This is a genomic window from Rhodococcus sp. Eu-32, from assembly GCF_003336925.1.
Lineage (GTDB): Bacteria > Actinomycetota > Actinomycetes > Mycobacteriales > Mycobacteriaceae > Rhodococcoides > Rhodococcoides kyotonensis_B.
The window spans coordinates 115,344-168,408 of the sequence record NZ_QGNK01000014.1 but is presented as its reverse complement, the minus strand read 5'-3'; the positions used below and the strand labels follow the sequence as shown (position 1 = coordinate 168,408).

The following is a 53,065-nucleotide window of genomic DNA, read 5'->3' as shown; positions in this document are numbered from 1 at the left end:
CACCCCGGCCGGCGAACGGCATGAATGAACCATCCACCCCGTCTACCCGCTGCCACGGACCATCCATGCCCTCACCGGCCGCGGCGGCGGCAGGGCGTCCGCATGAATGAACCATCCACCCCGTCTAGCCGCTGCCACGGACCATCGATACGCGACTTCGGCTGCGCTGCAGAGCAATCGACGAGCAAACCCCGCTACGCACCTCCTCCGAGCGCCTTTTTGGCAACAACCTCGTCGACCGTGTTCCTATATCTCTGGTCATTCGACCGTCAGGTCTCGTAGCGACTACGGGAGCGATCGTGTTCACCTCTACGCGCGCAAGATCTGCTGTGCCAACGGCTTCAAGTTGCTTGCTGCGGGTTTGCCGCGTCGGTTTCAAGTCGGCCCGGTCGTCGTACACACGTCAATCGACTACATTCGGCAACACTGAAGGCCGCCGGTTCCGAGAGAGCGAACTTTCAGCATCCGGCATCGGCATGAATGAACCATTCAACCTGTCCAGAGGCTCCTGCGGGCCATCGATGCCGAAATCCGCTGACTTTCGACGCCGAAAAAGCTCCATAACGTCGAACCATCACGTCACGAAGCCTCGTGATCCAAACGTGATCTGTGCCATCTCGTCGAGGTGAATCCGCACTGATTTTAGGCGACAGACGACCGTCTTCGGACCCTGTGTCTCCGGTGCGGGTGGTCTGTCCTTGAGTACCTGAGGGCCGTGCGACCGGGGCTGTGTGCGCACATCGCGACACCAGCAGTGTGGCGCAATCCCGGTGCGGCACAACAGAATCGTGACCTGCTTACGGGTTCGGGTTCTCCGTCCTGATCAACTCGGTCCTGCGAGGCGTCCTTGTTCCGGCAGGCGGCGTTGCGGCGTCGGGGAACTGGTCTCGGTCGTGACTTACACCCATGTTGTTTTCTTTAAGTCAACGTGGGGCTGATCACTATTGCTTGAAACATGTCGAGATCCGCCGTTACCTGGATGTGACCTTTTTGCGACGCGTTGGTGACCACCGCGGGTTTTACCCGACAGCACCCGCATCTCAGTCACGTACGGGCCGAAGACCTCGGCCGAAGTTTTGGAGCAGGACCTTGCACGTTTCCACATATGCACGTCGAGTCGGTTTCGCCGCCACGACGACCACCGCACTCACCTCTACATATGCACAACGAATTCGTTCGGCCGCAGCAGCGACCGGTGCGCTCGCGTCGTCGCACGTACGTCGAATCGGTATTGCCGCTGCGACGACGACGGTTCTCGCCACGAGCGTCGTCGGCGTCGCGCAAGCCGGCGACACTACCGCGGTCCCCAGAGTCACGACGTCGGCGATCACAGAAGAGGTTGCAAAGGGCTTTCCGGTGGGGACGGTGCGGCTCGACGAGCCTCAGACATCGAATTCCGACGAGCCAGCACAGCAACCACAGGGAGCCGATCAGTCGCAAGCAGCGGACGTCGATGCCCAGGCCGTAGCCGCCGACGGCAGCACCGCCCAGATTCAGGCCGCAGTCGTGCCGGAGGTGGCGGTCGTCCCGCCGCCGCCCCCGACGTTCATCACCGCGGCGCAGCTCGATGCGATCGCCCCACAGGCTCCGGCGGACAAGTTGGCCACCTATGTCGCCCCGCTCAATGCGGCAATGGTCAACGGCGGAATCGACAACCCCATTCGTAAAGCTGCGTTCGTCGCTCAATTGCTCGTCGAGTCCGACGGGTTCCGCACGTTCGAGGAGTATGCGTCGGGTCGCGCCTACGAAGGACGTTCCGACCTCGGCAACACCCAGCCTGGTGACGGAGAGCGCTACAAAGGCCGCGGCGCCATCCAGGTGACCGGCCGACACAACTACGAACTGATGAGCCAAGCGACCGGCGTCGACTTCGTTGCGAACCCCGACCTTGCGGCAGCGCCGGAGTACGCCTTCACCACCGCGGTCTGGTACTGGTCTTCGCGCAACCTCAACAATGCAGCCGACATCTCGGGGATCGTGCGGGTGTCCGAGCTCGTCAACGGCGGACACAACGGACTTCCGGAGCGCCTTGCTGCATTCGGCCGTGGTCTGGACGCATTCACGCGGTTGTGACGTCGGGCTGCGGAGACGCGTGAGTTCGCGGTCAGGACGTCGGACAGGCCAGAACGGTCTCCGCCGAACGGCCGCGGAGGGTGACGCTGTCGCCGAACTTCCACCGCGCGGCCTCGGAGGTTGATGCGTGGTCGACGGTGTTCTTCGAGGCGAGGATCGCGCCGGGGGAGTTCTTGGCGAGTTCGGAAAGCCGTGCGGCCTCGTTGACCGGATCACCGATGACCGTGTATTCGAACCGAGATTTCGCGCCGACGTTGCCGGCCACTGCGCGACCCGACGCGACACCGACGGCCGCGCTGCACTCCGGGACCTCGTCGAGCAACCGAGTGCTGATCGTGCGGGCTGCTGCCAATGCGGATCCGCAGTGGTCCTCGAGGTCGCCGGGTGCACCGAAGATGGCCAGGGCGGCGTCGCCTTCGAACTTGTTGATGAAGCCGCCGTGCTCGTCGACCACGTCGACGACGACGTCGAAGAACCTGTTCAGCAGTTCGACGACCTCGGTCGGTGGACGTGATGCCGCGAGTTCCGTCGACCCCACGAGGTCGATGAAGAACACCGCTATCTCGCGTTCCTCGCCGCCCAGCTCGGGATTCTTGGTCAGTGCGGCCTCGGCGACTTCTTGGCCGACGTGGCGTCCGAACAGGTCGCGAATCTTCTCGCGGTCCCGGACTCCTTCGGCCATGCGATTGAAGCCACTCTGCAGTTCACCGAGCTCCGTGCCGTCGTACACGGCGAGTTGGACGTCGAGGTTGCCCCGTTCGACCTCGGCCATGCCGGATCGCACGTTGTTGATGGGTGCCGTCGTCGCGAAACCGCCCAGCAGGGTCAACAGGAGCCCGAAGACCAACGTGATACCGCCGAGCGACAGGATCGCGATTGCCAACTGTGTTCCGTCGGACGCGTACGGGCGGATGAAGCTGAAGATCGCGATGATCATGAGCCCGGAGACAGGTACTCCGGTTCCGAGAATCCACGACAGGATCGATCGCCCCATCACCCCGGCGATGCGGATGCGTCGGGGATCGCCGGCTTCCAGGGCACGCGCAGCTGCCGGCCGAAGAGCGAATTCGCTGAGCAGATAGCTGAAGGCACAAACGACGGTTCCGCCTGCGCCGATCGTGAACGCCACTTTGGGGATGGACTGCGGGTCGATTATGCCGTCGATGGTGGTGATGAGGGCAAGACCGCACGTCCACAGGACGATCTGCATCTTGGTCAGCTGCCATGGCATGGACAGGGTCGTGACCTGCTCCTGCCGCGTGGGTGTGCGGTCCTCGATAGCCCATCGAAGTGCGCGCAATGCGCGCGTCGTGCCCCACAGAACCCCGACGGCGAACGCGCACGCGACATAGACGGGGATGACGATGAAGTTGACCCACCAATAGCGGTCCAGCCGAAGCACATCCGGCCCGGGAACGACGACGGACACGAGCACTCCGACGATCAGAGCACCGATGAGGTTCGCGGCGAGCAGAAATATCGTCAGCAGTATCTGAACGCGCACGCGTCGACGACGCGGGGACTCGGATGTGTCGCCGAGAAGGCGTGATCCTAGAGGCGCTACGGATCGACTCAGTTGCGGCATGGTTGTCACAGACTACTGGTCGGTCTGGCTTAGGGTGGGCGAGTGCGTCTCGTAATTGCTCGTTGCCAAGTGGACTATGTCGGCCGTCTGACCGCTCATCTTCCGTCGGCCCGCCGGTTGCTCCTCGTCAAGTCCGACGGGTCGGTCAGCGTTCACGCCGACGACCGCGCATACAAGCCGTTGAACTGGATGAGCCCGCCGTGCTGGTTGACCGAGACGACCGACGACGGCACCGTCAACTGGGTCGTGACGAACAAGGCGGGCGAAGAACTCCGCATCACGATCGACGACGTCGAACTGGACTCGAGCCACGAGCTCGGCGTCGACCCAGGCCTGGTGAAGGACGGCGTGGAAGCGCACCTTCAGGAATTGTTGGCCGAACATGTCGAGACGCTCGGGGAGGGGTACACCCTCGTCCGTCGTGAATACATGACGGCGATCGGCCCCGTAGATCTGTTGTGCCGCAACGCAGACGGTGGCACGGTGGCGGTGGAGATCAAGCGTCGCGGGGAGATCGACGGCGTCGAGCAGCTGACGCGCTACTTGGAACTGCTCAATCGAGATCCGGTTCTGGCGCCGGTCAGCGGTGTGTTCGCGGCCCAGGTCATCAAGCCACAGGCGAAGACGCTCGCTACCGATCGAGGCATCCGATGCCTCACGTTGGACTACGAAGCCCTGCGCGGAACCGACAGCACCGAGTTCCGTCTGTTCTGATCTTCTCTCCTACACTCGACTACGTGCCCCGACGCAATCACGACCGTAAATCGAGCCGGAAGAACTCCGGTTCGCGTGATTCGCGACCCGATTCGCTGATGGGCGGCGCCCGCGTCGAGAGCGGGCCTGCAGGCTGGTCCGACGAAGAGTTCACGACCAGGACCGTGCCGGGCAATCGCGCGACGAAGACCTATCGCTGCCCGGGCTGTGATCACGAGGTCCGTCCCGGCGTCTCCCACATAGTCGCGTGGCCGACCGCGGATCTGGGTGGACCGGAGAACCGTCGGCATTGGCATACGGGTTGCTGGTCAGGTCGAGCGACCCGCGGACTGACGCGGCGCTGGTCGTAGACCAGCGCCGAGCCACACCCTACGACGACGCGTCGGCCTTCTCCTTGTCGAGCACGACGGTGTCGTCGGTCGACGAGTCGTCCTTGCTCGGTGCGCCGTTCGACTCGGGTGCATCGAGCAATTCGCTTTCGCGGTTGACCGAGGCAAGCATCGCGGGCACGGAGTCGAGCTGACCACGAATTCCCAAGAGCTGCGCGAGGACACGACTACGCAGCACGCGTAGTTCCTCGGCCAGCTCCTTCGAGTGGGCGATTCGACGTTCGGACTGCTCGGTCGCGGCCTGCAGGCGTCGGGCCGCTTCGGTCGTCGCCTCTTCGATGCGGTGAGCCGCGTCGGCCTTGCTCGACGACTCCAGGTCCTCGAGTGCGGCGAGGATCTTGGTGCGACGCTCGGCCATCGTGATCTCGAAGTCTTCCTGGACCTTCGACCGCTTGGCCTCGGATTCGGCCGCCAACTTGTCCCGCTCGGCCTGCGCTGCCTCGACGATGCGTGCTGCCTCGGTGCGGGCCTGTGCCATCGTCTGCTCGTGCTCGGTCTCGAGTGCGGAGCGACGATCTTCGAGCTCGACGACGAGAGCCTCGTGACGGCCGCGCAGTCGCGCGCTCTCCTGCTCGGCGACCGACACCATTTCCTCGGCCTCGGCGTGAGCCTTCGCTCGGACCTCGGATGCCTCGTCGGAAGCCAGGCGCAGCATGCGAGAGATGCGGTCGCTCATGCCCTCCGCGGTGGTCGGCGGAACCGACAAGCGGTCGATGTCCTTACGGAGCTCGTCGATTTCGTCCCGCGCGTCGTCGAGTTGCTTTGCCAGATCGCGAGCCTGGGCTGCGGCGGCGTCACGATCGGCGGTGGTCAGCCGAAGCTCGGCGTCGAACCGCTCGAAATAGTTCGTGACCTCGTCACGGTCGAATCCTTTTCGGACTACGGAAAAGGGAAGTTGCACCCCGGTGCGCTCTTGCTCGTTGGCCATGGCGGTCAATTTACCGGTGCGTAGGTAGGAGAGCCATATGACAAGTCAGTGAATCGAGTTCGCTGCCGGCTCCACGAGTTCGACGAGCACACCACCTGCGTCTTTCGGGTGGATGAAGTTGATACGCGAGTCGGCAGTGCCGCGTCGGGGAGCGTCGTACAGCAGTCGGACGCCGCGGCCGCGAAGTTCGGACGAGATCTCGTCGATGTCGGTGACCCGGTAGGCGAGCTGCTGCAGACCGGGTCCGTTGCGGTCGATGAACTTCGCGATCGTCGACGACTCGTTCAGAGGTGCCAGCAACTGAAGGGCAGCGGCGTCGGACGACGCGCCGGGCAGCGACAGCATCGCCTCGCGAACACCTTGTTCCTCGTTGACTTCCTCGTGCGTCGACACCATTCCCAGGTGCTCGGTGTACCAGGCGATTGCGGCGTCGAGGTCCGGCACCGCGATGCCGACGTGATCGATGGCAGTGACGAGGTCGGACCGCAGGGAAGGTCCGGCAGGAGCAGGCGTGGTGGAGGTCATACGACGACGTTAGCGTCAGCTGCATCTCGTCGCGCAGCGGCCCTGGCAGTGAGACCAGAGCCACTACGCCGCGTCGTAGATCTCGGGCACAATAGTCGCCATGCTGAACTTCTTCGACCTGAGCACGACGGCCAAGCGTTTTCGATTCGTCGCGGTTCTCGAGGCCTTCACCTGGCTGGGACTGCTGATCGGAATGGCGTTCAAGTACATCCCCGCCGACGGCAACGAGATCGGCGTGAAGATCTTCGGACCGATCCACGGTGCGGTTTTCGTGATCTATGTTCTCATCGCGATCGTCACCGCCGTCAAGCTGAAGTGGAACGTCGTGACGACGCTGCTCGCGCTGGTTGCGAGCATCCCGCCCTTCGGGACCGTCGTCTTCGAAGTGTGGGCCGCACGGACGGGCCGCCTGGCCGAATCGATCACGTCGCAGCCCGCGATCTCGAAGGGTGCGGGAGTCGTATAGCCGACCTCGCCGGTAGTGACCGAACCGGGTTAGTGACAAACTGTAGGACGTGACTCGACCCGGTTCCCGCTCGTCAGCCCGTCCGCCTGCAGCCGTACCGGCCTCCATCGCCGGCGCCGTCGATCTCTCGGGACTGAAGGATCGTCCCGCACCGCCGCCCGCGGCCGACAACACCGATGGTGGGAGCGGACTGGCTCCCATCGTCGACGTGACCGCCGCGACGTTCGAGGCAGAAGTTCTGCAACGTTCCATGCAGGTTCCGGTCGTCGTCGACCTGGGTTCTTCTCGCTCACCGCAGTCGGTGGCGCTGACGCGTCAGCTCGGGCAATTGGCCGTCGAAGCGAACGGCACGTGGGTGCATGCCCGCGTCGACGTCGACAGCACCCCACAGGTCGCGCAGGCGTTCGGCGTCCAGGCCATCCCGACGGTCGTCGCCGTGGCAGGTGGGCAGCCGCTCGCCGACTTCCAGGGTTCACAGCCGGAGGAACAACTGCGCCGGTGGCTCGACGCGATTCTGCAGGCCACGGAAGGCAAGCTCAGCGGACCTCCCGGAGCGACGTCCGAGGAGGACGAACCCGAGCCCGAGGATCCCCGCTTCGTCGCAGCCGAGGAAGCGCTCGACGAGGGTGATTTCGACAAGGCGATCGCCGCGTATCAGGCGATCGTCGATGCCGAGCCGTCGAATACCGACGCGAAAGCTGCACTGCGTCAGGTGAAATTTCTGGCTCGGGTGCAGAACCTCGACGCCGATGCGGTCACCAAGGCCGACGCCGACCCGTCGGACGTGGCTGCGCAGATCGAGGCCGCGGACGTCGAGCTGTCCGAGCAGAACGCCGAGGCGGCGTTCGACCGGTTGATCGCCGGCATCAAGCGGACCGCAGGCGACGATCGCACGCAGTTGCGGACACGCCTGCTGGAGCTGTTCGAACTGTTCGATTCCGGTGATGCCGTCGTGGTCTCGGCGCGTCGTAAGTTGGCCGCCGCGCTGTACTGACGCTCAGCGGTAGCGGACGTTGCACGCCTCGCGTCCGCCGAGGACTCCCGAGCGAAACGCGTCGACTCGGGAGAAGCCGCTCGGCAGCGTGACTCCGTCGATGTCACTGGCGGTCAGGCCGTCGCTCAGCAGGCCCGACACTGCCTCGTCGAGGTCGCCCGGGGAAAGCCACACTTCGAGATCCGTCGCCGCGTCGATGTTCTCGGCGCTGAGACCCGCGGTGATGACGCCGGACAAGCACGCGGAACGCAGTGCCGTCTGCGGGTTGTCCAGAGGTTGTCCGGCCTCTTTCTGCACCGCGAGGGTGTAGCGCGATGCGAAGAGTACGTACGCGCTGTAGTCGCCCGACACGTTGAGTGGAATGACGTCGCCCCGCCGCGGCCGCTCGGCGGTACCGACTTCGGCCAGCGCATCGACGTCGACGCCGATCATGTTGGTCGACGCGCAGTACGACACCGGCTCGGTCGTCGTGCCCTCCGGACAGCCGGTGTCGGTGCCGTCGTAGTCGACCGTCGGTGGGTTCTGCAACGCGAGCAGCTTCTCGAACGACCGCACGAACGCTTGCAGCGTCTCGGTCGTGACCGGCAGTTCGCCGTCGTCGTCGGTGTTGCTAAGCTTCTGCGGCAGGTCGGCTCGCCGCGCGTCGATCTCGGCCTCGTCGATCGCGGTGCACGCCGCGGCACCGTCGGTGAATCCGATCTGAACCGCGGTCACACGCTCGAATGCCGATCCGTGCACGGAATCCGGATCGTTGGGGTCGACGTCGCGCACGGCCACTGTCGCTGCGAGGACTCCGTTCAGGCCGTCGGACGTATTGATCGTGAAGTGCGGAGCTTCGTTCTCGGCGACGTGCCGGATGAACGCGCCGGCGAAACAGTCAGCTTGCTGCTCGGCGACGATGGTCGGAGTGTCGTCCCCGACGAGAGCCGACTGGTACTGAATGGCGTGGCCGTACTCGTGCGCGATGACCATGACGACCGACATCGGGCCGAACGCGTCGATCAACGCAGGAAGCAGGATAGTGCGATCCCACCCGATGGTGCGGTCGCGTGAGCAATACGCCGCATTGGGCACACCGCCGGTTCGCGTTCCACAGAACCGAAGGCCGCTGCCCTCGTCCTCACTCGCGTCCCACGAAATCAGCTGGGACACCGGAGTGAACTTCTGGCCCTGGAACAACTCGGGATAGGTGTCGGTCCAGTAGCGCTGGATGTCGTCGATGGCGTTGGTGGCGATGAGATCGGAGTCGGTGCCCTCCGAGCCTCGGACCTCGAGCGTCGAGTCGGGTACGCCGGGACGCGGACCGCTGGGGCCGTCGGTGACCGGCAGACCGGCGACGGTGAACGGGTTCTCGTAGATGGAGACCGCTCGGCCGTCGACGGATTGGCTGCACCCGGTGACGAGTGCAAGAGCTACGAGGGCGGTCGCCCACAGTGTGTGTCGGGTGCGACCGCCACTCATCTAACGCTCCAGTTTGATCCAGATCGCGCCGTTGGCGGGAAGCGCGACCTGTGCAGACGACGGTCGGCCATGCCACGAGTGCGATGTAGCCGTTACCTCTCCGAGATTGCCCACACCCGAACCGCCGTACGAGGTTGCATCGGTGTTCAAGATCTCGATCCAACGACCGGGCTCGGGTAGACCGACACGATAGTTGTCGTGTGTGACACCCGAGAAGTTGAAGATACACGCGACGACGGAACCATCCGTTCCGTACCTCAGGAAGCTGAGAACGTTGTTCTCCGTGTCGTTGGCATCGATCCACGAGTAGCCGCTCGGCGACGTGTCGAGCGTCCACAGTGACGGATGCTCGCGGTAGACGGCATTGAGGTCACTGACCAACGTCAGCACGCCGCGGTGCAGTGGACCCTCGTCGAGTTGGTGCCAGTCGAGACTGCGCTCCTCCGACCACTCCCTGGTCTGCCCGAACTCCTGGCCCATGAACAACAACTGCTTGCCTGGGTGCGCCCACATGTAGGCGAGCATGCCGCGCATGCCTGCCGCCTTGGCGTGGTCGTCGCCCGGCATACGGGTCCACAACGTGCCTTTGCCGTGGACGACCTCGTCGTGACTGATCGGCAGGACGTAGTTCTCACTCCACGCGTACACCAGCGAGAACGTGATCTCGTGGTGGTGGAAGCTTCGGTGAATCGGATCGCGTCCGAGGAATCCCAGGGTGTCGTGCATCCACCCCATGTTCCATTTCATGTTGAATCCGAGTCCGCCGACGTTGGTCGGACGCGTGACGCCGGGCCACGCCGTCGACTCCTCGGCGACGGTGACGACGCCCTGGAACTTTTTGTGGACCGTCGCGTTCATCTCCTGCAGGAACGACACGGCCTCGAGGTTTTCGCGGCCACCGTAGATGTTGGGAGTCCAGCCGCCTTCCGGGCGTGAGTAGTCCAGGTAGAGCATCGAGGCCACCGCGTCGACGCGCAGACCGTCGATGTGGAACTCGTCGAGCCAGAAGAGCGCGTTGGCGACGAGGAAATTGCGTACCTCCCGGCGGCCGAAGTCGAAAACCAGTGTGCCCCAGTCGAGTTGCTCACCGCGTCGAGGATCGCCGTGTTCGTAGAGCGGCCCGCCGTCGAACCGCGCGAGCGCCCACTCGTCCTTGGGGAAATGCGCGGGCACCCAGTCGACGATGACGCCGATGCCCTTGTCGTGCAGATGGTCGACGAAGTAACGAAAGTCGTCGGGACTGCCGAAGCGCGACGTCGGCGCATAGTACGACGTCACCTGATAACCCCACGACCCACCGAACGGATGCTCGGCAACGGGGAGTAGTTCGACGTGGGTGAAGCCGGTCTCGAGCACGTAGTCGGCCAACTGCTCGGCCATCTCGCGGTAGCCGAGTCCGGCACGCCACGACCCGAGATGCACCTCGTACACCGACATCGGGGCCTGCGTGGGTTCGATTCCGGCGCGGGTGTCCAGCCACTCGTCGTCGGACCATTCGAACGTCGAACTCGTCACGACCGAGGCGGTTGCAGGCGGAATCTCCGTGGCGAATGCCATCGGATCGGCCTTGTCACGGACGACGCCGTCCGAGCCGTGCACGCGGTACTTGTAGATCGTGCCGGGGCCGATGTCGGGAACGAACAGCTCCCACACGCCGGTCGAACCGAGCGCGCGCATCGGGAAGCTCTGTCCGGTCCAGCCGTCGAAGTCACCGATCACGGTGACGCCCGAGGCGGCAGGCGCCCACACCGCGAACGACGTGCCGCTGACGTCGCCGTCGGGCGTCGTGTAGTTCTGCTGGTGCGCGCCGAGGATGTCCCACAGGCGTTCGTGACGGCCTTCGCCGAACAGGTGCAGATCCAGCTCACCCAGGGTGGGGAGGAAGCGGTAGCCGTCCGCCGATTCCGTCACGTGACCGCCAGGCCACGTGACGACGAGCCGATAGTCCATCAAGTTCTCGAACGGCACGAGGACGCTGAAGACTCCGTGGGCGACGTGCGTCAGCGGGTGGTCGACGCCACCGATGCGCGCGACGACGGATTCGGCGTTCGGTTTGAGCGCGCGAATGGCGGTGCCGCCCGGAACCGCGTGCGCACCGAGAATCGAATGCGGATCGTAGTGCCGCCCTTGGGCGATCAGCTCGAGATCGCCTGTGTCGGGAGGTGCGATGTCTGGATTCGTCGGATTGTCGGTCATGTAGGCTCCCCACTCACTTCCGGTTGCCGCGGTATGCCAGCTCGAGTCGCGCCGGGTAGGGGATGGGCGGAAGCGTCAATATGTGCGCCACCGCCTTCCATGGCTCCAACCTGACGAAATTCGTTTGCCCCCAGTTGAACTGCTGGCCGCTGACCTCGTCGGTGACGGTCATCGTGTCGTGCCAGTCGTGTCCGAGCTGCGGCATGTCGAGCCAGATCGTTCCCTCTTCCGGGCCGAACGGATTCAGGTTGACGACGACGAGAACCGAATCGCCCGTGCCCGGATCGAACTTGGAGTAGGCGATGAGGGCGTCGTTGTCGACGGCGTGAAAGTGGATGTTGCGCAACTGTTGTAGCGCTGGATGCGCCCGTCGGATGGCGTTCAGCGAGGTGAGCCACGGCTCGAGCGATTCGCCTCGGGCCAACGCTCCTTCGAAGTCACGCGGACGCAGTTGGTACTTTTCGGAGTCGAGGTACTCCTCGCTGCCGGGGCGCACCGCCTGATGCTCGAACAGTTCGTATCCGGAGTACACACCCCACGTCGGCGACAGTGTCGCAGCGAGTGCGGCCCGCAGGGCGAACATGCCGGGACCGCCGTGCTGCAGACTCTCGTGCAGGATGTCCGGGGTGTTGACGAACAGGTTGGGCCGGGCGTCGTCGGCGCGTCGTGCATGCTCCTGCGCAAACTCGGTCAGTTCCCACTTCGCGGTCCGCCACGTGAAATACGTGTAGGACTGGGTGAATCCGCGCATCGCCAAGCCGTACATACGAGCCGGTCTCGTGAACGCCTCGGCCAGGAAGAGAACGTCGGGATCGCTCTTCTTGACCTCGGCGATCAGCCACTCCCAGAAGTCCGGTGGCTTCGTGTGTGGATTGTCGACTCGAAAGACCTTGACTCCCAACGAGATCCAGTGCCTGACGACGCGAAGAACCTCGTTGTAGATCCCTCGGCGGTCGTTGTCGAAGTTGACGGGGTAGATGTCCTGGTACTTCTTCGGTGGGTTCTCCGCGTAGGCGATGGTGCCGTCGGGCAGAACGGTGAACCACTCGGGATGCTTCGCAGCCCAGGGATGATCGGGAGCCGCCTGCAACGCCAAGTCCAATGCGACCTCGAGATCCAGCGCCCGTGCTGCGTCGACGAACGCGCGGAAGTCGGCTTCGGTACCCAACTCCGGGTGGATGGCGTCGTGCCCACCGTCCTTCGACCCGATGGCCCACGGTGAGCCGACATCCTCCGGGCCCGGGGTCAGAGTGTTGTTCGGACCCTTGCGGTTGACGGTGCCGATCGGGTGGATCGGCGGCAGGTAGACGATGTCGAAGCCCATTCGCGCGATGCGGGGCAACTGCTCGATCGAGGTCGCGAACGTGCCGTGACGCGGACTGCCGTCCTCGTTCCATCCGCCGGTCGAGCGGGGGAAGAACTCGTACCACGAGCCGTTGAGTGCGCGGGCACGATCGACCCAGATGTTGATGGCGTTCGAGCGCGTGATCAGTTCACGAAGGGGATACTCGTGCAGTAATTCGACGACACCGGGCGCGAACGCGGGAGCGACGCGTGCCGGCAACTGACGGTCGGTATCGCGCAACGCCGCGGACACATCCTGCAGCAGGGACCTGTCCCCGCGCGGAACACCTTTCGCGGCACGCTCGAAGATCTGAGCGCCGACCTCGAGATCGTTCGCGAGATCCGCGGCGCTCTGGCCGACGCCCAGTTTCGCTTCCACCGCGTGCCGCCATGTGGCGACGGGATCGCTCCACGCCTCGATGCGACAGATCCAGTAACCGGGTGTCGTGGGTGTGAACACCGCATCGAACGTGTCGGGCTCCCGGCCGGGCGTCATCGTGATGCGCAGGGGAGTGCGTATCCCCGGCCCGCGCACGGCAAGCGTTGCCGCCACCGCGTCGTGGCCTTCTCTCCATACGTCCGCCGACACCGGAAATGCTTCGCCTACCACCGCTTTCGCGGGGTACTTTCCGGTAGTCGTGTCCGGAAGGACATTGTCGATACCGAGTCGACCTGTCACTTCACGCTCCGTTCTTGGCTAGGGGCTGAGCCACACTCGGTGCGGCCGTTCGAGTAACTGTTGGTCGGCGTGTTCCTAGAGACAACCGTAGTGCAGTGACCTCGCCTTCGCTCTCGTCGCACGGACAGGCCGACCGTGCAAAGAGGCGTCGACAAGTCGGTGCACGGTCGCCTCGGGGTGGGTAGGGTTCGACCCGTGAAAGCTTTGCGTCGGTTCACTGTCCGAGCCCACCTGCCCGAGCGCCTGAATGCCCTGGCCGAGTTGTCGACAAACCTTCGCTGGTCATGGCACCCGCCGACGCAGCGGCTGTTCGAGGACATCGACCCGAAGCTGTGGTCCGAGCTGGATCGCGATCCCGTCGGGCTGCTGGGTGCCGTCGGACCGTCGAGGCTGGAGGAACTGGCGTCGGACGCGGAGTTCGTCGAGCGCCTCGGCGCATTGGACGCCGACTTGCGTGACTACCTCTCGCGTCCGCTCTGGTACCAGAAACTGCAGCAGTCCGACGCGTCGATGCCGTCGAGTATCGGCTACTTCTCCATGGAGTTCGGCGTCAGCGAAGTGCTGCCCAATTATTCGGGTGGACTCGGCATCCTTGCGGGTGATCATCTCAAGGCTGCGTCGGATCTCGGCCTTCCGCTCATCGGTGTCGGTCTGCTGTATCGCTCGGGATATTTCCGTCAATCCCTGACGGCGGACGGTTGGCAGGCCGAGCGGTATCCGTCGCTCGATCCGCAGGGGCTGCCCTTGCGGTTGCTGACCGATGCGTCGGATGCGCCGGTTCTGATCCACGTGTCGATGCCGGGTGGACGCGTGCTCCGGGCGCGAGTCTGGATCGCCCAGGTCGGCCGAGTCCCGCTGCTGCTGCTCGACTCCGACATCGCCGACAACGACCCGGAATTGCGAGGAGTGACCGACCGTCTGTACGGCGGCGACCGGGACCATCGCATCAAGCAGGAGATTCTCGCCGGGATCGGCGGCGTGCGCGCCATCCGCGCCTACACGAACGCACACGGGCTGCCCGATCCCGAGGTGTTCCACATGAACGAGGGACACGCAGGCTTCCTCGGTGCCGAACGCATCCGCGAACTCGTCACCGGTGGAGGGCTCGATTTCGACGCGGCGCTGGCGTCGGTGCGGGCAGGGACCGTGTTCACGACGCATACCCCCGTCCCGGCCGGCATCGACCGGTTCCCGGCCGACCTCGTGCGTCACTATTTCGGCAGCGACGACGGCAGCGCGGAGTCGGCGCTGCTGCCCGGGCTGCCGATGGACCGCATTCTCGCGCTGGGCGCCGAGGCGGACCGTTCGGTCTTCAACATGGCGCACATGGGGCTGCGGCTCGGCCAGCGCGCCAACGGTGTGTCGAAGCTGCACGGCATCGTCAGCCGCGAGATGTTCAACGATCTGTGGCGCGGATTCGACGCTGCCGAGGTGCCGATCGGTTCGGTCACCAACGGTGTCCATGCGCCGACGTGGGCCGCGCGGGAATGGCTCGAACTCGCTCAGGAGACGGTCGGGGAGCAAGCCCTGCAGGAGGCACGCGGCTGGGAACAGCTCGAGAACGTGTCGTCGGCAACGCTGTGGAACACGCGGAATGCGTTGCGCGCTCAGCTCGTCGACGAGGTGCGTCGACGCGTCCGCCGTTCGGCGCTCGAACGAGGATCGACCGAGGCCGAAATAGGCTGGACCGCAGGTGTTTTCGATCCCGATGTGTTGACGGTCGGCTTCGCCCGACGGGTGCCGACCTACAAGAGGCTGACGCTCATGCTGCGCGAGCCCGAGCGGCTGCGCCGGTTGCTGCTCGACCCCGACCGCCCGGTTCAGCTCGTCGTGGCGGGCAAGTCGCATCCGGCCGACGACGGCGGCAAGGCCCTCATCCAGCAGATCGTCCGCTTCGCCGACCAGCACGACGTTCGTCATCGCATCGTGTTCCTGCCGGACTACGACATGTCGATGGCCAAGTTCCTGTACTGGGGATGCGACGTCTGGCTCAACAACCCGCTGCGTCCGCTCGAGGCGTGCGGCACGTCGGGGATGAAGTCCGCGCTCAACGGTGGGCTGAATCTGTCCATCCGCGACGGGTGGTGGGACGAGATGTACGACGGTGAGAACGGTTGGGCGATACCGACTGCCGACGGCGTCACCGACGAGAACCGTCGCGACGACCTCGAAGCCGCCGCGCTGTACGAACTGCTCGAGCAGTCGGTGTTGCCGAAGTTCTACGACCGTACCGACGGCATCCCGACGCGGTGGATCGAGATGGTGCGTCACACGCTGGAGCATCTCGGACCGCAGGTATTGGCCTCGCGTATGGTGCGCGACTACACGCTCGGGTACTACGGACCTGCCGCGCGTGCGGCGCGCACCGTCGACGCCGACGGGCACGTGGGTGCGAAAGACGTTGCGGCATACCGTCGTCGCGTGGAAGCGGAATGGGATGCGGTCGACGTCGTTCAGGTGGACAGCGAAGGGCTGCCGGACACGCCGGTGATCGGTGCGAAACTCACTCTGCGAGCGTACGTTCGGCTCGGCGCGCTCGAGCCGTCGGACGTCGTGGTGCAGGCCGCGATCGGCTGCGTCGACGCCGAGGACGAACTCACCGACGTACGGTACGTGGAGATGGTGCACACCGGTACCGATGCGCTCGGCGAGGCCTTCACGGTCGACACCGAGCTGCCACTGAGTGGTGCCGTCGGCTACACCGTCCGGGTTCTGCCGCACCACGAGCTACTGGCGAGCGACTCCGAACTCGGCCTCGTGAATTCGGCTCGGCCCTGACGGGCCGTTCCTGAAGGGTCGTTCCTGCAGGCTCCACTCCCGGCCTCAACGGCTTTCGGCCAGCCGGGTCAGAGCCCTGCGCACCACCTCGGGGTCCGACGTTTCCCAGAACGGTGGTAGCGAGGCCCTGAGGTAACCGCCGTAGCGGGCGGTGACGAGGCGTGAATCGAGCATCGCGACGACGCCCCGGTCGTCGACGCTGCGCAGCAGTCGACCCACACCCTGGGCGAGCAGCAATGCGGCATGATTCGCGGCGACCGCGAGAAAGCCGTTGCCGCCACGGGATTGGACGGCTTGCTGCCGCGCCACGAGCAGAGGGTCGTCGGGCCGCGGGAACGGAATGCGGTCGAGGATGACCAGGCTCAGTGACGGACCGGGCACGTCGACGCCCTGCCACAGCGACAGGGTGCCGAACAGCGACGTGGCTTCGTCGTCCGCGAACTTCTTCACGAGCGCGCCCGTCGAGTCGTCGCCCTGACACAGCACCGGGGTGTCGAGGCGTTCGCGCATCTCCTCGGCTGCTGCTTTCGCCGCGCGCATCGACGAGAACAGCCCGAGCGTGCGGCCACCGGCTGCGGTGACGAGTTGTTCGATCTCGTCGAGGTACTGCGGCGACAGACCGTCACGCCCGGGTGGCGAAAGATGTTGCGCCACATACAGAATCCCGGACTTCGCGTGGTCGAACGGAGAGCCGACGTCGAGTGAGTTCCAATGGATCGACCCCGTGTCCGACGGCGCCTCGGTGCCCGTCGCCGTCGCCGTGTCGCTGCGTCCGGAGTTCTCGGCGGGTAGGCCCCAGTTGACGGCCAGGCCGTCGAAGGAGCCGCCGACGGTGAGCGTCGCCGACGTCAGGACGACGGTGGATTCTGCGAACAGACGGCTGCGCAACAACCCGCCCACCGACAGCGGCGCCATGCGCACGGTCCGTTTGACCGACCCGCGGAAGTCGTCGACCGCGTGCCAGACGACGTCCTTGCGCTTGGCCGGATCCGGCTCGTCGAATGCGGTGAGTATGCGCACGGCGCTGTCGTGCACCTCGTCGACGGCCACCAGCGCCGCGTTGCGAGCCGCGGCTGCCTCGGGATCCATCGTGGCCTGTCCACCGCGGCTCGGGCCGATCGCTGTCCGCACTGCCCACGCCGAGTCGCGAATCGATGCGAGGGCCGCGTCGACGCCCTCCGGCAGCGCCGCCCACCGTCCGGGTGGCATGTCCTCGAGTACGGCAGCCCAGTTCTCGGCGGCCCCCTCGAGCGCGTCGACGATCTCTTCCTCGATCAGCTTGTTGCTGCGGCGGGCCGCGGCGGTGATGGTGGAGGCGGACAGTTCGGACGTGGCGACACCGGTGACACGGTCGACGAGTTCGTGTGCCTCGTCGATGACCACGACGTCGTGCTCGGGGAGTATCTGGATGCCGGTGATGGCGTCGATGGCCAGAAGTGCGTGATTCGTGACGACCACATCGACCTGCGACGCCTCGGCGCGGGCGCGTTCGGCGAAGCAGTCCTCGCCGACCGGGCACCGGGATTTGCCGAGGCATTCGCGTGCGCTGACGCTGACCTGCCGCCACGCTTGGTCGCTGACGCCCGGAGTCAGATCGTCACGGTCCCCGGTGTCGGTGTTCGACGACCACTCGGTCAACCGGACCACTTCACGGCCTAGCCGGGACACGGCGAACGCGTCGAACAGTTCGGCTTCCGGTGCTTCCTCGGATGCGCCGGTGTGAATCTTGTTCATGCACAGATAGTTGTTGCGGCCCTTGAGGATCGCGAACCTCGGCCGGCGTCCGACGGCGTCCTTCAACGCGTCCGCGAGCCGGGGGAGGTCGCGGTCGACGAGCTGGCGCTGCAGCGCGATCGTCGCCGTCGAGACCACGACGGTGCGCCCCGACTCGACCGCGTGTCGAATGCTCGGCACCAGATACGCGAGCGACTTGCCCGTGCCCGTGCCTGCCTGCACCGCGAGATGTTGCCCGGTGTCGATGGAATGCGCGACGGCCGACGCCATCGTCAGCTGGTTGGTCCGCTCCTTGCCTCCCAGCGCGTGCACCGCGGTCTTCAGCAATGCGGGCACGGTGGGGAGTTCGGTCGAAGACGGCACCGGAGCAGCCTACTGCCCCACGAGTGCGGCTGCGCCGCCCGTGCGTGCATAGTTGGACCCTGGCCCAACTATGCACGCACGGGCGCGAAGCGCATCAGACGAACCGCGTCGGCAGCGCCGGTTCTCCCTGCGACAGCTTCAATCCCTCCCACGGCAGGCTGACGAGACGTCCGGCCAGCAGTTCGCGAGACTCCTTCAGGGTGGGCCGGTCCGCGACGAGTTCACCGCCGCGCACCATCGGCACGCTCAGTTCGACGGCCGTCAAATCGGCGTCGACGGTCGGCGCGCTGCCGAGTGGATGCACGATCTCCTCGACGGCCGTGCCCGTGTCGCGGGTCGTGCGCGTGGCGGCCTTTCTACCTCCGCGTGATTCCTTGTGACTGCTGCGCTTGGCGACGGGACGGTCGTCGACCGCGACGAGCTTGTAGACCATGCCCGCGGTGGGTGCGCCAGAACCCGTCACGAGGGAGGTTCCGACGCCGTAGCTGTCGACGGGTTCGGCGCGCAGGGCCGCGATGGCGTACTCGTCGAGGTCGCCGGAGACGACGATCTTCGTACGGGTCGCCCCGAGATCGTCGAGTTGCTGGCGCACCTGACGGGCGAGGACGCCGAGATCACCGGAGTCGATGCGGACGCCGCCGAGTTCGGGTCCTGCGACGGCGATGGCGTTGGCGACGCCCTGCGTGATGTCGTAGGTGTCGACCAACAGCGTCGTGCCGACCCCGAGGGTGCGGACCTGGGCTGCGAACGCGGCCTTCTCGTCGGGTCCGTCGGGACCGGTGTGCAGCAACGTGAACGCGTGCGCCGACGTACCTGCCCCCGGAACGCCGTGTCGGCGAACGGCTTCGAGGTTCGACGTCGCGGAGAAGCCGGCGAGATACGCCGCCCGCGACGACGCGACGGCCGCCTCCTCGTGGGTGCGCCGCGATCCCATCTCGATGAGCGGTCGGTCTCCGGCGGAGGTGACCATGCGCGCGGCCGCGGAGGCGATGGCGCTGTCGTGATTGAGGATCGACAGTGCGAGCGTTTCGAGTACGACGCACTCGGCGAAGGTTCCGCGCACGGACAGCACTGGTGAGCCGGGGAAGTAGAGATCGCCTTCGCGGTAGCCGTCTATGTCGCCGGTGAAGCGGTAGGACGACAGCCAGTCCAGTGTCGTGCGATCGAGGAACGACGACACGGTGTCGAGTTCCTCCTCGCCGAATCGGAAGCGACTCAGCGCACTCAGAAACCGGCCCGTTCCGGCAACGACGCCGTAGCGGCGGCCACCGGGCAGGCGCCTCGCGAAGACTTCGAAGCTGCACGGCGTGTTCGCCGAACCGTCGGCGAGGGCCGCCGACAGCATCGTCAGCTCGTACTGGTCGGTGAACAGCGCGGTACTACGCACCGTGCCCGTATTGTCGGATTCGTCCGTCGAGGGTTGAGACACAGGGACAACAGTACGAGGCGCGGGGGTGAGGGTGTGTACTTCGTGCATCGCGTCGTACGCTGTTCCCATGGCTTCATCGACGGCACGAGTGACCGTGGGCAGGGTGGGCGCATCGCCGACGCTGGCCGCTTCACCCCAGGCGGTACCCGCCGAGACCGAGGCCGTGGCGAGGGACGAGGCGCAGGATGTGCCCTGGGTGACCATCGTCTGGGACGACCCGGTGAACCTGATGCACTACGTCACCTTCATCTTCCAGAAGCTGTTCGGCTACAGCAAAGCCAAGGCCACCGAGCTCATGATGCAGGTGCACTCCGAGGGCAAGGCAGTCGTGTCGAGCGGTGAACGCGACAAGATGGAGAACGACGTGCGCAGGCTCCACGCGGCAGGTCTCTGGGCGACGATGCAGCAGGACAAGTAGCGCGAATCCGAACGCGGATTCCTTCGATGCACCAGAGACGGGGTTCCAACAGCTGTGCGCACGTGGAGTAGGAAGAATTCACTCGGCGGAACTAAGATTCGTTCGGAGATGGATGCGCGCGAGGCAACCGTGCTGCGCTCGCTCGTCGAATCCGTCCTCGGGTTGTTGAGCGAACGTTCCAAGAACGCACCGACCGACGAACTCGCGCAGCTGACCGGTCTGCGCACCGGGCACAGCACGCCGCCCGACGACGCGGCGCTCGCACGTCTGCTGCCCGATTTCCACCGCGGCGACGACGAATCCGCCGACACCGCCGATCTCAACGGTGCGTTGCGTGGCCTGCACGAGCCGGAGATCATCGACGAGAAGCTCGCCGCGGGAGCCGTCATACTCCGCACCCTGCCTGCCGACGGCGGGAAGATCGCGCTGACACCCGAGCAAGCAGACGCGTGGCTGATGGGACTCAACGACGTACGATTGGCCCTCGGAACGACTCTGGGTATCGACGCCGACACCCCGGAAGTTCTCGACGAGGGCGATCCGCGAGCTCCGCACCTCGACGTGTACCACTGGCTGACCTGGATGCAGGATTCTCTGGTGCAGGTCCTCACTCCGTAGGAGCACCTCTTGGGGGCAGGCCCGAAGGATTCACTGACCGACGTCGCCGGCCTGCTCGTCGGGCACCATCACGAGATCGATCCCGACACGCAGCTCGGCTCGGGGGCGGCGACAGGGTGTACCGTCGTGCGCGCGCTGGGAGGCGCGGTGGCCGCGGTCGACGTGCGTGGTGGCGGACCGGGAACTCGTGAAACCGATCTGCTCGATCCGAGTCATTCTGTGCAGCAAGTCAACTCGGTGTTGCTGACCGGCGGCAGTGCGTACGGACTCGCCGCGGCCGACGGTGTCATGCGGTGGCTGGAGGAGCACGGTCACGGCATCGCGATGGGCAGTCCCGACCAAGTCGTGCCCATCGTTCCTGCGGCCGTCGTCTTCGATCTTCCGGTGGGGGACTGGGCCGTTCGACCGACCGCCGAGTTCGGCTATCGGGCCGCCGCGGCTGCCGCCGAGGATTTCGCCACCGGCTCGGTCGGCGCGGGCACCGGCGCACGCGCCGGCGTACTCAAGGGCGGCGTGGGCACGGCGAGCATCGTCGTCGAGGGTGGGCCGGCGGACGGCGTCACCGTCGGTGCGCTGATCGTCACCAATCCGGTTGGCTCGGTGTTCGACCCGCGCACCGGCTTGCCCTGGGGAGTCGGTTCGCAGGGGGCCAAGGCATTCGGCATGCGCAAGCCCGACGTGCACGAGCTGTGGAACGCGAACGCTCTCGCACCGAAGGGAACCGCACTCAACACGACGATCGGCGTCGTTGCGACCGACGTGGATCTGTCGGCGTCGGCGTGCAAACGCGTCGCAGTCGCCGCGCACGACGGGCTCGCCCGTGCGATCAGGCCGGCTCACTCGCCGCTGGACGGTGACACGATCTTCGCGTTGTCGACCGGGACCAGGTCGGTGGTCAGCGAGACGTCGATGCCGACGGCGTTCATGCAGGATCTGCCGGTGCTCGACGCGGTCACGGCGGTTGCCGCCGACGTCGTCGAACGTGCCATCGTGCGTGCGCTGCTCGACGCGACGACGATCGCCGGTATCCCGACGTACCGTCAGATCTTCCCGTCCGCGTTCGAGTCCTGACCGGCATGCGGCTCACGTCGGTAGGCTGAACCGGAGACCTGGTCGACATGGACGAAAGGCCCGTCGTATGACCGCGAACCCGTATCTGCCTGCCCCGACGCCAAAGCGCCCGGTGTGGCAACAGGCCGCGATGGTCGTCGGCGGATTCGTCCTGTTGCTGTGGATCATCGAGCTGATCGATGTCGCGTCGGGAAGTCGTGTCGAGGATGCGGGAATCAACCCTCGCACCGTCGACGGCCTATGGGGCATTCTGTTCGCGCCTGTGCTGCACGACGACTGGACGCATCTGATCGCGAACACCGTGCCCGTTCTCGTCCTCGGGTTTCTGGTGTTGCTCTCCGGAATCGGTCGTGGACTCACGGCCACCGGCATCATCTGGGTTCTCGGAGGCGTCGGAACGTGGCTGACGGCGGGAGCGGGCACCAACCACATCGGTGCGTCGATTCTGATCTTCGGATGGATCACCTATCTGCTGACGCGCGGCATCTTCGCCCGTAACCTCGGTCAACTCGCCATCGGTGTCGTGGTTTTCGTCATCTACGGCGGCGCCCTGTGGGGTGTGTTACCGACCGATGCCTTCGTCTCGTGGCAGGGGCACTTGTTCGGCGCCGTCGGCGGAGTGGTTGCCGCATGGACGTTGTCGGCGGACGCACGTCAGGCACGCAGGCAGAAGTCTCTGTCCTGACTCGTAGCCACGGTGTCGCGGACGGACGTTCGATCGTGGTGGCCGCCCCGGAACGAAGCGTCGAATTCACGCTGTGAAAACTCGCCGATCGTTTCGGCGCCGGGCAAAGTCGTGGCAGCATGACAGACATGCGAATTACCGTCCTGGGATGTTCCGGGAGTGTGTCGGGACCAGACTCTCCGGCGTCGGGCTACCTTCTCGACGAACCGGAAACGTCACCGGTGGTTCTCGACTTCGGCCCCGGCGTTCTCGGCGCATTGCAGCGGTACGCAGATCCCGGCGACGTCAGCGTTTTCCTGTCGCATCTGCATGCAGATCATTGCCTCGACGTTCCTGGTCTTCTCGTGTGGCGTCGATACCATCCGAATCCGCCCGAGGGTCGCGCTGTCGTCTACGGCCCGAAGGACACTGCGTTCCGGCTCGGCGTCGCATCCGCCGAATGCGGCGGACAGATCGACGACATGTCGGACACTCTGGATCTTCGCCGTTGGGCCGACGGGCGCACCATTCAGCACGGCCGACTGACCGTCCACACCCGGCAGGTGTACCACCCGCCGGAGTCCTACGGAATGCGCATCACCACCGGCGAGGGAAAGATTCTTGCCTACACCGGCGACACCGGAATGTGTCAGGCGGTGCGCGACGTCGCCCAGGGCGCGGACGTGCTGCTGTCGGAGGCGTCGTGGACGCATGCCGCAGATCGTCCCGTGGGAGTGCACCTCTCGGGTACCGAGGCAGGCCAGCTCGCGCGTGAGGCAGGAGTCGGTGAGCTCCTGCTGACACACATTCCGCCGTGGACGTCGCGCGAGGACGTCATCGCGGAAGCGAAAGCGGAATTCAGCGGACCGGTGCACGCGGTCTTGCCGGGAGATGTCTTCACGGTCTGATACCGGGATAGGCAGGGAGTGGAGCCTGCGGAATGACCCAGGTTGCGGGAATCGCTAGGGTGGCAAGCGTGTCGAGACGAGAAGACGGAAGAGCGGACGACGAACTCCGCCCCATCAAGATCACCCGCGGTTTCACCAGCAACCCTGCAGGTTCGGTGCTGGTCGAATTCGGCAACACGAGAGTGATGTGCACGGCCAGTGTCGAGGAAGGTGTTCCGCGGTGGCGTAAGGGCTCGGGCCTCGGCTGGCTCACCGCCGAGTACGCGATGCTGCCCGCCGCGACTCACACGCGCAGCGGCCGCGAGTCCGTCAAGGGCAAGGTCGGTGGTCGCACCCAGGAGATCTCGCGGCTGGTGGGACGTTCCCTTCGCGCATGCATCGATCTCGCGGCCATCGGCGAGAACACGATCGCGTTGGACTGCGACGTTCTGCAGGCCGACGGTGGTACCCGCACGGCCGCGATCACCGGCGCGTTCGTCGCTCTGTCCGACGCCGTGACGTACCTGCGTGCTGCGGGCCGTCTCGCGGATCCGCAGCCGATCTCGTGTGCCATCGCCGCGGTGAGCGTCGGTGTCGTCGACGGGCGAGTGCGTCTCGACCTCCCCTACGAGGAGGATTCGCGCGCCGAGGTCGACATGAACGTCGTCGCCACGGACACGGGGACGCTCGTCGAGATCCAGGGCACCGGCGAGGGTGCGACGTTCCCGCGTTCGACGCTGGACAAGCTGCTCGACTCCGCACTCGCGGGCACCGAGAAGCTTTTCGAGGTGCAGAAGGCCGCGCTGGCCGAGCCGTACCCCGGTGTTCTGCCCGAGCCCGTCGCCGAGACGTCGAAGAAGAAATTCGGTGCCTGACGTGAAGCTGCTCGTCGCGAGCCGCAACGCGAAGAAATTACGTGAGTTGCGGCGCGTTCTCGACGCCGAGGGAATCTCCGGCATCGAACTCGTCGGATTGAACGAGGTTCCCGAGTTCCCGGAGGCGCCCGAGACCGGGGCGACATTCGAGGAGAATGCGCTCGCCAAGGCCCGCGACGGTGCTGCGGCGACCGGGATGCCCTGTGTTGCAGACGATTCCGGAATCGAAGTGGATGCGCTGAACGGGATGCCCGGGGTGCTGTCGGCGCGGTGGTCGGGAGCGCACGGCGACGACGACGCCAACACTGCTCTGCTGCTCGCTCAATTGCAGGATGTGCCCGACGAACGCAGGGGTGCGGGGTTCGTGTCCGCGTGTGCCCTGGCGGTTCCCGGGGGTAACGAGAGCGTCGTGCGAGGGGAGTGGCGAGGCGTGATCGCTCGTACTCCGCTGGGGGACAACGGTTTCGGCTACGACCCGGTATTCGTGCCCGAGGGCGACGGCCGATCCGCAGCCGAGCTCGGTCCCGAGGAGAAGGACGCCGCGTCGCACCGCGGTAGGGCGCTCCGATTGCTGGCACCCGCACTGCAGGCGCTGACGAAGTGATGTGCTGTCGCCGACGGTGAATTGCCGTCGGCGACACCAGGTTCAGACGCCGAAGTCGCGCTTGACCTGCTTGGTGCGGATGTGCTCCACGTAGAACGACAGGAACGGAATGGTGCCGGCGAGCAGCGTGCCGATGGTGCGCGGCGCCGCCCACCGAACCTTGATCGCGAGATCGATCGTCAGGATGAGGTAGACGAGGTAGACCCAGCCGTGTACGACGGCGATCCAGCTCGGAACATTCTCGACCTTGAAAATGTACTTCGCGACCATCTCGCCGGTCAGCACGAGCAGCCAGATGCCCGTGACGTAGGCCAGGACCCGGTAACGCAGCAGCGCCGACGCGATCTTCTTGGTCCTGTCGGTGGATGCGGACTTCTCCGGTGCCGTGCTCACGTAGTACTCCTGTCGTGACGTTCGGAGCGATCGAGCTCCGCGAGATAGCTGTTGTACTCGCGCAGTTGGCGAGCTTCGGGGTCGCTCGGGTCGGACTCGACGCTGGGCGTCGGGCGCTGGGGAAGCAGGTCGGCGGGTATCTCACGCACGACGTCCTCGGTGACCGCCGCGTCGACGGTGTCGTCGTCCTTGTCCTCTTCCAGCCGGACGAACTGCCGGTAGGCGTACACGACGAACGCAGCGAACAGCGGCCACTGGAAGGCGTACCCGAGGTTCTGGCCGTCACCACCGACCGATTCGAAGCGTTCCCATTGCCACCATCCGAGCGCAAGGCATCCCAACGCCGACACGACGACCAGCACGATCAGTGCAGGCCGGTGATGAGAGCGGGATTTTGCCACACCCCGACGGTACCCGAGGGGCTACTACATCGGGTAGTTCGGTGGCGAGAGCAACAAGTGCGCGAGGGGGGACTTGAACCCCCACGTCCTGAGACACTGGAACCTAAATCCAGCGCGTCTGCCAATTCCGCCACTCGCGCGAGTGCTCGGCAAGTCTACAACGCCATCTCGGCGGGATCGCACGTGCAGTTGCCGGAGGGATGGGGCGGCCGCGGTCGGCGTACGGCGTACTGTGCAGACGTGGTGAGCAAGAAGGAATCCGCGTTCGATCCCGCGCGTTCACTCGAACTGTTGTGGCGGACGAACGAGAAGCCGAGCCGGTCCGGGCTGACCGTCGATTCGATCGTTGCCGCGGCGATCGAACTCGCCGACGCCGAGGGACTCGACGCAGTCTCCATGCGTCGGCTTGCCGACGCGCTCGGTGTGGGCGCGATGTCGCTCTACACTCACGTCCACGGAAAGGCCGAGTTGACCGACCTCATGGTCGACAGCGCACTCGGCTCGCTGTATTCGACGGTCGACGAACCGAAGGCTGCAACCGAGGGGTGGCGCGAGGGTCTTCGATTCGTCGCCGAGCGCAATTGGACTCTGTATCAACGTCATTCGTGGTTACTCGACGCTCAGGGGCCACGTGCCGTTCTCGGACCGCACACGATCGAGAAGTACGAGGCCGAGCTCCGCGTCATCGACGGCGTCGGCTTGTCCGACGTCGACATGGATTCGGTGCTGGCCCTTGTTCTCACGCATGTGACGGGTACCGCCCGAGCACTCGCCCGGTTCAACCGTGTGCGTGAGGAGTCCGGCATGACCGACGCGCAGTGGTGGGAATCGACCTCGCCGGTGCTCGAACGAGTCATGGGCGACGACCGTTATCCGTTGGCGTCTCGTGTCGGAACCGCCGCGGCGACGTCCTACGACGCCGCGAGCGATCCCGTCCACGAGTACGAGTTCGGAGTCGAACGAATTCTCGACGGTGTAGCCGCGTTGATCGACCGCGCTTAGGCGCTCACCTTCTTTCGGGGTGCGGGTCTGCGCAACACCCTCCAGAGGGCGTGTTCCACGCTTGCCGCGTCGGTGTCGAGCGTTGCTGCGGCGTCGCCGATCAGCTTCAGCATGGTGCAATCGTCGACGTCGTGGCCGACGGTCGACGAGACGAAGCTCGTCAGCAGCTCGAAATCCTGTTGCCTGCGTCGACCGGTGAGAAACAGAAGGCAATCCCAGGTCTTGGTGCCGATGCCTGTGATCGAGGTGAACGCGTCGTATTGTTCGGCATATTGTTCGGCGAGTTGTTCGGCGTGCTGTTCGTCCCACGGATCCACGAGGTCGTCGGTCCGCGTCGCACCCGCTGCGATCAACGCGGCCGCCGCGCGTGCGGCTGCCTCGGCCTTCGTCATCGCGTTGCCCGCAACGCGCTGGCGGTTACCGAGAATGTTCGCGAGAGCTTCCGGATCATCGACGAACGAGGCGAGCATGCCGAGATCGTCCAGCGACCCACCCCCGCGATGCGCTCGCCACTGCGCTACGACACGACGGACCCCGCTGTTCTCGCCGCCGTACGAGGCGCGAGCCGAATAGACGGCGTCGAGCAATGCCGCTTCGATCTCCTGTGGCCACCCCGGAAACCAGAACGGCGTTGTAGCGCGCGGCGCGAGTTTCTCGACGCGTGACGCGACCGCCTCGACCACCGACCGGTAGTCGTTCCGACGCGAATCGATATGTGTTACTGGCGAATACATGAACCCCCCTGTTGGTTGCGTGGCGCGGAAGCTACAAGAGGGCACCGACAAGTTCGGTGATCGGCGACAAGGACGTTCCGGTGTGGCGAGCTTCACATAACGAAACAATAACGAAAAATCCGAGGGTTTCCTCATGTTCACCGGCGTTCGATCTGCGCTGTGCCTGCGCCGATGGTGGTTACCGGCGAGTCGGTTCAACGCACGGTAAAGGCGTCGCGCAACGCTTACTCGCGGGTAGCAGTTGGACGTCAAACGAAACGTGAGGATTTCCTCATGATTTTGTGCCAACCTGGTTTCACGCGGATGGAGCCACTCGTTGCCAGCGGGTCTCGCTCGAGAAGCATGTCGCTGTTCTGCGCGCCGGTCACGGCACCACCCGACGAAGCAACCTCGACCCCCCGAGTTGCTCACGAGAGGAATCTTCCACCTTGACGATCAACGAGAGCACGCCTTCACACGGACAGGGCGCGGGCAGATCACCCAGGAGCGGTGGAACCCCTCGTACCCTCGCCGATCGCTTCGCGGCCGGCGAACCCTATGCCCTCGCATTCGGCGGTCAGGGGTCGCCGTGGCTGAGCTCCCTCGAGGAACTCGCTCGTGACTCCGCACTCGAACCCGAGCTCACCGATCTCGTCAACGAATCCGCAGCCATCCTGGCTCCCGTCGCCGACGATCTCCTCGTCGTGCGCTCGGTCGGATTCGACCCGATCGGGTGGATGCTCGAGCAGGATCTCGCCGACGACGAAGAGAGTGTCGCCTCCTTCGGTCCCTCCGAGGCTGCGCTGACGTCCGCTGCCGTCTCGCTGCCCGGCGTCTTCCTCACGCAGGTCGCTGCGCTGCGCGCGCTGAAGCTGCAGGGTCTCGATCCCGCTGCGGCACCTCCGGTGTCCGTCATCGGCCACTCTCAGGGCCTCATCGCCGCGGAGTCGGTCGCGAGCCACGGCGGCGAGGACGCGCGTCTTCTCGCGGTTGCGCAGCTGATCGGTGCCGCAGCGAGTCTCGTCGCCCGTCGTCGCGGCATCATCGGTGCCGCCGACCGCGCACCCATGGTGTCGGTTTCGGGCGTCGAGCCGGAGCGTCTGCAGGCCATCGTCGACGAGCTGGCCGTCGACGGTGCCCCCGAGCGTTCAGCTGTTCTCGCCATCCGCAACGGACGCCGCCGCGTCGTCCTCGCCGGACCGCCCGCACAGCTCGCCCGCGTCCAGGAACGCTGCGAGCAGATCGCCGCGCAGGAAGAGCGTGAGCGTGAAGCGAAGAAGCGTGGCGGTTCCACGTTCGCGCCGGTCTTCGAACCGCTCCCGGTCGAGGTCGGATTCCACCATCCCGCTCTGGCCGACGCCGTCGACCTCGTCGCCGCCTGGGCGCAGCGCACCGGTCTCGACGTGGAGGTCGCGCGCAGCCTCGCGCAGCGCATTCTCGTCGACCCCGTCGACTGGGTCACCGAGATCGACGGAGTGATCGACGCAGGCGCCGAGTGGATTCTCGACCTCGGCCCCAGTGACATCCTCACCCGCATGACGGTGCCCGGCCTGCGTGGCCAGGGCGTCGGAATCATCGCGGCGTCCACTCGCGGCGGCCACCGCAACCTGCTCACCCCGGGCGCCGCTCCCGAGGTTCAGCCGGCATGGTCCGAGTTCGCGCCGAAGCCGGTCACGCTGCCGGACGGCCGCGTCGTCGTCGAGACCTCGTTCACGAAGCTGACCGGCCGTTCGCCGATCCTCCTCGCAGGCATGACGCCGACGACGGTCGATCCCGCGATCGTCGCAGCCGCAGCCAACGCAGGCCACTGGGCAGAACTCGCAGGTGGCGGCCAGGTCACCGAGCAGATCTTCGCCGACCACGTCGCGAAGCTCGAAGGACTGCTCGAGCCGGGCCGCGGCGTGCAGTTCAACTCGATGTTCCTCGACCCGTACCTGTGGAAGCTGCACGTCGGTGGCAAGCGTCTCGTTCCGCGTGCCCGCGCTGCCGGTGCTCCGTTCGACGGCGTCGTCGTCACCGCCGGTATCCCGGAGCTCGAAGAAGCCGTCACGATCATCGACGAGCTGACCGAGGCCGGCTTCAGCTACGTCGCGTTCAAGCCGGGTACCGTCGCGCAGATTCGTGCGGTCATTCGTATCGCGAGCGAGGTTCCGTCCTTCCCGGTCATCGCCCACATCGAGGGTGGCCGCGCGGGTGGACACCACTCGTGGGAGGACCTCGACGACCTGCTCCTGTCGACCTACGCGGAGCTCCGTTCGCGCCCCAACCTCGTCATCTGCGTCGGTGGCGGCATCGGAACGCCCGAGCGTGCGGCCGAATACCTGACGGGCCGTTGGTCGCTCGGCGCCGGATACCCGAAGATGCCGCTCGACGGCATCCTCGTCGGCACCGCGGCGATGGCCGCTCTGGAAGCTACGACGGCTCCCGAGGTCAAGCAGCTTCTCGTCGACACCCCCGGAACCCCCGACTGGGTCGGCGCGGGTACCGCGAACGGCGGAATGGCCTCCGGCCGTAGCCAGCTCGGCGCGGACATCCACGAGATCGACAATGCGGCATCGCGATGCGGTCGCCTGCTCGACGAGGTCGCCGGCGACGGTGACGCGGTCGCCAAGCGTCGCGACGAGATCATCGCAGCGCTCGACGGCACCGCGAAGCCGTATTTCGGCGACGTCGCGGAGATGACGTACGCGCAGTGGCTGGAGCGGTACCTCGATCTCGCGATCGGCGCCGACGTCCACCGTGAATTCGACTGCGGTGGTGAGTTCACCGACGCCATCGACGAGGCGACCGAGTCCGTCTGGATCGACGTCACGTGGCGCACCCGCTTCCTCGAGATGCTGCAGCGTACCGAGGCTCGCCTGCACCCGGTCGATCGTGGACCCATCCCGACGCTGTTCTCCGACGTCGACACCCTCGAGCGTCCTCGCGCTGCACTGCGCTCTCTGCTCGCGCAATTCGCCGACGCGAACGAGGTGGTTCTTCACCCCGCAGACGTCACGTTCTTCACCGCGCTGTGCCGGATGCCGGGCAAGCCCGTCAACTTCGTGCCCGTCGTCGATGGTGACGTGCGTCGTTGGTGGCGCAGCGACTCGCTGTGGCAGGCGCACGATCCGCGCTACTCCGCCGATCAGGTCTGCATCATCCCGGGCACCGTCGCCGTCGCGGGCATCACGCGCGTCGACGAGCCGGTCGGTGACCTGCTGAACCGTTTCGAGAAGGCGGCCGCCGACGAACTCGTCGCCGAGGGAGTCGAAGCACTCTCCGTCGCGAGCCGTCGTCACGCCGACATCGCACCGGGGCTGCTCGGTATCGTCCTGGCCGCACCCGACGTCAACTGGGCATCGCGTATGACGCAGAACCCCGTTGCGCGACTGGGTGATCCGGCCGAGTGGGTCGTCGACTCCGATACCGTCGCATCGCACCCGCAGACCGGGTCGACTCTGACGGTCCTGGATTCGGATCACGTCGAGCTGACGGTTCCGCTCGCACCGGGCAAGGAGGTGCGCATCCGCCTCACCGTCCCCGCGTCGACGATCGACGGCGGCGCACCCGTCGTCACGGCCGAGGACGCGCAGTCCTCGATGTCCGACCTGCTGGGAGTCGCTGCCGGACAGGAACTTCCGAAGGTCAAGAACGGCGTCGCCTTCCTCAACCTCGCGTGGATTCCCGACTTGGTCGCCGACCACGCAGGCGTGACCGGATCGGGTCTGCCCGAATCGCTTGCGGTCAGCGGCAAGGCTGTTCCCGATGTGCTCGTCGGCGCCTGCTGGCCTGCTGTGTTCGCCGTCCTCGGCGCCACGAAGACGCAGAGCGGCGTGGACGTCATCGAGGGCATGCTCGATCTCGTTCACCTCGACCACACGGTGAACCTCGTCGGCACGCTGCCCGAGGACCCGTCCATCCTCGTCGTCAAGGCCGCGGCCGGTGACGTACTGGACACCGACATGGGCCGCGTCGTCGAGGTCCGCGTCGAGATCGGTGCGGCACTGGGCGAAGGTCTGGACGCACCGGCCGTCGCAACCCTGGTGGAGCGCTTCGCTATTCGCGGACGTACCGGCAAGGGCGAGCTCGCGGATCCGGCTCGTGCCGGTGGTTCGGTCTCGGCGGAGGCCAAGGACACCCCGCGTCGCCGTCGTCGCCAGACCACGATTCTCGCGCCGCGGAACATGGCTGCGTTCGCGCAGGTCTCCGGTGACCACAACCCGATTCACACGTCCGACCCGGCAGCGCTGCTCGCCGGGCTCGGGAGCCCGATCGTGCACGGCATGTGGCTTTCGGCTGCCGCCCAGCAGGTCGTCACCGCAATCGACTACGCGGACACCAAGATTCCGCCGCGTCGCCTGACGGCATGGACCACGCGCTTCATGGGCATGGTTCGCCCGGGCGCAGAGATCGACGTGCGCGTCGACCGCACCGGATTCGACCAGGGTGCCGAGATCGTCGAGGTGTCCTGCCGCGTCGCAGGCGACCTCGTCATGGTCGCCACCGGACGGACCGCGGCACCGAAGACCGTCTACGCGTTCCCCGGCCAGGGCATCCAGCGTCAGGGCATGGGTCTCGACGCTCGTTCGCGGTCGAAGGCCGCCCGCGAGGTCTGGGAGCGTGCCGACAAGCACACCCGCAAGGCTCTCGGATTCTCGATCCTCGCTGTCGTGCGCGACAACCCGACGACGCTCAAGGCACGCGGCGTCACGCACAAGCATCCCGACGGTGTTCTGCACCTGACCCAGTTCACCCAGGTCGCCATGGCGGTCCTCGGCGTGGCACAGGTGGCCGAGCTCCGTGAAGCCGGTGTGTTCGTGGAGAACTCGATCCTCGCCGGACACTCGGTGGGCGAGTACAACGCACTTTCGGCAGTCGCCGGTGTGCTTCCGCTCGAAGCTGTTCTGGAGGTCGTGTTCCAGCGCGGCTCGGCGATGCACGCACTCGTGCCTCGCGACGCGGCAGGTCGAAGCAACTACCGCATGGCCGCGATCCGGCCGTCGCAGATCGGTCTCGCCGACGCCGACGTGCAGGCGTTCGTCGCCGGTGTCGCCGAGGAGACCGGCGAGTTCCTCGAGATCGTCAACCTGAACCTGCGCGGCTCGCAGTACGCCATCGCAGGCACGGTCGCCGGCCTCGACGTGCTCGAGGAGAAGATCGCGATCCGTCGCGCCGAGTTCGGTGGCAAGGCAGCGTTCATCCTCGTTCCCGGCATCGACGTGCCGTTCCACTCGACGGTTCTGCGCGGTGGCGTCGCGGACTTCCGCAGCCGCCTGCAGGCACTGCTGCCGGAGGACCTCGATCCCGAGATCCTGATCGGCCGCTACATCCCGAACCTGGTTCCGAAGCCGTTCTCGCTCGAGCGCGACTTCATCCAGGAGATCGCGGATCTGGTTCCGTCCGAGCCGCTCGCGGAGGTCCTCGCGGACTTCGACTCGTGGGCAGACCGCACGCACGACCTGTGCCGCGTCGTGCTGACCGAACTGCTCGCATGGCAGTTCGCCAGCCCGGTGCGGTGGATCGAGACCCAGGATCTGCTGTTCGCCGACGAGTCCGAGGGCGGACTCGGTGTCGAGCGATTCGTCGAGATCGGTCTCAGCGCAACGCCGACCGTCGCCAACCTCGCTTCGCAGACGCTGAAGTTGCCGGGACGCTTCGGATTCCCGGTCGAGGTTCTCAACGTCGAGCGTGAAGCTGCGATCGTCTACGGCACCGATACCGACCCAGCGCCGGTCGAGGAAGACGAGGTCGCACCGGTCGAAACGGCAAGTGCCGCACCGGCTGCTGCTCCTGCCGCCGCTCCGGCGCCTGCCGCGGCGCCGTCCGGTGGACCGCGTCCCGACGACATCGCCTTCAGTGCGGCGGATGCCACGAAGATCCTGATCGGTTTGTGGACCAAGCTGCAGCTCGATCAGATCGGCCCCGCCGACACCATCGAAGCTCTATGCGACGGTGTCTCCTCGCGACGTAACCAGCTGCTCGTCGACCTCGGATCCGAGCTCTCGCTCGGTGCGATCGACGGTGCCGCCGACGCCGACATGGGCGCACTCTCGGGCACGGTCAACAAGTTGGCTCGTACCTACAAGCCGTTCGGCCCCGTGCTGAGCGACTCGATCAACGACCACCTGCGCAAGGTGTTCGGGCCGTCGGGACGTCGTCCGGCCTCGATCGCGGACCGCGTCAAGAAGACCTGGGAACTCGGCGACGGCTGGGCGTCGCACGTCACTGCCGAGGTTGCCCTCGGCACCCGTGACGGTGCGTCGGTGCGAGGCGGAGCGCTCGGTGGTCTCGCCGACGGACCTCTCGCCGACGGCAACGCGGTCGACGCGGTCATCGACTCGGCAGTCGCCGCGGTCGCCGCACGACGCGGTGTCGCAGTGTCGCTTCCGGCGGCAGGCGGCGGAGGCGGCGGAACCGTCGACGCGGCTGCTCTCGGTGAGTTCACCGAGCACATCACCGGTCGCGACGGCGTGTTGGCCTCGGCCGCACGCTTGGTGCTCGAGCAGCTCGGCCTGTCGGAGGCGCCCAACGCCGTCGTAGCCGAGAATGCCGACGCGGAACTCGTCGATCTCGTTGCAGCAGAGCTGGGTTCGGACTGGCCGCGACTCGTCGCACCGGCGTTCGACTCTCGCCGTGCAGTCCTGATCGACGACCGCTGGGCCACCGCCCGCGAGGACCTCGCGCGTCTGTGGCTCGGTACCGCAGGTGACCTGGCAGTCGAGAGCTTCGCCGGCGCAGGCAAAGCCGTTGCAGCGCAAGCGCAATGGTGGAAGGCCAAGGCGGACGGCGACGGCAAGGCCGTTCTCTCCGAGGTGTACGGCCGCATCGCCGATATCGCAGTGGTTGCCGACGAGAAGGGCCAGTGGTCCGACGAGGTCGCCGTGATCACCGGTGGAAGCAAGGGATCCATCGCAGCGTCGGTCGCAGCCAAGTTGCTGGCCGGGGGAGCGACGGTCTTCGTCACGACATCGCGTCTCGACGACGAGCGACTCGGCTTCTACCGCAGCCTCTACCGGGCGAATGCTCGCGCCGGAGCGTCGCTGTGGGTCGTGCCCGCGAACATCGCGTCGTACACCGATGTCGATGCGCTCATCGAGTGGATCGGTAGTGACCAGGTCGACAGTGCCGGTGGCGCAAAGACTCTCGTCAAGGCAGGTATCACCCCGACGATGCTGTTCCCGTTCGCCGCGCCTCGCGTCGTCGGTGAACTGACCGATGCCGGTGGCCGCGCCGAGATGGAGATGCGAGTGCTTCTCTGGTCGGTCGAGCGCCTGATCGGTGGACTGTCGAAGATCGGCTACGACAGCGACATCGACACGCACCTGCACGTCGTGCTGCCCGGTTCGCCGAACCGCGGCATGTTCGGTGGAGACGGTGCGTACGGCGAGTCCAAGGCTGCCCTCGACGCCATCGCTGCGAAGTGGGGATCCGAGAAGAACTGGGCCGAGCGTGTTTCCATCGCTCACGCCCACATCGGATGGGTTCGTGGAACGGGCCTCATGGGCGGCAACGACCCCATCGTCGAGGCCGTCGAAGCCGAAGGTGTTCGCACCTGGTCGACGGACGAGATGGCAACCGAGCTGCTGAAGCTGTGCGAGGCACCGGCTCGTCGTCAGGCTGCCCAGGCTCCGGTCGTCGCCGACCTGACCGGCGGATTGGCGAACACGAAGCTGAACCTCGTCGAGCTGGCTCGCGAAGCTGCTGCCGCTGCGGCGGACAAGACGGAGGAGGTACCGGGCAGTTCGGTGATCGCCGCACTGCCCGCACCGCCGCGTCTCGCTGCGACGACGGCTCCCGCATGGCCTGCGCTCGACGTCGACCCGAAGGATCTGGTCGTCATCGTCGGCGCCGGTGAGCTCGGACCGTACGGTTCGGCGCGTACCCGCTTCGAGATGGAGGTCGACGAACAGCTCTCTGCTGCAGGCGTTCTCGAGCTCGCATGGAACACCGGTCTTATCGCGTGGGAGAACGATCCCAAGCCCGGCTGGTACGACATCGAGTCCGGCGACCTCGTCCCCGAAGAGGAGATCGCCGATCGCTACCACGACATCGTGGTCGAGCGGTGTGGCATCCGCACCTACGGCGACGACGGCGCCATGGTCGGCAACACCGCACCGCTGATGACCTCGATCTTCCTCGACAACGACCTGACGTTCGTGGTCGGAAGCGAGATCGACGCGCGGTCCTTCGCGGCAGCCGATCCCGAGCACACGCTGATCACGCCGGTCCCGGATTCCGGCGACTGGCAGGTGACGCGCAAGGCGGGCACCGAGATTCGCGTTCCGCGCAAGATGAAGCTCACCCGCACCGTGGGTGGACAGATTCCGACCGGATTCGATCCCACCAAGTGGGGCATCTCGGCCGACATGGCGAGCTCGATCGACCGCGTCGCGCTGTGGAACATCGTCTGCACGGTCGACGCGTTCATCTCCTCGGGCTTCAACCCGTCGGAGCTGATGCGGTGGACGCACCCGACGCTGGTTGCCAACACACAGGGCACCGGCATGGGCGGCATGGAGTCGATGCGCTCGCTGTACATCGACACCCTGCTCGGCGATGCTCGTGCGAACGACATCCTGCAGGAAGCACTGCCGAACGTCGTTGCCGCGCACGTGGTTCAGTCCTACGTCGGTAGCTACGGCGCGATGGTTCACCCCGTCGCCGCGTGCGCTACCGCGGCCGTCTCGGTCGAGGAAGGCGTCGACAAGATCAAGCTGGGCAAGGCGCAGCTGGTCGTGGCAGGCGGTTTCGACGACCTGAGCACCGAAGGCATCATCGGCTTCGGCGACATGTCCGCCACTGCGGACTCGGCTGCCATGTCCGCCAAGGGAATCAGCGATCGCCGCTTCTCGCGGGCCAACGACCGCAGGCGTGGCGGATTCGTCGAGTCGCAGGGTGGTGGCACCATCCTGCTGGCACGTGGTGACCTCGCGCTCGAGATGGGCCTGCCGGTCCTCGGTGTGGTCGCGTACGCACAGTCCTTCGGCGACGGTGTGCACACCTCCATCCCGGCTCCCGGGCTCGGTGCGCTCAGTGCCGGTATCGGCGGCAGGGACAGCGCTTTCGCATTGTCTCTGAATGCTCTGGGCGTCAACGCCGACGAGGTCGCCGTGATCTCCAAGCACGACACCTCGACGGCCGCCAACGACCCGAACGAAGCCGAACTGCACACCCGTCTCGCGAAGGCGATCGGCCGTAGTGACGGTGCACCGCTGTTCGTCGTCTCGCAGAAGAGCCTGACCGGACACTCGAAGGGTGGAGCCGCAGCCTTCCAGCTGATCGGCCTCTGCCAGGTGCTCGCTAACGGTGTCATCCCGCCGAACCGCAGCCTCGACTGCGTCGACGACAAGATGACCGAGTTCGAACACCTCGTGTGGGCGCGCGAACCGCTGAAGTTCGGCGATTCGGTGCCGCTGAAGGCGGGTCTGCTCACCTCGCTCGGCTTCGGTCACGTCTCCGGACTGATCGCCGTGGTCCACCCGCAGGCGTTCCTCGAATCGGTTCCCGCCGATCGGCGTGATGCCTATGTGGCCAAGGCCAACGAGCGACGCGTCGCCGGTCAGCGCAGGCTGATCTCGGCGATGGTCGGCGGCGACGCCCTCTACGAGCGTCCCGACGACCGCAGGCTCGGACACGACGGGACGCCCGCCACGGCGTCGCGCCAGCTCGAAGCGGACGTACTGCTGACCGAGGCCGCACGCCTCGGCGACGACGACGTCTACCGTTCCGGCCTGCCGGGGTGCAAGTAGATGGCGATCCTGGGGGTCGGCTTCGACCTGGTGACGGTGTCCGACTTCGCCGAGCAGATGGAAAAAGTCGGAACGACGATGATCCGCGACAGCTTCACCGCGGGTGAGCGTCGACATGCGGCGACGAAGTCCTCCGATCCGGCCCGCCACTATGCAGCACGGTGGGCCGCGAAGGAGGCGGTCCTCAAGGCCTGGGCGACGTCCAGGTTCGCGAGGCCGCCTCAGATCGGCGACAACCCGTACCCGCTGATCGAGGTCGTCAACGACGCATGGGGTCGCCCGTCGATCAAGCTGCACGGCATGGCACTCGAATTCCTGCCGACGGTGAAGATCCACCTGTCGCTGACGCACGACGGCGACATCGCCGCAGCCGTCGCGATTCTGGAGGAGTGACGCAGTAGCGCAGAACGCCGGTCCACCCGAGGGTGGGCCGGCGTTCTGCGTTTTACCCCTTGCCGCCGGACCGAGGGCGTCCTCCGGTCACTCTGAGTGAGCGAGGGCGTCCTTCGGTCACCTGGGGCCGTACGACGGATCCGGACCGTAGGTGACATCCGGTCACTCTGAGTGAGCGAGGGCGTCCTTCGGTCACCTGGGGTCAGTTCGTGGTGGGCAGACCCGACCGCCGGGACTCCTTTTCGGCGACGAGCAGGTATGCCGCCATGATGCGCTTGAGTTCGGCGACGGCGTCCTCGTGGCTCTGCCCGTCCTGGACGGAGAAGTTGAGCATCGAGTAGACGACGTGCACGAGCACCTGCGCCATGAGGTTGCGTCGCGCACGAGGTGTGCGCGGCGTCAGAGGGCCGAGCATCTTCGCGACCTGGTCGGCGAACTCGCGTTCGTGGATGACGCCGGTCGCACGCGTCGACGGCGTGGACTGCATCGCGAGCCAGACTTCGCGGCGTGATGGGTCGGACATCCAAAGTCCGGCCATGTGGTCGACGAACTTGTTGAGGAACCGCAACCAGTCGAGTGACGGAACCTCGCCGTTGAATTCGGCGAGCTCCTGTTGCACGCCGACGAGGTCCTGCCGGTTCAGTTCGCAGACGATGACGTACTTGTTCGCGAAGAACTGGTAGAGGGTCCCGATGGGTAGCTCGGCGCGGGCCGCGACCTCTTCGCACGTGAACGACTCGAAGCCGACGTCGCTGAGCAGCTCCCGAGATGCGGTGAGCAGGGCGTCGAACTTGCGCTTGCTGCGTTCTTGGGTGGGACGCCGACGCGGCATGAGCTCCTGAGTCTCGGCCGTCGATTCGAGCGCAGCGTCGAGACGTCTCGCAGACTGGGCGCTAGCAGAGGAATCCACCTGCTCAGGCTAGCGGCCCAGGGCGCTTTCGTTCCACAACGCGCGAAAGTCGATCTTCGACAGAACAGGCAGTCGGTAGCGGGGCCGGCCGTCGACCTGCGGCGCCGGAGTCAGAGCTGGTGACAAGTCATAGGTTGTTTTCTGGTCAAAGAAACGGTCTTTCGGTATGGTTCACAACACCAGGTTACGTATTCGTGCAGGGTGGGCGTCGTCGATCGCGCGTCGGAGACGTTCATGTCGGGAGCCTCACCCCTCAGGCACAGGAGAAGCGCGTGGCAACCATTGGACTGTCCTTGGAGTCCGGCTCGATGTATGCCGTCCTGTTCGACCCACGGGCGGATGCCGTCGTCGCCAACAGAATGACGCCGCTCGACGGTGGCGTCGCCGGAACTGTGCCTGCCGCACTCGACGGCATGCACGCCGCCGCCAGGCGACGAAAGCTGACCGTCGATGCGGTCGGCGTCGTGTACTCCTCCGACGCGGAACGCACCGCACTGCAGAAAGTCCTCGACGACTGCACGACGCTCGACGTGTCGATGGTTTCCGCGTCGTCGTCCTTCCTCGGCTGGCTGGGCCGTTCGTCGGATTTTGCCGACGCGCACCGCGTCCTCCTCTATTACGTGGGTGACGCGGGGGTGTCGATCTCGTTGGCGGACATTGCCGGTGCGACGCTCACGCCCGCCAAGACGGCCACCCTGGCATCGATCGAACCCGAGAAGATCGGCAGCACGGTTCCGTTGGCGTGGGAGGTGCTAGACGAGGCCGGCGTCGAGGCCGACTCGGTCGCGTTGTTCGGAGATCGGTCCGAAAGTCGCGATCTCGTCGACATTCTGTCGCTGGGCCTCGAGTTGCCTGTCATCCGAGTGTCCGATCCGGACCAGGTGGCCGCGCGGGGTGCCGCGTTGCTTGCGGCCGCGTCGAAGCCGGTGAAGCCGGTCGATCTCCGCAAAGGTGTGCCGACTCCGGCCGCCGTCGAGGCCGAGCCCGAGACGAAAACAAGGGCGGAAGCCGAGGCCGAGCCTGCCGCATCGCAGGCTGCAACAACCATTTCTTCCACCGCGAGACGAACTCCACCATCGCGCAAGAAGATCGTTCTCGCCGCCGCGCTTCTGGCCGCGGTGTTCTCGGGAGGCGTCGCGCTCGCGTCGACACTTCCCGGTGAGCCCGAACAGGCCGCTGCGCCGACGACGGCCCCGTCCCACGATGCAACCGAGATCGATACCAGTCTTGCGGGGGCCACGTCGTCGGTCGTGATCGCGGCGCCGCCGGAGACGACGACTCCCGCTCCCGCTCCCGCCGCGCCGGAGACGGTCGACGAGCAACCGGTGTACGTCGAACCGGTACCCGTCACGTGGGAATCCGTCGACCCGACCGTTCCGGTTCCGCGGACCGGGACGGTCGAGACCATCACTCCTATTCCGGCGCAAGCCATTCCGCCGAATGCAGCAGCAGTTCCCACCACGGTCGATCCGCCTCAGTTCACCATCCCGCCGGTCATTCCCGAGCCGGGCAAGTCTCAGGAGCAGCTGGAGCAGGAAGCATGGGATCGTCACTGGCAGCACACCGCAGAGTGGTTGGAGCAGGAGATCGTCGGTAACTGAAGCGGTGCCCGGTGACAGAATGGGCGAGAATGCGTCGCCGATTGCTCGTCAGGAGAACCGATGTCGGATGTTCGATCGATTGTTGCTGCCGACATGCCGCGAGCGCGGCGTGAACTCGCAGAATTGGTGGCCTTCCGGTCGGTGCACGACGAACGTCAGTTCCCGCGCGAGGAGTGCGTCGCGGCGGCCGAATGGGTTCGGGCGGCGTTCCTCGATGCAGGCATCGACTCCGTCGACCTGATCGAGACCACCGACGGTTCGCTCGCTGTCGTGGGCCGTACGCCTGCACCCGTAGGCGCGCCGACGGTTCTGCTGTACTCGCACTACGACGTCCAACCGCCCGGTGAGCACGCACTGTGGGACAGCGAGCCCTTCGAACTGACCGAACGCGACGGCCGCTGGTACGGCCGCGGCGCTGCGGATTGCAAGGGCAATCTGATCATGCATCTGCTCGCGTTACGGGCGCTCGGCGGCAACCCGGGAGTCGGCATCACCGTCGTGGCCGAGGGGTCGGAGGAGGTGGGGACCGGGGGACTGGAGGCACTCGTCGAACAGCGCCCCGAGTTGTTCGACGCCGACGTCATCGTGATCGCCGACACCGGCAACGCAGCCGTCGGCCAACCCACCGTGACGACGACTCTGCGCGGCATCGCCAACGTCGTCGTTCGCGTCGACACGCTGGAAGGCGAGGTGCATTCAGGAATGTACGGAGGGCCGGCGCCGGACGCACTGGCGGCTCTCGTGCAGCTGTTGGCGACGTTGCGAAACGAGAACGGCGACACCGTCGTCGACGGCCTGGAATCGACGCAAACGTGGGACGGCATCGATTATCCTGCGGATCGATTCCGTTCGGATGCAGGCGTTCTGACGGGTGTCGCTCTGGCCGGATCGTCGTCGGTTGCCGACGCGGTCTGGGCTCGCCCGGCGTTGACGATTCTAGGTATCGATTGCCCACCGGTCGTCGGTTCGGCAGCAGCGATATCGCCGACGGCGTCTGCCCGTCTGAATCTGCGTGTGCCGCCCGGAATCGACGCGCAGGAGGCGCAGGACGCGCTGGTGGCTCATCTGGAATCTCACGTGCCGTGGGGCGCGCGTATCACGATCGAGCGCGAGGCCATCGGGTCGCCGTTTCGTGCCCGAACCAACGGTCCGGGCTACGCCGCGTTGTCGGACGCGTTGAGCGAGGCATTCGGCGCGCCCGTCGTGACCGCGGGTCAGGGCGGCTCGATCCCGTTGTGCAACGCACTCGCCGAGGCGTTTCCGGTAGCCGAGATCGTGTTGATGGGCGTCGAGGAGCCTCAGTGCCGCATCCACGCCCCGAACGAGAGCGTCGACCCCAGCGAGATCGAGAATCTCGCCGTGGCCGAGGCTCTGTTCCTGCGGACGCTGGCTGCGTCAGACCGATAGGTCGCGACGTAGCTTGGCGACGTGGCCGGTGGCGCGAACGTTGTACTGGGCCACCTCGATCTTGCCCTCCTCGTCGACGAGGAATGTGGATCGGATGACGCCCTCGTACACCTTGCCGTAATTCTTCTTCTCGCCGAACGCGCCCCACGCCTTCAGCGTCGTCTTCTCGACGTCGGACAACAGCGGGAAGTTCAAGCCCTCGTTGTCGCGGAACTTCGCGAGCTTTGCTTCCTTGTCCGGAGAGATGCCGACCACCTCGAGGCCTTCGCCGTTCAACTCGGCCAGGCTGTCACGGAAGTCGCAAGCCTGCTTCGTGCAGCCGGGTGTGCTGGCGGCTGGGTAGAAGTACACGATCACCTTCTTGCCCGCGTAGTCCGACAGCGAGACGGTGTTGCCGTCTGCGTCGGGCAATGAGAACGCCGGGGCGGTGTCGCCGGGCTCGAGCTTCTTGTTGTCGGTCACGTGACGAGAGTATCGAAATAGGCCCGTGCTCTAGGCTCGACTCCGACAGACATGGTTTGCGACACGTTGGAGGACAAGTGGCCAGGGACACCGACAAGATCGAGCGCGAGATCGAGGCCGCTCGTAATCAGCTCGCCAGCACCCTCGACGAGCTGAGCGTTCGTGCCAGCCCGAAGCGGATCGTGGAGAGCACGAAGCAGTCGCTGGTCTCGAAGCTGAACGAGCCTCCGGTCAAGTACACCCTCGTGGGCGTCGGCGCGGTGGTGGCCGTTCTGGTCGTCCGGAAGATCTTCAGCTGACGCGACAGCCGGTCTGACCAGGCGATTTCACATCTGGCGGTTTGTGCTGTTAATGTTTCTTCCGCACCGCAGAGAACACGTGGTGCGGATCGGCGCCATTAGCTCAGTTGGTTAGAGCAGCTGACTCTTAATCAGCGGGTCCGGGGTTCGAGTCCCTGATGGCGCACACCAAGTGCCCCTGAACAGCCTTTACGCTGTTCAGGGGCACTTTTTGTTGTGCGGAGTCAGGTCTACCCGTCACATCGAGGCTTCGACTGCCCAGGCTCGGCCCGCTGATCGACGGTGAGGTTCGAGCCACGCTGATCGGGCGCGGCAGTGCCCGCCTGTTTCACGGCGGGTTGGGAATGGAAGACGTTGCCGACCGAGTTGTCCTTCGGGTGTCGCGCGATGCCCAATCGCCACAGCAACGGCGCGGCGAGGATGTCGAATACGGCTGGCAGGACTGTGAACGCTGCTGTGGCGCTCTTGTTGACGAGACCGAAAAGGGCGTCGGCGTCGCGTTCGCGACGAGGGTTGCGTACTACCTTCGAGACCGCGGCGGCGACGACGTCGGGGGAGGCGACGGGCGGGGGCGGCGATCCTGCGCGGCCGATGTAAGTCGCGGCCCGCTCGTAGATGGGGGTGCGGACGGCGCCCGGTGCGACGGAGCTGACGGAAACACCGGGATAGCGTCGCGCCTCTTGCCGCAAGACGCGAGTCAGGCCTCGAAGCCCCCATTTCGACGTGACGTAGGAGCTCATCCACGGTGTCGCGATGCGGCCCAACAGCGACCCGATGATGATCAGGTGACCCGACCGTTGACGTCGGAACACGGTCAACGTCGAACGTGCCACGTTCGCGGCGCCGAGAAGGTCGACGCCGACGGTCGCGTCGAAGACGTCGGCGGGGGTATCGAGGAAGGCGCCGTACGACATCACAGCCGCTGAGTGCACGCAGATGTCGAGACCGTCGTACCGGTCGATCATCTCGTGAACGACGTGATCCACCTCGTCTCGGTGGGATACGTCGACGGGCTGGACCGACACTTCTTCGGCACCGAGGTCGGTGCATTCGGCGGCAACGGCGTGCAGGTCGACGCGGCCGCGTGCGCACAGGACCAGCCGGGCGCCGTCGCGGGCGAATCGGTGAGCTGTTGCACGTCCGATACCGCTCGACGCGCCGGTGATCATCACGACCGGTGAGGACGAGCGGATGCGGTCTGTGGAGGGGGCAGTGCGGTGGTTGTCAGAGTCTGGCATGAGGATCTGCACCTCGAAATCAGGGAACGACGAAAGGTAGACGAGCAGCCGACGGCTTTCGTGTGGGGCGCGGTACCAACTGTTTGGTGGTGCGGAGCTGATTCCACGGTACTCCGTTCCGAATCCGACACCAGGGTGTCGGAAATGTGGCCGGTGTCCAGGGACACGTTGCAGGCCAGGAATCTGTTGCGTCGATAGCGAGGCGAACTGCGTGCTCTTCACGCGTCGACAGTGGACGTGATCGGTGGTGCTCGGTTATGGTTCGAAAGTCGGTTGAATGAACAGCCGCTGACCACCACCTCAGCAGAGCTTGCTCGGCGACATCAATTCTGGCGGGATCTCATCTCGACGTGACCGTTCGGCGAGTCGGTTCGTGAAGTCTGGAGTAGCAATGGGCAACGACCTGTTGACCCCGGTTCAGAGCTCGCCCGTGGACGGGCATGTCGCTCCGCCGCCGGGAACGTGCAAACAATGGCCGATATCACTGCGGCACAAACCATTTCGGGTGACTGTGTCCTCGTCGTTCGGCTATGAGGTGGTATACGTCCTGGGTGACGTCGATGCCGGGACCGTCGACGAGTTCAGTCGTGCTCTCGACCGAGCGTCGGGGTCGAGCCGGCCATTTCTGCTCGACATTACTTCTGTCGAATTCATGTGTGCCGCAGGCTATGCCGCGATAACAGCCTCGTGCGGTGCCAACTCACGCTGGGCGACGCGGTGTGTCGTTCTGGGCCATCGCGGGCACCTCCGCCACATGACACTGTTCGGACTCGGCGATCGAACCGCGATTACCACCTGCCGTCATGTGGCCATGGGAATGCTCGACGCGGGTTGAACCGGATCCGGTCGCACTTGCACTGATGTCGTGATGGCGTGGACAGATTCGCTCTACCGTCCAGTTGTGAGTCCAGCTGGGGCGAGTACCGATGGCCAAACGAAAAGACCCCGCCCTCAACGAAAGTCGCAGGCGGGGTGTTCTCGTTTCGATTTCTAGCTCGCAGTGACGACTAGGCGCTGCGGCGTGGCTGCCGCAGTAGCTAACCGGCTAGGGCGTGGTGGCGCATTCGAAGCCGCCGGCTTCGTTGGCCGGTCCAGTACCCGTGTATCTCGGCCAGCCGGGATATTCGCACAACGGGCGCGATCGATCGCCGTTCTCGCGTGCGATTTGTTCCGTCGGCGCGACGCCATCCGCCACCCACGTCTGCAATGCGCCGAGAGAATCCCACACCAGATCGAATTCACCGTTGCCGTGACCGTACCCGGGAACCGTGTAGTACTTGACGCTCTGATCCAAGTCGCTTCTGCCGTACTTCGACACCAGATTTTCATAGTAGTTGGACGTCGCCTGCTGGGGCACGAGCATGTCGGTGTCACCTTGCACCAGGATCAACTTGCCTCCCTTGTCGACGAAGCTGTCGAGGTCGGTGCTGGTGGCGTCGAATTGCTGCGAGAACGCTTCGACTCGGTCCCTGTACTTCATGTAATCGAACTCCACGGGATTCTCCGTCGAGTCCTGAGCAATGAAGTACTTCTGCACACCTTCGACGAACCGGTCGTAGTTCGACGTGTCCTCGTCCGTCATCCATATCGACAAGTCGGCCCCGGCCAGCACGGGATACGGTCCGACGGTGTCGACACCGTTGGCAAGCGGATACGGCAGACGCTGCGGCTCACTCGCAAAAGTGATTTCGTCCGCCTGAGCAGGTGTGAGGCAAGGCGTCGACGTCGAGTCACACAGCAGAGTCGAGACATCGAAGGACTCGGAGCATCCTCGTACATCCGAGACGATGCCGTCTTCGACACCGTCGAGGTCGTCGCATGCGCCGATCACGGCGTCCGTGACGAACTGCCTGTGCTCGGAATCCAGGTAATTGCCGGGAACGTCGTAGGCAACGTCCACCATGCCCGACCAACCAGCGACGAATGCCTGGTTCTGGGCGGCGGGGTAGTACGCGATGACGCCGTCGTAGTCGTCGGGGTAGCGCTGTGCGGCAACGAGGCTTTCGTGACCCCCTTTCGATCCGCCGACATGAAACTGCAGGTCGGGCGTCGACCCGTAGAACTGCTCGACCACGGCGATGGCGGCGTCACGGGTTCTCTTGACGGATTCGCCTGCATAGTTGGCCAGCGCGGTCGGGTTGAGCGCGAAACTACCGGGTGCGTTCTCGCCGACGTCCGTTCCACCGTCGCTGCCGAAAGTCACGTAACCTTGGTCGATCGGCGGGAGGGGAACATCCGTGGACGAACTTGCGTCCGAAGCGTCCGGGTCGGCGTCGCCCGTGCCGGGGACGTTGTCGAGTCCGGTCACGACGGTGCCGTTGTAGCCTCCGCCGCCCATCTGAACGGTTGTACCGTTCCACTCGAACGGAAGATTCACCTGGAATCGAATCGGGGGTGCTGCTGGATCGACGGCGTCGATCGCGCCGGTAACCTGGCAGTAATCTCGTTCCGCCACAGGGGATTGCGCGATTGCCGCCTCCGTCAAGCGTGCGCCCGACGTCGGCAACGCGATGCGCGATGCATCGAGTTCGAAACCGGACAACGCAGTGCAGGAAGCGACGGCGTCACTGACAACGCGTTGCGTTGTCGGCGTGGTGGCGCCGGAACTTTCGTTGCTGCCGTTGGCGCATGCGGAGGTCAGCGCAACCACAGCAGCTGTCACGACGGTCATCGTGTGTCTCAAAGAGCCTCATTTCCATTGTGCAGCAAAGAACACTCACCGACCTCGGTCATGCGCCAGGCGAGGGTCAGCGAGTGGCCCGTGCCGGAACCGGGTGCGTCTCTGCCGCTCGGTCGGTCCGCCGTGCCCGCAGCGAAAGAACCAAGAGGCACACCAGAGCGACCACTGCCAGGGCGGTGATCATCAAACCCACACGCCAGATGTTCGACACGTGGCCGTTCACGAGAGCAACCATCGCCATCGGTGCCATGCCGCCGAGAATCGCTGCGGCCTGATATCCCAGCGAAGCACCCGAATAGCGAATTTCAGCCGGGAACAGCTCTGCGAACAGGGCAGCCTGGGGGCCGGTCTGGAACGACATGACGAAACACGACACGATCAAGGCGACAGCGAAGGGCCAGATCTTGCCGGAACCCGAGGATTGAATCAGCATCCACATCGGGATAGCCCACAGGCCCATGCCGGCAATGCCGATTCCGTAGATGAGACGACGGCCGTAGACGTCCGAGAGATGAGCCGTGAACGGCACCATGGGAATCAGGACTGCTGCGCCGACCATGATGATCCACAGGACGTCCGCTCGCGCCATCCCCAGGTTGGTCGTCGCGACCTGGATGGAACCGGTGATCGTGATGTAGAACATCGCGATACCGACCAGATAGGTTCCCCCGGCGAGGAGGACCGTACTGAGGTTTCGTCGCAGAACCTGGAAAATCGGCGACTTCTGCTGGGCCGGCGTGGTGGCCAGCTTCTCTTCGACTTTCTGGAATTCCGGAGTCTCCTCCAAATACTTGTGGATTCCGAAAGCAACGAAGATCATGACCAAGCTGATCCAGAACGGCACTCTCCAACCCCACGACATGAACGCCTCGGGTGAGACCAGCCATGCGACGACGAGAAATATGCCGTTACCCAGAACAACGCCGATCGGAATACCGAGTTGTGCGAAGCTGCCGAAGAATCCGCGACGGTTGGCCGGCGCGTACTCCGTTGCCAACAGGACTGCGCCGCCCCATTGAGCGCCCACCGCGAGACCTTGGCAGATGCGGAGGGTGACGAGCAGTACCGGTGCAAGCCAGACGATTTCCGTGTTGGGCACGAAACCGATCAACGCAGTGGCAATGCCCATCAACAGCGTTGCGAACACCAGTACGGGTTTGCGCCCGATCCTGTCGCCGAAGTGGCCGGAGATGATTCCACCGACCGGGCGGGCGACGAAGCCGATGGCAACCGTGGCGAACGCGTTGAGAGCTGCTACGACCTCGTTGTCCGTGGCGAAGAATGTCTTGCTGAAAACGAGTGCAGCTGCAGTGCCGTAGATGTAGAAGTCGTACCACTCGAGAGAGGTGGCCAGAGCGGCGGCGAAAGCTGCCTTTCTCGCGGCCTTCTGTTGTGACGCCGGCGGTGCGGCCGGGGTGTCGGGCGACACTGACATGACTGCCCTCTTTCTGGTTTGTGGCGGATTTGCCGATGGTCGAGAAATGACCGAAACCTTGAACAATGTCTCGCGCCGAAGCGTAAGTGATGTTCGCCACTAATGTCAATTATCGATTTGCTTCGAAAATCAGGAATATTTCGACGACGAATAGCCCAGTGGAAACCGCGTTGCGCACGCGAAATCAACTGGGCTACTTGCCTTTTTCGGGTAAGTCAGTTGCCTTTCCACACGGGGGTGCGACGTTCCAGGAATGCGGCTATTCCCTCGTCGAAATCGCGTGATGCGAGAACGCTTTTCTCGGCGGTTGCCGTCACCTCCCACCCATGCGGGTCGTCGCGTCCTACCACTGCTTCGACCGCAGCAAGCGTCTCCCGCACGGCAACCGGGGCATTCTCTGCAATGACCGCGGCCAATCGAAGTGCGTTCGCTACTGCGGTTCCGTCGTCGACGACGTCGTTGGCAAGGCCGAGCGTGAAAGCGCGTTCTGCCGAGATCGGTTGCCCGGTAAGGAGAAGCTGTTTGGCAACATGAAGGGGCAGCGCCCGGTGGGTACGGAACAGCGCGCCGCAGTTGGCAACGAGCCCGTGGGTGACTTCGGGGAGACCGAACCGCGCCGAACGTCCGGCGACGACGAGGTCGCACGCGAGCGCAATCTCCATGCCGCCACCGAGCGCAAAACCCTCTACGGCAGCGATGAGCGGGGTCGTGCGGCTACGTCCTGCGATGCCGTACTTTCCGCCGCGTTCGGTCGGATCGCCCGGTCCGGTCGCAAGATCCGTTCCAGCGCAGAATATTTCGGGTCCGCCGGTCAGAATTCCGCACCTGAGATCAGGGTCGTCGTCCAGCATGTCGAGCGCGTTGTCGAGCGCCTGCGTCATGTCGGCGTCCACCGCGTTCTTCTTGGCCGGACGGTCCATCGTGATCAGCAGAACGTGCCCTGTGCGTTCGGTGGTGACGCGTAGGTTGTCGGTTCTCATCGGTCGATCCAATCCACGACGTCGTCCACTACCGCACGCGATGTGCGGTAGCCGTTGATCGGGTGCGAGGTGTCGGCATAGCCGAAGGAAATTCCGCAGACGATTCTGCGGTCTTCCGACAACCCCAATTCACGACGCAGGACATTGGGATAGACGGCCAAGGCAGCCTGGGCGATGGTGGACACACCGAGAGATGTTGCGGCAAGCAGAAAGTTGCTGACGTAGGCACCGCAGTCGACCGCCCCGTACGCACCCAAGGCTTCGTCGGTATGAAGGATGGCGACATGCGGCGCGCCGAAGAAGCGGAAGTTCTCGAGGGTCTGTTCACGTTGCCTCGTTCGGTCGCCGCGTTCGATGTTCACTGCGTTGTACAGCTGGAAGCCGCTCTCGCGCCGCCTCTGCTTGTGCACGCCCCGGTATTCACGGGGAAACGCGATGTCGGTCTCCTCCACGACGTCGGCCGAGGCCGCCGAATACAGCGCTTTGCGTAAACGTTCGGTGCCCTCGCCTCGGGTGACCGCAAGGTGCCACGATTGGCTGTTGCACCACGACGCCGTGCGCTGAGCCATCGTCAGAATTTCGCGAATCGTGCCGTCGGAAACGGGTTCCGACGTGAAAGCTCTACAACTGACGCGGGATTCGAGCAGATCGCGCAAGGTGTCGTGCGGTTCGCTCGGACGCCTGCCGTTCGCGGCGGTCATCGGACTGCCCCTGCCGCGATGTCGCGTCCGATGATTTCCTTCATCACTTCGGTGGTGCCACCGAAGATCGTCTGTACACGTTGGTCGACGAATGCTCGACCCACGGGATACTCCATCATGTATCCGTAGCCGCCGTGTAATTGGACGCATCGATCGACGACTCGCTTGTGCAACTCGGAACTCCACCACTTGGCCTTCGCGGAGTCGACGGCGGTGAGTTCGCCGCTGTTCAGTGCCAGAACGCAACGGTCGACGTGGGATTCGGTGACCTCGATTTCCGTCAGCATGTCGGCGAGCACGAAGCGCGTGTTCTGGAGGTCGCCGATCTTCGTGCCGAAAGCGCTGCGATCGAAAACGTACGCTTTCGTCCATTCGTACGTGGCGCGCGCACCGGCGATGGCGGCTACGGCGATGGACAGCCGTTCGAGAGGTAGCCGTTCCATGAGGTGAAGGAAGCCGCGGCCTTCGACGCCGAGGAGATTGCGGTGCGGTACCCGAACGTCGGTGAAGACCAGTTCGGCGGTGTCCTGGGCCGCGAGTCCGACCTTGGTCAATTTGCGGCCACGAGTGAAACCAGGCGTGTCACGTTCGACGACGAAGAGAGACAAGCCGCGGGAGCCGGCGTTCGGATCCGTACGCGCGACGACGATGACCAGATCGCAGTGAATTCCATTGGTGATGAACGTCTTCTGGCCGTTGATGACCCAGTTGTCGCCCTCGCGCACGGCCGTCGTCTTGATCGCCTGAAGGTCGCTGCCGGTTCCCGGTTCCGTCATGGCGATCGCGCCGATCAGATCACCGCTCGCCATCCCCGGGAGCCAACGCTGACGCTGTTCGTCGGTCCCGAGGTCCGCCACGTACGGAATGATGATGTCGTCCTGGCAGCTGAGTCCCGCGCCGAACGACGTGGTGGCGGTTTTCGCGATCTCTTCGGCGACCACCTGACGAAAGCGGTAATCGGTGACGTCGGAGCCGCCGAACGACTCCGGCACCGACAACCCTAGGATCCCGGATTTGCCGGCTGCGAGCCATGCCGAGCGTGGGACCAGCCGGTCGCTCTCCCACTCCTCGTAGAAGGGTTGCACCTCGCGAGCAAGGAACGACTGCACGGTGTCGCGATACGCGTCGTGGTCGTGATCGAAATGAATGCGTTTCATCGGTGTCTCCTGCGCCATCTGCGATTGCCGTTATTTCTAGCGCTCGCTACATTGTGTAGTCTGGACCACAATTCGTCAACGGGCCGAGTCGGACACGAACCAGGCCGAGGGCCGGGTCGACATCGGAGCCGTCGAGCCGCATACATGGGGCAGGAGCGCGCAAGATGCAGGCAGTGCAATTGGTCGAGGCAGTCGGACCGCAGGGAGTCGCGATCACCGAGGTGCCGGAACCTGTGGCGTCCGACGGGCAGGTCGTGGTCGATCTGCACGCAGCGGGCGTGTCTTTTCCCGACCTACTGCAGACGTCCGGTAGCTATCAGATGGTCGCGTCGCTCCCGGCTGTACTCGGTGCGGAGGGCGCAGGTGTCGTTCGGTCCGCCCCGCTGGGAAGTGGATTGACCGAGGGACAGAAGGTTGCGGTTCTCGCACTGGACGGCGCGTGGCAACAGACTGTCGTTCTCGATCCGCGCTTCGTGTTCCCTTTGCCGGAGTCGGTGTCGTTGACAGCAGGATCGGGATTCCTGATGAACTACCTCACGGTGCACTTCGCGCTCGACGAACGCGCGAGGAGTCGAGCCGGGGAGACGGTCCTGGTCCACGGCGCCGCCGGAGGAATCGGGACCGCAGCGCTGCAGGTTGCAGCTGCACTGGGAATGGAGACCATCGCGGTCGTGAGCAGCGACGAGAAGGCGAAGGTCGCAGCCGCGAACCGCGCGACCCACACGGTCATGGTCGACGGCTTCAAGGATCGAGTACTCGAACTCACCGACGGACGGGGCGTCGACGTCGTGCTCGATCCTGTCGGAGGGGATCGATTCCTCGACAGCATCCGATCGCTCAACCCGAACGGTCGACTGGTGGTGCTCGGTTTCACGGGTGGCGAGATCCCGACGGTCAAGGTCAATCGGTTGCTTCTGAAGAACGTATCCGTCGTCGGCGCTGGATGGGGCGAATACATCCGAGCGTTCCCCGACTACACCGCGCGGCAGTGGGCAGACCTGGAACCACGCCTGAAAGATGGTTCCCTGATCGTCGAAGAGCCGAAGGTCGTTCCCATGAAAGCGGCTGTCGGTGCGTTGGAATCGCTGGCCGATCGCACCGCGACCGGCAAAGTGTCGTTGTCACTGCGGCCGGACGCCGTCGTCGAGTGACGAAAGTATGCTGTCGTGAGGACGAGCTTGCGTATGCGTGAACGAAGGGTACGACATGATGACGATCGGCACCGCGCACCGCGCAGACGACGATTGGCGTGTGTATCGGCCCCTTCCGCTCACGCCCATTCTCGCGGCAGCGTTGTCCTTGTTCCAGGCGAAGGGATATCACGGCACCACGATTCGTGACATCGCTGCACGGGCCGAGATAACGATGCCGTCTCTCTACTACCACTATGGCAACAAAGAGGGAATTCTCGCGGCGCTGCTGAACGTCGGAATGGACGACCTGGCCGCCCACATTGCTGGAGCGCTCAGCGAAGCAGGTGAGTCGACGACCGAGCGATTGCGGCACTTCGTGACCGCCGTCAGTTTGCACGAGACGTGCAGACGGGATATTGCACGAATTCATCCGGAATCACGCTTTCTCGGCCCCGAAGCGCGTTCTCACTACGTCGCTCGTCGAAATACCGTCACGGACAACATGATCGAGTTGCTCGAGACGGGCCGGGCGGAAGGCGTGTTCCAGATCGACGATACCCATTTCATCGCACGGAGTATCTTCGCAATGCTGCAGGGAACGCCTCAGTGGTATCGCGACGACGGACCGGATGACCCCCACGATATTGCAGCAAAGTATCTGCAGTCGATCTTTCGGATGATCACCGACTCGGTTTGAACCACACGTTCGCAGCATGCCCGGGAGTCGGTTCTCGACGCCCGGGCATACTCGTGTCGTCTGTGCGTTTCACGGCAGCAGGCGAGGTTGCGTCCATGTGCGTTCGAGCCGCCTCAGCGCTTCGAGTGCTGTGGGGTACTCGTCAGCCGTTTCCACTGGTATCGCGTTGCGGTGTAACGCTTTTTCGGCTCGCGTGACTGCTCGACGGCCCGATTCCGTCGCTTCCACGAGCAACCGCTGCGGCCACTTCCAATCCGGGGATCGTGTCACGTGACCCGATTCTTCGAGCGCAGCCACCGTGCTTTTGATACTGGTGCGGTGTCGCGCGAGTTCCGCGCCGACTTCACGGTAGGAGCTCGGACCGTTACGGCACAGTAGGGCAAGAACCTCGTAGCGCGCCCAACTCATGCCAGCAGGCTTCAGCGCGTCGCCGAACTGCGTCCTGGCGAGGGTTGCCAGACGTAGAACGGTCGACACGAGTTCGTACTGCGAATCGGCCCGATGCGTGTCGATACAACCGTCGAGTGCCGCGGTACGTCCGTACGAAGGTGACATTTCTTTTCTCCGGCTCACGTCAGCTCTATGTGGCTGCGAGGTAGTCGTACTTTCCCTTGAGACGGCCCTTGACGAGCTTACCGGTCGGCGTCCGAGGGAGGTCCGCGTCGAACACGATCCGGCGCGGAACCTTGAAGCGCGCCAACGATTCTCGTGCGTACGCGAGAATTTCTTCGGCACGCTCGTCGGACGGTTCGACCCCTGGAACGAGTTGCACGACCGCAATCACTTGTTCGCCCATCTCGGGATCGGGGACGCCGATCACCGCGACATCCAGAACGATCGGATGTACCGCGAGCGAGTTTTCGATTTCCTGAGGGTAGATGTTGACGCCGCCGGAGATGATCATGAAGGTCGCACGGTCGGTGAGGAACAGATAGCG

The 53,065-nt window shown here is 65.1% G+C and carries 42 protein-coding genes and 2 tRNA genes (1 of these 44 running past the window's edge); 22 read left to right on the top strand and 22 right to left on the bottom strand.

Annotated elements, in window-relative coordinates:
- The first annotated feature begins 1,089 nt into the window (after positions 1 to 1,089).
- On the top strand, positions 1,090 to 2,073 hold the full coding sequence (locus DK926_RS17850; RefSeq protein ID WP_243636877.1) for a glycoside hydrolase family 19 protein: 984 nt from the start codon (positions 1,090 to 1,092) through the stop codon (positions 2,071 to 2,073).
- 31 nt (positions 2,074 to 2,104) lie between these two features.
- On the opposite strand, the gene DK926_RS17845 is transcribed toward DK926_RS17850, so the two are convergent.
- Positions 2,105 to 3,658, bottom strand: a complete 1,554-nt coding sequence (locus tag DK926_RS17845) for an adenylate/guanylate cyclase domain-containing protein (RefSeq protein ID WP_114331512.1) — start codon at positions 3,656 to 3,658, stop codon at positions 2,105 to 2,107.
- Between the two features lie 42 nt (positions 3,659 to 3,700).
- Here DK926_RS17845 and nucS point away from each other — a divergent pair, with 42 nt between their 5' ends.
- Entirely contained in the window at positions 3,701 to 4,372 is a 672-nt protein-coding gene (gene nucS, locus DK926_RS17840; RefSeq protein WP_068420989.1) for an endonuclease NucS, read from the top strand.
- A 23-nt stretch (positions 4,373 to 4,395) separates the two neighbouring features.
- Entirely contained in the window at positions 4,396 to 4,722 is a 327-nt protein-coding gene (locus tag DK926_RS17835; RefSeq protein ID WP_114331511.1) for an ATP/GTP-binding protein, read from the top strand.
- Between the two features lie 19 nt (positions 4,723 to 4,741).
- Here the strand turns inward: DK926_RS17835 and DK926_RS17830 are convergent, their stop codons facing one another.
- Together DK926_RS17830 and mce are read right to left on the bottom strand one after the other, a co-directional pair.
- Complete coding sequence (locus tag DK926_RS17830) at positions 4,742 to 5,689, bottom strand: hypothetical protein (protein ID WP_114331510.1); 948 nt, start codon at positions 5,687 to 5,689, stop codon at positions 4,742 to 4,744.
- Positions 5,690 to 5,734: 45 nt separating this feature from the next.
- On the bottom strand, positions 5,735 to 6,214 hold the full coding sequence (gene mce / locus DK926_RS17825) for a methylmalonyl-CoA epimerase (protein WP_114331509.1): 480 nt from the start codon (positions 6,212 to 6,214) through the stop codon (positions 5,735 to 5,737).
- A gap of 91 nt (positions 6,215 to 6,305) precedes the next feature.
- Between mce and DK926_RS17820 the strand changes: the two genes are divergently transcribed.
- Complete coding sequence (locus DK926_RS17820; protein ID WP_207890857.1) at positions 6,306 to 6,680, top strand: DUF3817 domain-containing protein; 375 nt, start codon at positions 6,306 to 6,308, stop codon at positions 6,678 to 6,680.
- A 49-nt stretch (positions 6,681 to 6,729) separates the two neighbouring features.
- Positions 6,730 to 7,674 carry a tetratricopeptide repeat protein gene (locus DK926_RS17815; RefSeq protein ID WP_347812646.1) on the top strand — a complete coding sequence of 315 codons (945 nt, stop codon included), beginning with the start codon at positions 6,730 to 6,732 and terminating at the stop codon, positions 7,672 to 7,674.
- 3 nt (positions 7,675 to 7,677) lie between these two features.
- On the opposite strand, the gene DK926_RS17810 is transcribed toward DK926_RS17815, so the two are convergent.
- The 3 genes from DK926_RS17810 to DK926_RS17800 are packed head-to-tail and all read right to left on the bottom strand — an operon-like array spanning position 7,678 to position 13,354.
- A complete protein-coding gene (locus DK926_RS17810; protein ID WP_114331507.1) occupies positions 7,678 to 9,135 on the bottom strand; it encodes a metallopeptidase in 1,458 nt (485 codons plus the stop codon).
- On the bottom strand, positions 9,136 to 11,331 hold the full coding sequence (gene glgB, locus DK926_RS17805; RefSeq protein ID WP_114331506.1) for a 1,4-alpha-glucan branching protein GlgB: 2,196 nt from the start codon (positions 11,329 to 11,331) through the stop codon (positions 9,136 to 9,138).
- A 13-nt stretch (positions 11,332 to 11,344) separates the two neighbouring features.
- Entirely contained in the window at positions 11,345 to 13,354 is a 2,010-nt protein-coding gene (locus DK926_RS17800) for a maltotransferase domain-containing protein (protein WP_114331505.1), read from the bottom strand.
- Positions 13,355 to 13,549: 195 nt separating this feature from the next.
- Between DK926_RS17800 and glgP the strand changes: the two genes are divergently transcribed.
- Positions 13,550 to 16,132 (top strand): alpha-glucan family phosphorylase, encoded by a 2,583-nt coding sequence (gene glgP, locus DK926_RS17795; protein ID WP_114331504.1) that lies wholly within the window; start codon positions 13,550 to 13,552, stop codon positions 16,130 to 16,132.
- 45 nt (positions 16,133 to 16,177) lie between these two features.
- On the opposite strand, the gene DK926_RS17790 is transcribed toward glgP, so the two are convergent.
- Together DK926_RS17790 and DK926_RS17785 are read right to left on the bottom strand one after the other, a co-directional pair.
- A complete protein-coding gene (locus tag DK926_RS17790; protein WP_114331503.1) occupies positions 16,178 to 18,229 on the bottom strand; it encodes an ATP-dependent DNA helicase in 2,052 nt (683 codons plus the stop codon).
- Positions 18,230 to 18,323: 94 nt separating this feature from the next.
- The gene (locus DK926_RS17785; RefSeq protein WP_279387094.1) at positions 18,324 to 19,760 is read right to left on the bottom strand and encodes a nicotinate phosphoribosyltransferase; all 1,437 of its coding nucleotides are present in this window, start codon (positions 19,758 to 19,760) and stop codon (positions 18,324 to 18,326) included.
- On the opposite strand from DK926_RS17785, the gene clpS reads away from it, so the two are divergent.
- The 7 genes from clpS to rdgB all read left to right on the top strand — a co-directional run bounded on the left by clpS (position 19,726) and on the right by rdgB (position 24,795).
- A complete protein-coding gene (gene clpS / locus DK926_RS17780) occupies positions 19,726 to 20,076 on the top strand; it encodes an ATP-dependent Clp protease adapter ClpS (protein ID WP_174551339.1) in 351 nt (116 codons plus the stop codon). The two genes, DK926_RS17785 and clpS, sit on opposite strands and share 35 nt — an antisense overlap.
- A 54-nt stretch (positions 20,077 to 20,130) precedes the next feature.
- A complete protein-coding gene (locus DK926_RS17775; RefSeq protein ID WP_114331502.1) occupies positions 20,131 to 20,694 on the top strand; it encodes a DUF2017 domain-containing protein in 564 nt (187 codons plus the stop codon).
- A 9-nt stretch (positions 20,695 to 20,703) separates the two neighbouring features.
- Complete coding sequence (locus DK926_RS17770) at positions 20,704 to 21,765, top strand: P1 family peptidase (RefSeq protein ID WP_114331501.1); 1,062 nt, start codon at positions 20,704 to 20,706, stop codon at positions 21,763 to 21,765.
- Between the two features lie 67 nt (positions 21,766 to 21,832).
- Positions 21,833 to 22,450, top strand: a complete 618-nt coding sequence (locus tag DK926_RS17765) for a rhomboid family intramembrane serine protease (protein ID WP_114331500.1) — start codon at positions 21,833 to 21,835, stop codon at positions 22,448 to 22,450.
- A 128-nt stretch (positions 22,451 to 22,578) separates the two neighbouring features.
- The gene (locus DK926_RS17760) at positions 22,579 to 23,337 is read left to right on the top strand and encodes a cyclic nucleotide-degrading phosphodiesterase (RefSeq protein ID WP_174551340.1); all 759 of its coding nucleotides are present in this window, start codon (positions 22,579 to 22,581) and stop codon (positions 23,335 to 23,337) included.
- Between the two features lie 68 nt (positions 23,338 to 23,405).
- Positions 23,406 to 24,191 (top strand): ribonuclease PH, encoded by a 786-nt coding sequence (rph, locus tag DK926_RS17755; protein WP_068421010.1) that lies wholly within the window; start codon positions 23,406 to 23,408, stop codon positions 24,189 to 24,191.
- Entirely contained in the window at positions 24,184 to 24,795 is a 612-nt protein-coding gene (rdgB, locus tag DK926_RS17750; RefSeq protein ID WP_114331499.1) for an RdgB/HAM1 family non-canonical purine NTP pyrophosphatase, read from the top strand. The genes rph and rdgB overlap by 8 nt, the downstream gene beginning before the upstream one ends.
- A gap of 42 nt (positions 24,796 to 24,837) precedes the next feature.
- On the opposite strand, the gene DK926_RS17745 is transcribed toward rdgB, so the two are convergent.
- The 3 genes from DK926_RS17745 to DK926_RS17735 form a co-directional block, all read right to left on the bottom strand.
- On the bottom strand, positions 24,838 to 25,188 hold the full coding sequence (locus tag DK926_RS17745; RefSeq protein ID WP_068421014.1) for a DUF3817 domain-containing protein: 351 nt from the start codon (positions 25,186 to 25,188) through the stop codon (positions 24,838 to 24,840).
- Positions 25,185 to 25,589, bottom strand: a complete 405-nt coding sequence (locus DK926_RS17740) for a transcriptional regulator (RefSeq protein ID WP_165839601.1) — start codon at positions 25,587 to 25,589, stop codon at positions 25,185 to 25,187. Before DK926_RS17740 ends, DK926_RS17745 begins: the two co-directional genes overlap by 4 nt.
- Positions 25,590 to 25,647: 58 nt before the next feature.
- Positions 25,648 to 25,729 (bottom strand) — tRNA-Leu (locus DK926_RS17735).
- Between the two features lie 100 nt (positions 25,730 to 25,829).
- Here DK926_RS17735 and DK926_RS17730 point away from each other — a divergent pair.
- A complete protein-coding gene (locus DK926_RS17730) occupies positions 25,830 to 26,591 on the top strand; it encodes a TetR/AcrR family transcriptional regulator (RefSeq protein ID WP_114331498.1) in 762 nt (253 codons plus the stop codon).
- Here DK926_RS17730 and DK926_RS17725 read toward each other — a convergent pair.
- Positions 26,588 to 27,325 (bottom strand): hypothetical protein, encoded by a 738-nt coding sequence (locus DK926_RS17725; RefSeq protein ID WP_125833413.1) that lies wholly within the window; start codon positions 27,323 to 27,325, stop codon positions 26,588 to 26,590. The genes DK926_RS17730 and DK926_RS17725 overlap by 4 nt on opposite strands.
- Positions 27,326 to 27,753: 428 nt before the next feature.
- Here DK926_RS17725 and DK926_RS17720 point away from each other — a divergent pair, with 428 nt between their 5' ends.
- Positions 27,754 to 37,035, top strand: coding sequence for a type I polyketide synthase (locus DK926_RS17720; protein WP_114331496.1), 9,282 nt, complete (start codon positions 27,754 to 27,756; stop codon positions 37,033 to 37,035).
- A complete protein-coding gene (locus tag DK926_RS17715) occupies positions 37,036 to 37,428 on the top strand; it encodes a holo-ACP synthase (protein ID WP_068421023.1) in 393 nt (130 codons plus the stop codon).
- A gap of 202 nt (positions 37,429 to 37,630) precedes the next feature.
- Here the strand turns inward: DK926_RS17715 and DK926_RS17710 are convergent, their stop codons facing one another.
- On the bottom strand, positions 37,631 to 38,338 hold the full coding sequence (locus tag DK926_RS17710; protein WP_068421026.1) for a TetR/AcrR family transcriptional regulator: 708 nt from the start codon (positions 38,336 to 38,338) through the stop codon (positions 37,631 to 37,633).
- Between the two features lie 272 nt (positions 38,339 to 38,610).
- Between DK926_RS17710 and DK926_RS17705 the strand changes: the two genes are divergently transcribed.
- Positions 38,611 to 39,939: a hypothetical protein gene (locus DK926_RS17705; RefSeq protein ID WP_243636876.1), complete on the top strand. Its 1,329-nt coding sequence runs from the start codon at positions 38,611 to 38,613 to the stop codon at positions 39,937 to 39,939.
- Between the two features lie 60 nt (positions 39,940 to 39,999).
- Positions 40,000 to 41,346, top strand: a complete 1,347-nt coding sequence (locus tag DK926_RS17700; protein WP_114331495.1) for a dipeptidase — start codon at positions 40,000 to 40,002, stop codon at positions 41,344 to 41,346.
- Here the strand turns inward: DK926_RS17700 and bcp are convergent.
- A complete protein-coding gene (bcp, locus tag DK926_RS17695; RefSeq protein ID WP_068421031.1) occupies positions 41,335 to 41,808 on the bottom strand; it encodes a thioredoxin-dependent thiol peroxidase in 474 nt (157 codons plus the stop codon). The two genes, DK926_RS17700 and bcp, sit on opposite strands and share 12 nt — an antisense overlap.
- A 77-nt stretch (positions 41,809 to 41,885) precedes the next feature.
- Here bcp and DK926_RS17690 point away from each other — a divergent pair, with 77 nt between their 5' ends.
- Positions 41,886 to 42,107 (top strand): DUF3618 domain-containing protein, encoded by a 222-nt coding sequence (locus DK926_RS17690; RefSeq protein ID WP_068421038.1) that lies wholly within the window; start codon positions 41,886 to 41,888, stop codon positions 42,105 to 42,107.
- Between the two features lie 92 nt (positions 42,108 to 42,199).
- Positions 42,200 to 42,273, top strand: a tRNA-Lys gene (locus DK926_RS17685).
- A gap of 64 nt (positions 42,274 to 42,337) precedes the next feature.
- On the opposite strand, the gene DK926_RS17680 is transcribed toward DK926_RS17685, so the two are convergent.
- From DK926_RS17680 to DK926_RS17650, 6 genes are all read right to left on the bottom strand, one after another.
- Entirely contained in the window at positions 42,338 to 43,345 is a 1,008-nt protein-coding gene (locus DK926_RS17680; protein ID WP_125833412.1) for an SDR family NAD(P)-dependent oxidoreductase, read from the bottom strand.
- 1,045 nt (positions 43,346 to 44,390) lie between these two features.
- Positions 44,391 to 46,007 carry a tannase/feruloyl esterase family alpha/beta hydrolase gene (locus DK926_RS17670; protein WP_165839600.1) on the bottom strand — a complete coding sequence of 539 codons (1,617 nt, stop codon included), beginning with the start codon at positions 46,005 to 46,007 and terminating at the stop codon, positions 44,391 to 44,393.
- Positions 46,008 to 46,092: 85 nt separating this feature from the next.
- Positions 46,093 to 47,460 carry an MFS transporter gene (locus tag DK926_RS17665; protein ID WP_114331491.1) on the bottom strand — a complete coding sequence of 456 codons (1,368 nt, stop codon included), beginning with the start codon at positions 47,458 to 47,460 and terminating at the stop codon, positions 46,093 to 46,095.
- 215 nt (positions 47,461 to 47,675) lie between these two features.
- Positions 47,676 to 48,440 (bottom strand): enoyl-CoA hydratase-related protein, encoded by a 765-nt coding sequence (locus tag DK926_RS17660; protein WP_114331490.1) that lies wholly within the window; start codon positions 48,438 to 48,440, stop codon positions 47,676 to 47,678.
- A complete protein-coding gene (locus DK926_RS17655; RefSeq protein WP_114331489.1) occupies positions 48,437 to 49,141 on the bottom strand; it encodes a nitroreductase in 705 nt (234 codons plus the stop codon). The genes DK926_RS17660 and DK926_RS17655 overlap by 4 nt, the downstream gene beginning before the upstream one ends.
- Positions 49,138 to 50,298 (bottom strand): acyl-CoA dehydrogenase family protein, encoded by a 1,161-nt coding sequence (locus DK926_RS17650; protein WP_114331526.1) that lies wholly within the window; start codon positions 50,296 to 50,298, stop codon positions 49,138 to 49,140. The genes DK926_RS17655 and DK926_RS17650 overlap by 4 nt, the downstream gene beginning before the upstream one ends.
- Positions 50,299 to 50,462: 164 nt before the next feature.
- Here DK926_RS17650 and DK926_RS17645 point away from each other — a divergent pair, with 164 nt between their 5' ends.
- Positions 50,463 to 51,449, top strand: coding sequence for an NADPH:quinone oxidoreductase family protein (locus tag DK926_RS17645; RefSeq protein ID WP_114331488.1), 987 nt, complete (start codon positions 50,463 to 50,465; stop codon positions 51,447 to 51,449).
- 37 nt (positions 51,450 to 51,486) lie between these two features.
- A complete protein-coding gene (locus DK926_RS17640) occupies positions 51,487 to 52,128 on the top strand; it encodes a TetR/AcrR family transcriptional regulator (protein WP_084423523.1) in 642 nt (213 codons plus the stop codon).
- Between the two features lie 69 nt (positions 52,129 to 52,197).
- Here the strand turns inward: DK926_RS17640 and DK926_RS17635 are convergent, their stop codons facing one another.
- Both DK926_RS17635 and DK926_RS17630 read right to left on the bottom strand, forming a co-directional pair.
- Entirely contained in the window at positions 52,198 to 52,683 is a 486-nt protein-coding gene (locus DK926_RS17635) for a hypothetical protein (protein ID WP_114331487.1), read from the bottom strand.
- Positions 52,684 to 52,708: 25 nt separating this feature from the next.
- A protein-coding gene (locus DK926_RS17630; protein WP_114331486.1) for an acyl-CoA synthetase crosses the window boundary here: on the bottom strand, positions 52,709 to 53,065 show its final stretch. Its footprint extends 1,191 nt past the window's final position; the window shows 357 of its 1,548 coding nt (coding positions 1,192-1,548); the start codon falls outside the window, past its right edge; the stop codon is at positions 52,709 to 52,711.

Coding starts and splice junctions, on each gene's coding strand:
- DK926_RS17635 (WP_114331487.1), bottom strand. CDS start 52,683: ATGTCACCTTCGTACGGACGTACCGCGGCACTCGACGGTTGTATCGAC.
- DK926_RS17760 (WP_174551340.1), top strand. CDS start 22,579: ATGCGAATTACCGTCCTGGGATGTTCCGGGAGTGTGTCGGGACCAGAC.
- DK926_RS17725 (WP_125833413.1), bottom strand. CDS start 27,325: ATGTATTCGCCAGTAACACATATCGATTCGCGTCGGAACGACTACCGG.
- mce (WP_114331509.1), bottom strand. CDS start 6,214: ATGACCTCCACCACGCCTGCTCCTGCCGGACCTTCCCTGCGGTCCGAC.
- DK926_RS17660 (WP_114331490.1), bottom strand. CDS start 48,440: ATGAGAACCGACAACCTACGCGTCACCACCGAACGCACAGGGCACGTT.
- DK926_RS17830 (WP_114331510.1), bottom strand. CDS start 5,689: ATGGCCAACGAGCAAGAGCGCACCGGGGTGCAACTTCCCTTTTCCGTA.
- DK926_RS17845 (WP_114331512.1), bottom strand. CDS start 3,658: ATGCCGCAACTGAGTCGATCCGTAGCGCCTCTAGGATCACGCCTTCTC.
- DK926_RS17655 (WP_114331489.1), bottom strand. CDS start 49,141: ATGACCGCCGCGAACGGCAGGCGTCCGAGCGAACCGCACGACACCTTG.
- DK926_RS17810 (WP_114331507.1), bottom strand. CDS start 9,135: ATGAGTGGCGGTCGCACCCGACACACACTGTGGGCGACCGCCCTCGTA.
- DK926_RS17650 (WP_114331526.1), bottom strand. CDS start 50,298: ATGAAACGCATTCATTTCGATCACGACCACGACGCGTATCGCGACACC.
- DK926_RS17665 (WP_114331491.1), bottom strand. CDS start 47,460: ATGTCAGTGTCGCCCGACACCCCGGCCGCACCGCCGGCGTCACAACAG.
- clpS (WP_174551339.1), top strand. CDS start 19,726: ATGGCTTCATCGACGGCACGAGTGACCGTGGGCAGGGTGGGCGCATCG.
- DK926_RS17700 (WP_114331495.1), top strand. CDS start 40,000: ATGTCGGATGTTCGATCGATTGTTGCTGCCGACATGCCGCGAGCGCGG.
- DK926_RS17765 (WP_114331500.1), top strand. CDS start 21,833: ATGACCGCGAACCCGTATCTGCCTGCCCCGACGCCAAAGCGCCCGGTG.
- DK926_RS17645 (WP_114331488.1), top strand. CDS start 50,463: ATGCAGGCAGTGCAATTGGTCGAGGCAGTCGGACCGCAGGGAGTCGCG.
- glgB (WP_114331506.1), bottom strand. CDS start 11,331: ATGACCGACAATCCGACGAATCCAGACATCGCACCTCCCGACACAGGC.
- DK926_RS17715 (WP_068421023.1), top strand. CDS start 37,036: ATGGCGATCCTGGGGGTCGGCTTCGACCTGGTGACGGTGTCCGACTTC.
- DK926_RS17680 (WP_125833412.1), bottom strand. CDS start 43,345: ATGCCAGACTCTGACAACCACCGCACTGCCCCCTCCACAGACCGCATC.